At 22.9% G+C, this 57,671-nt stretch carries 54 protein-coding genes, 1 tRNA gene and 1 pseudogene (2 of these 56 running past the window's edge); 23 read left to right on the top strand and 33 right to left on the bottom strand.

Annotated features, from left to right (window positions below; all coding sequences use genetic code 11):
• The 9 genes from fusA to rplM all read right to left on the bottom strand — a co-directional run.
• On the bottom strand, positions 1-239 hold the 5' end (the start) of the coding sequence (gene fusA / locus BLBCPU_RS01115) for an elongation factor G (protein WP_014246168.1). It extends 1,894 nt beyond the left edge of the window; only the first 239 of its 2,133 coding nucleotides appear in the window; the start codon lies at positions 237-239; its stop codon lies off the left edge, out of view.
• A 4-nt stretch (positions 240-243) separates the two neighbouring features.
• On the bottom strand, positions 244-720 hold the full coding sequence (gene rpsG, locus BLBCPU_RS01110) for a 30S ribosomal protein S7 (RefSeq protein WP_014246167.1): 477 nt from the start codon (positions 718-720) through the stop codon (positions 244-246).
• A 12-nt stretch (positions 721-732) separates the two neighbouring features.
• Positions 733-1,113: a 30S ribosomal protein S12 gene (gene rpsL, locus BLBCPU_RS01105; RefSeq protein WP_014246166.1), complete on the bottom strand. Its 381-nt coding sequence runs from the start codon at positions 1,111-1,113 to the stop codon at positions 733-735.
• Between the two features lie 86 nt (positions 1,114-1,199).
• Positions 1,200-2,021, bottom strand: coding sequence for a type I methionyl aminopeptidase (gene map / locus BLBCPU_RS01100; RefSeq protein WP_014246165.1), 822 nt, complete (start codon positions 2,019-2,021; stop codon positions 1,200-1,202).
• 5 nt (positions 2,022-2,026) lie between these two features.
• Positions 2,027-3,598 (bottom strand): 2,3-bisphosphoglycerate-independent phosphoglycerate mutase, encoded by a 1,572-nt coding sequence (gpmI, locus tag BLBCPU_RS01095; protein ID WP_014246164.1) that lies wholly within the window; start codon positions 3,596-3,598, stop codon positions 2,027-2,029.
• The gene (tsf, locus tag BLBCPU_RS01090; RefSeq protein WP_014246163.1) at positions 3,599-4,414 is read right to left on the bottom strand and encodes a translation elongation factor Ts; all 816 of its coding nucleotides are present in this window, start codon (positions 4,412-4,414) and stop codon (positions 3,599-3,601) included.
• Positions 4,411-5,136, bottom strand: coding sequence for a 30S ribosomal protein S2 (rpsB, locus tag BLBCPU_RS01085; protein ID WP_014246162.1), 726 nt, complete (start codon positions 5,134-5,136; stop codon positions 4,411-4,413). The genes tsf and rpsB overlap by 4 nt, the downstream gene beginning before the upstream one ends.
• Positions 5,137-5,164: 28 nt before the next feature.
• Positions 5,165-5,539 carry a 30S ribosomal protein S9 gene (gene rpsI / locus BLBCPU_RS01080; protein ID WP_014246161.1) on the bottom strand — a complete coding sequence of 125 codons (375 nt, stop codon included), beginning with the start codon at positions 5,537-5,539 and terminating at the stop codon, positions 5,165-5,167.
• Between the two features lie 6 nt (positions 5,540-5,545).
• Entirely contained in the window at positions 5,546-5,986 is a 441-nt protein-coding gene (rplM, locus tag BLBCPU_RS01075) for a 50S ribosomal protein L13 (RefSeq protein WP_014246160.1), read from the bottom strand.
• Positions 5,987-6,179: 193 nt separating this feature from the next.
• On the opposite strand from rplM, the gene dnaK reads away from it, so the two are divergent.
• On the top strand, positions 6,180-8,084 hold the full coding sequence (gene dnaK / locus BLBCPU_RS01070; protein WP_014246159.1) for a molecular chaperone DnaK: 1,905 nt from the start codon (positions 6,180-6,182) through the stop codon (positions 8,082-8,084).
• A gap of 44 nt (positions 8,085-8,128) precedes the next feature.
• Here the strand turns inward: dnaK and BLBCPU_RS01065 are convergent, their stop codons facing one another.
• From BLBCPU_RS01065 to rsfS, 4 genes are all read right to left on the bottom strand, one after another.
• Entirely contained in the window at positions 8,129-8,743 is a 615-nt protein-coding gene (locus BLBCPU_RS01065) for a phosphatidylserine decarboxylase family protein (RefSeq protein WP_014246158.1), read from the bottom strand.
• Positions 8,744-8,806: 63 nt separating this feature from the next.
• On the bottom strand, positions 8,807-9,613 hold the full coding sequence (locus BLBCPU_RS01060) for a phosphatidate cytidylyltransferase (RefSeq protein ID WP_014246157.1): 807 nt from the start codon (positions 9,611-9,613) through the stop codon (positions 8,807-8,809).
• 14 nt (positions 9,614-9,627) lie between these two features.
• Positions 9,628-11,574 carry an ATP-dependent zinc metalloprotease FtsH gene (gene ftsH, locus BLBCPU_RS01055; RefSeq protein ID WP_014246156.1) on the bottom strand — a complete coding sequence of 649 codons (1,947 nt, stop codon included), beginning with the start codon at positions 11,572-11,574 and terminating at the stop codon, positions 9,628-9,630.
• A 40-nt stretch (positions 11,575-11,614) separates the two neighbouring features.
• Complete coding sequence (rsfS, locus tag BLBCPU_RS01050; RefSeq protein ID WP_014246155.1) at positions 11,615-11,935, bottom strand: ribosome silencing factor; 321 nt, start codon at positions 11,933-11,935, stop codon at positions 11,615-11,617.
• Positions 11,936-12,027: 92 nt separating this feature from the next.
• On the opposite strand from rsfS, the gene BLBCPU_RS01045 reads away from it, so the two are divergent.
• Entirely contained in the window at positions 12,028-12,792 is a 765-nt protein-coding gene (locus tag BLBCPU_RS01045) for a biotin--[acetyl-CoA-carboxylase] ligase (RefSeq protein ID WP_014246154.1), read from the top strand.
• Here BLBCPU_RS01045 and BLBCPU_RS01040 read toward each other — a convergent pair.
• Positions 12,789-14,618 (bottom strand): YidC/Oxa1 family insertase periplasmic-domain containing protein, encoded by a 1,830-nt coding sequence (locus BLBCPU_RS01040; protein ID WP_014246153.1) that lies wholly within the window; start codon positions 14,616-14,618, stop codon positions 12,789-12,791. The genes BLBCPU_RS01045 and BLBCPU_RS01040 overlap by 4 nt on opposite strands.
• 14 nt (positions 14,619-14,632) lie before the next feature.
• A complete protein-coding gene (locus BLBCPU_RS01035) occupies positions 14,633-16,258 on the bottom strand; it encodes a CTP synthase (protein ID WP_014246152.1) in 1,626 nt (541 codons plus the stop codon).
• 240 nt (positions 16,259-16,498) lie between these two features.
• On the opposite strand from BLBCPU_RS01035, the gene clpX reads away from it, so the two are divergent.
• Complete coding sequence (gene clpX / locus BLBCPU_RS01030) at positions 16,499-17,725, top strand: ATP-dependent Clp protease ATP-binding subunit ClpX (protein ID WP_014246151.1); 1,227 nt, start codon at positions 16,499-16,501, stop codon at positions 17,723-17,725.
• A gap of 14 nt (positions 17,726-17,739) precedes the next feature.
• On the opposite strand, the gene obgE is transcribed toward clpX, so the two are convergent.
• The 3 genes from obgE to lpdA all read right to left on the bottom strand — a co-directional run bounded on the left by obgE (position 17,740) and on the right by lpdA (position 20,802).
• On the bottom strand, positions 17,740-18,699 hold the full coding sequence (gene obgE / locus BLBCPU_RS01025) for a GTPase ObgE (protein WP_014246150.1): 960 nt from the start codon (positions 18,697-18,699) through the stop codon (positions 17,740-17,742).
• Positions 18,689-19,297: a nucleoside monophosphate kinase gene (locus tag BLBCPU_RS01020; protein ID WP_014246149.1), complete on the bottom strand. Its 609-nt coding sequence runs from the start codon at positions 19,295-19,297 to the stop codon at positions 18,689-18,691. The genes obgE and BLBCPU_RS01020 overlap by 11 nt, the downstream gene beginning before the upstream one ends.
• 122 nt (positions 19,298-19,419) lie before the next feature.
• Positions 19,420-20,802, bottom strand: coding sequence for a dihydrolipoyl dehydrogenase (gene lpdA / locus BLBCPU_RS01015; RefSeq protein ID WP_014246148.1), 1,383 nt, complete (start codon positions 20,800-20,802; stop codon positions 19,420-19,422).
• An 84-nt stretch (positions 20,803-20,886) separates the two neighbouring features.
• On the opposite strand from lpdA, the gene fsa reads away from it, so the two are divergent.
• The gene (gene fsa / locus BLBCPU_RS01010; protein WP_014246147.1) at positions 20,887-21,549 is read left to right on the top strand and encodes a fructose-6-phosphate aldolase; all 663 of its coding nucleotides are present in this window, start codon (positions 20,887-20,889) and stop codon (positions 21,547-21,549) included.
• On the opposite strand, the gene BLBCPU_RS01005 is transcribed toward fsa, so the two are convergent.
• The 5 genes from BLBCPU_RS01005 to BLBCPU_RS00985 form a co-directional block, all read right to left on the bottom strand.
• On the bottom strand, positions 21,542-21,853 hold the full coding sequence (locus tag BLBCPU_RS01005; RefSeq protein ID WP_014246146.1) for a hypothetical protein: 312 nt from the start codon (positions 21,851-21,853) through the stop codon (positions 21,542-21,544). The two genes, fsa and BLBCPU_RS01005, sit on opposite strands and share 8 nt — an antisense overlap.
• 4 nt (positions 21,854-21,857) lie before the next feature.
• Entirely contained in the window at positions 21,858-22,499 is a 642-nt protein-coding gene (gene bamD / locus BLBCPU_RS01000) for an outer membrane protein assembly factor BamD (RefSeq protein ID WP_014246145.1), read from the bottom strand.
• 6 nt (positions 22,500-22,505) lie between these two features.
• Positions 22,506-23,033, bottom strand: a complete 528-nt coding sequence (locus BLBCPU_RS00995; protein ID WP_014246144.1) for a ferritin — start codon at positions 23,031-23,033, stop codon at positions 22,506-22,508.
• Between the two features lie 21 nt (positions 23,034-23,054).
• Positions 23,055-23,927, bottom strand: a complete 873-nt coding sequence (gene dapA / locus BLBCPU_RS00990; protein WP_014246143.1) for a 4-hydroxy-tetrahydrodipicolinate synthase — start codon at positions 23,925-23,927, stop codon at positions 23,055-23,057.
• Positions 23,928-24,035: 108 nt separating this feature from the next.
• Positions 24,036-24,305 carry an RNA-binding protein gene (locus BLBCPU_RS00985; RefSeq protein ID WP_014246142.1) on the bottom strand — a complete coding sequence of 90 codons (270 nt, stop codon included), beginning with the start codon at positions 24,303-24,305 and terminating at the stop codon, positions 24,036-24,038.
• A gap of 182 nt (positions 24,306-24,487) precedes the next feature.
• Between BLBCPU_RS00985 and pncB the strand changes: the two genes are divergently transcribed.
• The 7 genes from pncB (at position 24,488) to groL (ending at position 31,271) form a co-directional block, all read left to right on the top strand.
• Positions 24,488-25,663 carry a nicotinate phosphoribosyltransferase gene (gene pncB / locus BLBCPU_RS00980; protein ID WP_083817737.1) on the top strand — a complete coding sequence of 392 codons (1,176 nt, stop codon included), beginning with the start codon at positions 24,488-24,490 and terminating at the stop codon, positions 25,661-25,663.
• Between the two features lie 84 nt (positions 25,664-25,747).
• Positions 25,748-27,139: a tRNA (N6-isopentenyl adenosine(37)-C2)-methylthiotransferase MiaB gene (gene miaB, locus BLBCPU_RS00975; protein WP_014246140.1), complete on the top strand. Its 1,392-nt coding sequence runs from the start codon at positions 25,748-25,750 to the stop codon at positions 27,137-27,139.
• Between the two features lie 17 nt (positions 27,140-27,156).
• Entirely contained in the window at positions 27,157-28,431 is a 1,275-nt protein-coding gene (locus tag BLBCPU_RS00970; protein WP_014246139.1) for a sigma 54-interacting transcriptional regulator, read from the top strand.
• Positions 28,421-28,909, top strand: coding sequence for a hypothetical protein (locus BLBCPU_RS00965; protein ID WP_014246138.1), 489 nt, complete (start codon positions 28,421-28,423; stop codon positions 28,907-28,909). The genes BLBCPU_RS00970 and BLBCPU_RS00965 overlap by 11 nt, the downstream gene beginning before the upstream one ends.
• A 10-nt stretch (positions 28,910-28,919) precedes the next feature.
• Positions 28,920-29,159: a preprotein translocase subunit SecG gene (secG, locus tag BLBCPU_RS00960; RefSeq protein WP_014246137.1), complete on the top strand. Its 240-nt coding sequence runs from the start codon at positions 28,920-28,922 to the stop codon at positions 29,157-29,159.
• A 123-nt stretch (positions 29,160-29,282) separates the two neighbouring features.
• Complete coding sequence (gene groES, locus BLBCPU_RS00955; protein WP_014246136.1) at positions 29,283-29,561, top strand: co-chaperone GroES; 279 nt, start codon at positions 29,283-29,285, stop codon at positions 29,559-29,561.
• Between the two features lie 69 nt (positions 29,562-29,630).
• Entirely contained in the window at positions 29,631-31,271 is a 1,641-nt protein-coding gene (gene groL, locus BLBCPU_RS00950; RefSeq protein WP_014246135.1) for a chaperonin GroEL, read from the top strand.
• A gap of 63 nt (positions 31,272-31,334) precedes the next feature.
• Here groL and BLBCPU_RS00945 read toward each other — a convergent pair whose 3' ends face one another.
• Positions 31,335-31,832, bottom strand: coding sequence for an HAD family hydrolase (locus BLBCPU_RS00945; RefSeq protein ID WP_254044409.1), 498 nt, complete (start codon positions 31,830-31,832; stop codon positions 31,335-31,337).
• 119 nt (positions 31,833-31,951) lie between these two features.
• On the bottom strand, positions 31,952-32,341 hold the full coding sequence (locus BLBCPU_RS00940) for a DUF3276 family protein (protein WP_014246133.1): 390 nt from the start codon (positions 32,339-32,341) through the stop codon (positions 31,952-31,954).
• A 900-nt stretch (positions 32,342-33,241) separates the two neighbouring features.
• On the opposite strand from BLBCPU_RS00940, the gene nusB reads away from it, so the two are divergent.
• Genes nusB through coaE form a run of 3 tightly spaced genes read left to right on the top strand, consistent with a single transcriptional unit; the run spans position 33,242 to position 35,138 of the window.
• A complete protein-coding gene (gene nusB, locus BLBCPU_RS00935) occupies positions 33,242-34,180 on the top strand; it encodes a transcription antitermination factor NusB (protein ID WP_041178607.1) in 939 nt (312 codons plus the stop codon).
• A 53-nt stretch (positions 34,181-34,233) separates the two neighbouring features.
• Entirely contained in the window at positions 34,234-34,593 is a 360-nt protein-coding gene (gene yajC, locus BLBCPU_RS00930) for a preprotein translocase subunit YajC (protein ID WP_014246131.1), read from the top strand.
• A complete protein-coding gene (gene coaE, locus BLBCPU_RS00925; protein ID WP_014246130.1) occupies positions 34,590-35,138 on the top strand; it encodes a dephospho-CoA kinase in 549 nt (182 codons plus the stop codon). Before yajC ends, coaE begins: the two co-directional genes overlap by 4 nt.
• A 151-nt stretch (positions 35,139-35,289) precedes the next feature.
• Here the strand turns inward: coaE and BLBCPU_RS00920 are convergent, their stop codons facing one another.
• Positions 35,290-35,982, bottom strand: coding sequence for a zinc metallopeptidase (locus BLBCPU_RS00920; protein WP_014246128.1), 693 nt, complete (start codon positions 35,980-35,982; stop codon positions 35,290-35,292).
• Between the two features lie 101 nt (positions 35,983-36,083).
• On the opposite strand from BLBCPU_RS00920, the gene BLBCPU_RS00915 reads away from it, so the two are divergent.
• A complete protein-coding gene (locus BLBCPU_RS00915; RefSeq protein WP_014246127.1) occupies positions 36,084-37,358 on the top strand; it encodes an NAD(P)/FAD-dependent oxidoreductase in 1,275 nt (424 codons plus the stop codon).
• Between the two features lie 27 nt (positions 37,359-37,385).
• Here the strand turns inward: BLBCPU_RS00915 and BLBCPU_RS00910 are convergent, their stop codons facing one another.
• Positions 37,386-38,453 (bottom strand): chorismate-binding protein, encoded by a 1,068-nt coding sequence (locus BLBCPU_RS00910; protein WP_014246126.1) that lies wholly within the window; start codon positions 38,451-38,453, stop codon positions 37,386-37,388.
• Entirely contained in the window at positions 38,450-38,818 is a 369-nt protein-coding gene (locus tag BLBCPU_RS00905; RefSeq protein ID WP_014246125.1) for a PaaI family thioesterase, read from the bottom strand. Before BLBCPU_RS00905 ends, BLBCPU_RS00910 begins: the two co-directional genes overlap by 4 nt.
• Before the next feature lie 166 nt (positions 38,819-38,984).
• Between BLBCPU_RS00905 and BLBCPU_RS00900 the strand changes: the two genes are divergently transcribed.
• The 7 genes and pseudogenes from BLBCPU_RS00900 to miaA form a co-directional block, all read left to right on the top strand.
• A complete protein-coding gene (locus tag BLBCPU_RS00900; protein ID WP_014246124.1) occupies positions 38,985-39,524 on the top strand; it encodes an isopentenyl-diphosphate delta-isomerase in 540 nt (179 codons plus the stop codon).
• 21 nt (positions 39,525-39,545) lie between these two features.
• Positions 39,546-39,956, top strand: coding sequence for a 6-carboxytetrahydropterin synthase (locus tag BLBCPU_RS00895; RefSeq protein ID WP_014246123.1), 411 nt, complete (start codon positions 39,546-39,548; stop codon positions 39,954-39,956).
• Complete coding sequence (gcvT, locus tag BLBCPU_RS00890) at positions 39,943-41,016, top strand: glycine cleavage system aminomethyltransferase GcvT (protein WP_254044408.1); 1,074 nt, start codon at positions 39,943-39,945, stop codon at positions 41,014-41,016. The genes BLBCPU_RS00895 and gcvT overlap by 14 nt, the downstream gene beginning before the upstream one ends.
• An 82-nt stretch (positions 41,017-41,098) precedes the next feature.
• On the top strand, positions 41,099-42,424 hold the full coding sequence (locus BLBCPU_RS00885) for an MATE family efflux transporter (RefSeq protein ID WP_083817731.1): 1,326 nt from the start codon (positions 41,099-41,101) through the stop codon (positions 42,422-42,424).
• A gap of 101 nt (positions 42,425-42,525) precedes the next feature.
• Positions 42,526-44,178, top strand: a complete 1,653-nt coding sequence (locus BLBCPU_RS00880; protein ID WP_014246120.1) for a DEAD/DEAH box helicase — start codon at positions 42,526-42,528, stop codon at positions 44,176-44,178.
• 27 nt (positions 44,179-44,205) lie between these two features.
• Complete coding sequence (gene aroC / locus BLBCPU_RS00875; RefSeq protein ID WP_014246119.1) at positions 44,206-45,291, top strand: chorismate synthase; 1,086 nt, start codon at positions 44,206-44,208, stop codon at positions 45,289-45,291.
• Positions 45,288-46,136: pseudogene (miaA, locus tag BLBCPU_RS02975) on the top strand (tRNA (adenosine(37)-N6)-dimethylallyltransferase MiaA); the annotation flags it as partial. The gene aroC and the pseudogene miaA, both read left to right, overlap by 4 nt.
• A gap of 46 nt (positions 46,137-46,182) precedes the next feature.
• On the opposite strand, the gene BLBCPU_RS00870 reads toward miaA, so the two are convergent.
• Positions 46,183-46,259, bottom strand: a tRNA-Val gene (locus tag BLBCPU_RS00870).
• A 7-nt stretch (positions 46,260-46,266) separates the two neighbouring features.
• Positions 46,267-47,541 carry a folylpolyglutamate synthase/dihydrofolate synthase family protein gene (locus BLBCPU_RS00865; protein ID WP_014246117.1) on the bottom strand — a complete coding sequence of 425 codons (1,275 nt, stop codon included), beginning with the start codon at positions 47,539-47,541 and terminating at the stop codon, positions 46,267-46,269.
• Between the two features lie 80 nt (positions 47,542-47,621).
• On the opposite strand from BLBCPU_RS00865, the gene glnS reads away from it, so the two are divergent.
• A complete protein-coding gene (gene glnS, locus BLBCPU_RS00860) occupies positions 47,622-49,313 on the top strand; it encodes a glutamine--tRNA ligase (protein WP_014246116.1) in 1,692 nt (563 codons plus the stop codon).
• On the opposite strand, the gene rpoC is transcribed toward glnS, so the two are convergent.
• From rpoC to rplL, 3 genes are all read right to left on the bottom strand, one after another.
• A complete protein-coding gene (rpoC, locus tag BLBCPU_RS00855) occupies positions 49,308-53,543 on the bottom strand; it encodes a DNA-directed RNA polymerase subunit beta' (RefSeq protein ID WP_014246115.1) in 4,236 nt (1,411 codons plus the stop codon). The two genes, glnS and rpoC, sit on opposite strands and share 6 nt — an antisense overlap.
• A gap of 62 nt (positions 53,544-53,605) precedes the next feature.
• Positions 53,606-57,433, bottom strand: coding sequence for a DNA-directed RNA polymerase subunit beta (gene rpoB, locus BLBCPU_RS00850; protein ID WP_014246114.1), 3,828 nt, complete (start codon positions 57,431-57,433; stop codon positions 53,606-53,608).
• A gap of 41 nt (positions 57,434-57,474) precedes the next feature.
• Positions 57,475-57,671, bottom strand: the 3' portion of a protein-coding gene (gene rplL / locus BLBCPU_RS00845; RefSeq protein ID WP_014246113.1) for a 50S ribosomal protein L7/L12. It continues 181 nt past the right edge of the window; 197 of the gene's 378 nt are visible here — the last part of the coding sequence; its start codon lies beyond the right edge, outside the window; the stop codon is at positions 57,475-57,477.

The following is a 57,671-nucleotide window of genomic DNA, read 5'->3' as shown; positions in this document are numbered from 1 at the left end:
TTAATTTGGTATTTTTTATTTTTGTAAATCCATTCACAAAATGTAGCAGCAGAAGTAATAGTAATTCCACGTTCTTGTTCTTGTAACATCCAATCCATTGTTGCAGCACCATCATGTACTTCACCGATTTTATGATTTATTCCAGTATAAAATAAAATTCTTTCTGTAGTTGTAGTTTTACCTGCATCAATATGTGCCGCAATTCCTATATTTCTTGTATATTTTAAGTTCCTTTTCATTTTTCTAAAATCTAAAATGAGAAAAAGCTTTATTAGCTTCGGCAATTTTATGGATATTTTCTTTTCTTTTTATTGCTTCTCCTTGTTCTTTATGTGCATCTAATATTTCAAAAGCTAATTTACTTGACATTTTTTTTTCACTTCTAATAGAAGCACAAGATATAAGTAATTTCATACCTTTTGTTATTTTACTATTGGAAGAAATAGGAATAGGAATTTGAATATTAGATCCTCCCATACGACGACTTTTTACCTCTACATGAGGCATTACATTTTTTAATCCATTTTTCCATATTTCTAATGCTGATTTTTCTTCTTTTTCTTTAATCTTTTCTATTTCTTTCATAGCATCATAAAATATTTTATATGCTAAATTTTTTTTTCCATTTTTCATTAAATGATTAATAAAACGAGAAACTAGAGGATCATTAAATTGTGGATCAGGAAAATATATTTTTCTTTTTTTCTTTATTTTTCTCATTTTAGATAGAAATTATTTTTCTTTTTTAGAAATTTTAGCTCCATACTTACTTCTGCTCTTTTTTCTTCCATTTACTCCGGCAGTATCACGAGCTCCTCGTACAATTTTATATTTTACTCCTGGTAAATCCTTTACTCTACCACCTTTTACTAATACTATAGAATGTTCTTGAAGATTATGACCTTCTCCAGTTATATAACAAATAACTTCTTTACCATTTGTAAAACGTACACGAGCAACTTTTCGCATAGCAGAATTAGGTTTTTTTGGAGTAGTTGTATAAACCCGTGTACAAACACCTCTTCGTTGAGGACAAAATCCTAATGCAACAGATTTTCTTTTTTTAGAAATAGATGATCTACCTTTTCTAATTAATTGTTGTATAGTAGGCATATTTTATTTCAATTTTTTTTAGAATATACAAAGGAAACAAATTATATTAATTAATAACAAATTACAATTAAAATTCAAAAATTTAATTAAAAATTATCAATATTAATTTTTTCATTTTGAAAGAATTCTTCTTCTAAAGAATTAATATTAAGTTCATTATAAATATAACGGTAAGTAGAAAGTAAACAAGGGAGTCCATCAACAATAGCTACATTATGTTCATAATGTGCAGAAAGATCTTTATCTAAAGTTGTAATAGTCCAACCATCTTTATGAAAGATGATTTCAGGAGTTCCTTTATTAACCATTGGTTCTATAGAAAGAACAAAACCTTCCTTTAATTTGATACCTTCTCCTTTTTTTCCAAAATTAGGTATTTGAGGATTTTCGTGCATTTTTTTTCCTAATCCATGACCTACAAGATTTTTTATCACACTATATCCATAATTTTCAATATAAGATTGTATAGAATATCCTATATCACCAACATAATTTCCTTTTTTACATTTAGATAATCCAATATAAAGAGATTTTTTTGAACAATTAAGAAATTTTTTTATTTTACTAGAAACATTCCCAACTTCAAAAGTATAAGCATGTTCTCCATAAAAGCCATTCATATATACACCACAATCTATAGATAAAATATCTCCTTCATATAAGGTATTTTGATTAGGAACTCCATGTACAACTTGGTAATTAGGAGAAACACATAAAGTATTTGGAAAATCATATAATCCCAAAAATGCAGGAGTACCTCCATGATCACGAATAAAAGTTTCAGCAAGTTTATCTAAATAAAGTGTATTTATACCTGGTTTTACTTCTTTAGTTAACATTCCTAATGTTTTTGATGCTAAAAAAGCACTTTTCTTTATAAGAATTATTTCTTCAATTGTTTTAACCATAATATCTATTTATTTATCTTTTTTATTATAGATATTCCATTCATAATACTAGGTTTCGGTAAATTCATTAATTGAAGAATAGTAGGAGTAACATCTGATAAAGATGCAATTTTTTTTAAAAGAATATTTTTATTATTTTTATATATTTGATCCAAAAGAATAAAAGGAACAAAAGAACTAGAATGATAAGTATTTGGACTTCCATCCGGATTAATCATATAATCGGCATTTCCATGATCTCCAACTATAATAACTGTATATGAATTTTTTATAGCTTCTTCGGAACAAATTTTTGTACAATAATCAACAAATTCACATGCTCTTATTGTTTCTTTCATTTTTCCAGTATGACCTACCATATCCGGATTTGCAAAGTTTAAACAAATAAAATCAACTTCTTTTTTTTTTAATTCAGGAATAATTTTATTTACAATTTGTTTTGCATTCATTTCAGGTTTTTGATCATAAGTAGTAACTTTAGGAGATTTACATAAAATCCGAGTTTCTCCAATAAATGGAATTTCACGGCCTCCTGAGAAAAAAAAAGTAACATGTGGGTATTTTTCGGTTTCAGCTATACGAATTTGTTTTTTACCTTCTTTTTCTAATATTTCTCCTAAAGTATTTGATAAATTTTTTTTTTTGAAAAGAACATTAATATTTTTATATTTAGGATTATAACAAGTCATAGTTATATAATATAAATTTAATTTATCTATTTTAGAAAGTGAATTACTCTTCGTATTCTTTTCAAGATTATTTGTTAAAAATTCGGTTAATTGTCTTGATCGATCTGAACGAAAATTAAAACAAAAAACTACATCTTCTTTTTCTATTTTAGAAATAGGATTTCCAAAATTATCAACACTTATTATAGGTTTTAAAAATTCATCAGTAATACCTTTATTATAAGAATATTCTATATATTTTAATATATTATCGGATTTACAATAATATCCTTTTGAATGAACGATAGCATCATATGCTATTTTAGTTCTTTCCCATCGTTTATCTCGATCCATGGAATAATATCTTCCAATAACAGAAGATAATTTTCCAATATTTTTTTTCATAAAAGACAAAAGATTTTTTAAATAAAAAATTCCTTTCTTAGGAGAAGTATCACGTCCATCTGTAAATGCATGTACAAAAACATTATTGATCTGTTTTTTATGAGCTATTTTAAGCAAATAAAAAAGATGATTTATATGTGAATGTACACCACCATCTGATAATAAACCAATAAAATGAATTCTTTTTTTAGTATAAAAAATATAATCAAAAATAGAATTTACTTTTTTTTGAAAAAATTTATTTTTAATAGAATTATTTATTTCTTCTAAACTTTGAATTACTTTTCTACCAGATCCTAAATTTATATGACCTACTTCTGAATTTCCCATTTGTCCTGATGGTAATCCTACAGATAAACCAGATGCTTGTAATTTACTAAATGGATAATGTTTATAACAATAATCCATAAATGGAGTTTTAGCAATATGAATAGCCGATCTATAAGATTTTTCAGAAGAAGATAAACCCCAACCATCTAAAATTATCAATATCAATTTTTTCATTTAAAAAATACTTATTCTTTTATAAGAATTTATTTTTATATTTTTTGAAAATGATCTATTCATATATTCTTGAATAGTTATATTGTTATCTTTTATATATTTTTGATTCAATAAAGTATTCTCCATTATAAATTTTTTTATTTTTCCAAAAATCATTTTTTCCTTTATTTGATCTGGTTTTTTTTCTTTTTCTATCTGAAATCGAATTATTTCTAATTCTTTTTTCATTAAATTTTCGGGTATTTCTTTTTTATCTATAGCTATTGGATTCATAGCTGTAATATGCATAGCAATATTTTTTGCAATTGATTTTTGAATTTTAGAAGAAAATCCAACTAAAGAAGCTATTTTATTATTATGCGTATAATTTATCACAAATGGGGAATTTATTTTCTCAAATATTTTTAATTCTAATTTTTCATTAAAAGCACTAATCTTTTCAAAGATCATTTCTCGAATACTATTTCCATGATATAAACTAGATAAAAAATCTTCTTTTGTATTGCATAAAAATGATTTATCAGATAATTTGGATAAAAAATTTAAAAAATCTGAACTTTTGGAAAGAATATCTGTTTCACAACTTAAACCGATAATAGTACCAGATGTTTGATCAGCATTTATACAAGATATAATTGAACCTGCTTTAACTTTTAAAGAAGCACGATTTATAGCTATTTTTTCTCCTTTTTTTCTTAAAAAATCGATTGCTTTTTCAAAATTTCCATTGGTTTTAATTAAAGCTATCTTACAATCCATTATTCCAATACCAGTAATTTTTCTTAGTTTATAAATTTGAGAAATTGAAATTTTCATGATTTTTCATTTATAGATTTTTTTTCTTCACGTTCATTTTTTTTTAATAAATGACCTTGTTGAATTGCTTTTGTAATAAATTGTAAAATTATATCAATAGATTTAGATGAATCATCATTAGATGGGATTGGATAATCTATACCATTTGGATCTGTATTTGTATCTACCATAGCAAAAATAGGAATCTTTAATTTTATAGATTCTGATAAAGCTATTTTTTCTTTAAATGGATCTATCAAAAAAATACCCCCTGGAAGATGATTCATAAAAGAAATACTTCCTAAATTTCTATATAATTTTGTATATAACCTATTTATTAATAATCGTTCTTTTTTAGATAAAGCATCGAAAGTTCCATTTTTTTTCATTTTTTCTATACTATTCATTTTCTTTACTGATTTTCGAATAGTAGTAAAGTTTGTTAATAATCCCCCTAACCATCTTTCCGTTACACAAGGCATATTTACACTTTTTGCATAAAAAAAAACTTTTTCTTTAGCCTGAATTTTTGTTCCTACTAATAAAATTTTTTTACCCAAGGTTACAATTTTTTTTAATTCTTGACAGGCTATATCTAGTTTAATTACAGTTTTTGATAAATCTATAATATGAAATCCTCCTTTTTTCATGAAAATATAAGGACGCATTTTTGGATTCCATTTTCGAGAAATATGTCCAAAATGTACACCTGCTTTTAATAAATCTTGAGTATTAGCTTTCATTTTTTTTATTTAATTTTGAATCAATCCTCTAACGTTTTGAAAATTGAAACTTTTTTCTTGCTTTTTTTTGACCAAATTTTTTTCTTTCTACTTTTCTAGAATCTCTAGTTAATAATCCATTAAATTTTAATATTTTTCTATTTTCTGGGTCTAATTTACAAAGTGCTCTAGATATAGCTAAACAAATAGCTTCTGCTTGACCATTAAATCCCCCTCCACAAACTTTTATTTTTATATCAAATTTATTATTATTTATTAATTGAAAAGGATATAAAATTTTTCCATGGATATTTTTTGGAAAATATTTTTCTAATTTTTTAGAATTAATCGTAATAATTTTATTTCCAGGTTTTAAATAAATACGTGCAAGAGAACGTTTTCTTCTTCCTATAGTATGGATCATCTTTTATTAATTTTTTATATATAATTGAATTGGTTTTTGGGCTTGATGTTTATGTTCAGAATTTGGATAAATATGAAGATTTTTTATAATTTTGTTTCCCAAACGATTTTTAGGAAGCATTCCTTTAACAGATTTATATATTATTTTTGTTGAATCTTTAATCAAAAGATCTTTAGCAAATATTATTTTTTTTCCTCCTGGATATCCAGTATAACGAATATATTTTTTATTAATCCATTTTTTTCCTGTAAGTTTAATTTTTTTAGAATTTATTACAATTACATAATCTCCACAATCTAAATTTGGAGAAAAATTAGTCTTATGTTTTCCTCTTATTATTAAAGCAATCTTAGTAGAAAATCTACCTAAATATTGATCTTTTGCATCCATAATAATCCAATTTTTTGAATCATTTTTATTAATAGTTTTAAAACTTAAAAAATCCATAATCAAAATAAATTAATTTAAGAAATATAAGATATTTTAAAATAAAATTTGAATATAAATGACTTTTTGTCATACTATTATTCCAATTTTTTTTTTTATTAAAAGGATATTATGGTAATTCATTCTATAACTTTATTATGGCATAATGATTGAACTGTCTATTGAATGACAGTATGAAAATAAAGTAATAAAAATGAGTAAAATTATAGGAATAGATTTAGGGACAACAAATTCTTGTGTTGCAGTAATGGAAATAAATGATCCTGTTGTCATACCTAATTCAGAAGGTAAAAGGACTACTCCATCAATAGTGGCTTTTATAGAAGATGGAGAAAGAAAAATAGGAGATCCTGCAAAAAGACAAGCAGTTACGAATCCACAAAAAACTATTTTTTCAATTAAACGTTTTATGGGTAGAATGTTTTCTGAAGTAACAGAAGAATCAAAACATATTCCTTATAAAATTGTCAAAGGTGGAAATAACACACCACGTGTTAATATAGAAAATAGATTATATGCACCTCAAGAAATATCTGCTATGATACTTCAAAAAATGAAAAAAACAGCTGAAGATTATCTAGGAAAAAAAGTAAATAGAGCAGTTATTACTGTACCAGCATATTTTAATGATGCCCAAAGACAAGCTACTAAAGAAGCTGGAGAAATTGCCGGATTGAAAGTAGAAAGGATTATTAATGAGCCAACAGCTGCAGCATTAGCTTATGGTTTAGATAAAAAAAATCAAAATAAAAAAATAGTAGTATATGATTTAGGTGGTGGGACATTCGATGTTTCTATTTTAGAATTAGGAGATGGAGTTTTCGAAGTACTTTCTACTAATGGAGATACACATTTAGGAGGAGATAATTTTGATCAAGTTATAATTGATTATTTATCCAATGAATTTAAATCTAAAGAAGAAATAGATCTTAGAAATGATCCTATGGCTTTACAACGTTTAAAAGAAGCTTCTGAAAAAGCTAAAATAGAATTATCATCTTCTACTAAAACAGAAATAAATTTACCATATATTACTGCTACAGAATCAGGGCCAAAACATATGGTTCTTACATTAACTCGATCTAAATTTGAACAATTATCTGAAAATTTAATATTTAGATCTATTAATCCATGTTCCAAAGCATTAGAATCAGCTGGATTATCTACTAAAGATATTGACGAAGTTATTTTAGTAGGAGGTTCTACGAGAATTCCAAAAGTACAAGAAAAAGTTGAAGAATTTTTTAAAAAAAAACCATCTAAAGGAGTAAATCCAGATGAAGTTGTAGCTATTGGTGCTGCTATACAAGGAGGAGTTTTAACAGGTGATGTACAAGATGTTTTATTGCTTGATGTAACTCCTTTATCTTTAGGAATAGAAACTTTAGGGGGTGTTTTTACAAAACTTATAGAATCCAATACTACTATTCCTACTAAAAAATCAGAAATTTTTTCTACAGCATCAGATAATCAATCTGCAGTAACTATAAGAGTAGGACAAGGAGAAAGACCTATGTTCAATGATAATAAAGAAATAGGAAGATTTGATCTCATTGAGATCCCTCCTTCACCTAGAGGAATTCCTCAAATTGAGGTTAGTTTTGATATTGATGCTAATGGAATACTTAATGTTTCTGCAAAAAATAAAGGGACTGGAAAAGAACAATCTATACGAATTGAAACTTCTTCAGGGTTAAATCAAGAGGAAATTGAAAAAATGAAAAGAGAAGCGGAAGAAAATGCAAAAAAAGACGAAAAAATAAAAGGAGAAATAGATAAATTAAATTCCGCAGATAATCAGATTTTTCAATCTGAAAAACAGTTAAAAGATTATGGAGATAAATTATCTGAAAATAATAAAAAAAATATAAAAAAATCTTTAGAAGAATTAAGACTGGCACACAGTAAAAAAGATTTTTCATCTATTGATATTTGTATGAAAAAATTAAACGAAGTTTGGGCTAATGCATCACAAGAACTTTATTCTTCCAATAAAAAAAATAATAATTCAAATGATTCTAATAAAAAAAATAATGAAGAAAAAAATAATAAAGGAAATGAAAATGTCCAAGATGTAGATTATGAAGAAGTTAAATAATAAAAAAACTAATCCCCTTATTGGGATTAGTTTTTTTATTATTTTTATGGTATCATAGAAATTATAGTTTCTCCACCAATAACTTTTTCCCCTTTTTTGATAAAAATAATAGAATCTAATGGTAGATAAATATCTATTCTAGATCCAAATTTAATAAATCCAAATTCTTCTCCTTTTTTAGCTAAACAATTTTCTTTAGCATAAAGAATAATACGACGAGCTAAAAATCCAGCTATTTGTCGAAATAGTATTTTTTTTTTTGTATTTATTGTTTCTATAACTGTAGTTGTTCGTTCGTTATTTAACGATGATTTTTTATTCCATGCTAACCAATATTTACCTGGATGATATCTAACATAAATTATTTTTCCAGATACTGGAAATCTATTTACATGTACATCAAATGGAGACATAAATATAGATATACATATACAATTTTTTTGTAAAAATTCACTTTCAAAAATTTTTTTTATTTCTAATATTTTTCCATCAGAAGGAGAAATCACTTCATTATCATTTTTAAATTTTTTTTTAGATAAATTTTTTTTTGGATTTCTGAAAAAGAAAAGGAAAAATGCATAAAATATAATTAAAAAAAATATTAAAAATAAGTTAAAAAATCTAGAAAATATAAAAATAGAAATAAAAATTCCTATCAAATATTAATATTAATAAATATATTAAAAATGGAAATCCTTCTTTATGGATCATCTATATTTTATTTAAAAAAAATATACTATTCCAGTAGCAATAGTAGCTATAATTGGTATGACAAATATAAAACTATCTAATCTATCTAAAAATCCACCATGTCCAGGAAACCATATTCCTGAATTTTTTACATTATAAGATCTTTTAATAGTAGATTCTACAAGATCTCCAATAGTAGAAAAAATAGGAATGATAAAAGAAAGAATAAACCAATATTTTTTTCCCCAAATATTGGATAATAATATTCCCAATATTAAACAAAAAAATAAACCTCCAATAAATCCTTCTATAGATTTTTTAGGAGATATAGATATATCTATTTTCCTTTTTCCCCATTTTATTCCTATCAAATAGGATAAAGTATCATTTGTCCATATAAGAAAAAATGTACCTAAAATTAATTCTTTTCCATATTTAGAATATATATAAGATGCTAAAAAAAATGGAATTAAAACATATACTAATCCAAAAGTTAAATGACTTATTTGTCTTATTTTCTCTTGATGAGAAACCCCTTTAGAAAACAATTGAATAATAAAAAATGTTATAGAATATGGGATAAAACATATGATATATAAAAATATATCTTTTTCTACAAGAAAATCTAAAAATATCGAAAATAAAAAAAAGAATGAATTTATTTTTATTAAAGTTGTATTTGTTTTTAAAATAACTAAAAATTCAAATAAACAAAAAAAAGATAATATCATCATTACCATTCTAAAAATCTTTTCTCCTTTTTCAATTGAAAAAATAATCATAAAAACATAAATAAATCCGGTAAAAAATCTTATCCCTAAATCATTTTTTTTTTTCATTAATTCTATTTTCATTAAAAATGATTAACTGTAGTTAACATATCTCCGATATCATCAGAAAAAGGTCTTTCTCCAAATATTTTTTTTAAATCTTCTCTAAAAATAACTTCTTTTTCTAATAATTCATTAGCAAGGATAGATAATTTTTTTTCATTATTTTTTAATATATTTTTAGCTCTTTTATATTGTTCTGTAATAATTTTTGATATTTCTTCATCTATAATTTGAGCAGTTTTTTCACTATAAGGTTTAGAAAAAGAAAATTCATTTTGTCCTGTAGAATCATAATAAGAAATATTTCCAATTTTATCATTCAATCCAAAAACTGCTACCATAGATTGAGCTTGTTTAGTTACTTTTTCTAAATCATTTAAGGCCCCTGTTGAAATATTATTAAAAATAATTTCTTCTGCAGATCTACCTGCAAGTAAAGCACAGATTTCATCTTTCATTTGTTCTGGAGTTGTTAATTGTCTTTCCTCAGGAAGATACCATGCCGATCCTAAAGATTTTCCTCTTGGGACAATTGTTACTTTAACTAATGGAGATGCATGTTCTAATAACCAACTTATTGCAGCATGTCCCGCCTCATGATAAGCAATTCTTTTTTTTTCATTTGGTTTAATAATCTTATTTTTTTTTTCTAACCCACCTATAATACGATCTATAGCATCTAAAAAATCTTTATTTTCTATTTTAGATCTATTTTTTCTTGCTGCAATAAGTGCAGATTCATTACAAATATTTGCTATATCAGCTCCACTAAAACCTGGAGTTTGCCTAGCTAAAAAATTAATATCTACTTTATCAGATAATATAAGTTTTTGAATATGTACCCTAAATATCTCTTTTCTTTCATTTAATTCAGGAGGATCTACTAATATAGTTCTATCAAAACGACCAGGTCGAAGCAATGCTTTATCTAAAATATCAGATCTATTAGTAGCTGCTAAAACAATTACATTTGTATGTGTTCCAAATCCATCCATTTCTGTAAGTAATTGATTTAATGTATTTTCTCTTTCATCATTAGATCCAGCTATATTACTTTTTCCTCTCGCTCTTCCTATAGCATCAATTTCATCAATAAATATTATACAAGGAGATTTTTCTTTTGCTTTTTCAAATAAATCTCTCACTCTAGAAGCTCCTACACCAACAAACATTTCTACAAAATCAGAACCAGAAATGGAAAAAAAAGGAACTTTAGCTTCACCAGCTACAGCTTTTGCTAATAAAGTTTTTCCAGTACCAGGAGGACCTATCAATAGTACACCTTTAGGGATTTTACCTCCTAGTTTAGTATATTTATTAGGACTTTTTAAAAATTCTACAATTTCTTGTACTTCTTCTTTAGCTTCTTCTAAACCAGCAACTTGCTTAAATGTTATTTTAACATTATCATTTTCATCAAATAATTTAGCTCTAGATTTTCCAATATTAAATATTTGACTTCCTGGACCAGCTGCAGAAGATCCAATTTTTCTAAATATAAAAATCCAAAAAATAATTAACAATATTAGAAATATACCATAATCAAAAAAAAATTTTGTTATAGTATATTCCTGTTGATTTTTAAAATCAATAATTGTATCTAGATTATATTTATTTTTGTATTCTTCAAATTTTTTTTGAAAAAATTGTAAATCTCCTATTTCAAATTCATATTGTAAAGGATGTATAATAAATTTTTGATAATTTTGATTTTTTATATCATATTGATTGATATGATTATTAGAAGATAAATACTTTTTTTTCAAATAAACATGTACAATTTCTCTATGTTTTATTATTATTTTTTGTATTTCCCCTTTCATGAGAATTTCAAAAAAGGTATCTTGATCAATTTTTCTAGGATTAGAAAAAGAAGATTTAAAAAAAAATATTCCCAGAAATATAATTAATATAACTGCATATATCCAAAAAAAGTTATTTTTTCTTTTCACTTTTTTATCTATCATAAATTTTCTTCATTTATCTAAATATATAAACTAAGCATGATTATAATTTTTCATTCCAAATATTTTCTAAATTATAATATAATCTCAGTTTTTTTTGGAAAATATGTACAACAATAGAAATATAATCCATCAATATCCACTCTCCATTTTCCGATCCTTCGATATGCCAAGGCTTTATTTTTAATTTTTCAATTGTCATTTTTTCTATATATCTAAAAATAGCATAAACTTGACTTTTAGATTTTCCATCACAAATAACAAAATAATCACAAACAAAATTTTTTCTATTTTTAAAGTTTAAAATAGAAATATCTTTTTCATTTACAATTTTTATCCCTTCTATAATTTTATTTAATAACAAAACGGAATTTTTATTATATTATTTTTTTAATTTCAAAAAACAAAAATAAGGTTTTCATTCTAAAAAATTTAAATTTTTCAATATAAAATATTTTGAAAAAATTCATTTGGCCAATATATTTAATTTTTTTACAAAAAGTAGATTCTACTAATCAGTATATAAAAAGAATTACATTAAAACATATGAAAAATTGGACTATAGTTTGGTCTATAAATCAAATAAATGGAAAAGGAGTAGGGAAAAACAATTGGGAGACAGAAAAAGGAAAAAATTTGACTTTTAGTATTTTTTTAAAATCAATAATTTTTCCTATTAATAAAGGATATATTATCAATTTTATTATAAGTAATGCAATTCATAAAACATTATTTATTTATAATAAAAATATATGGATTAAATGGCCTAATGATATCATTTTATTTAATAAAAAAATAGGAGGAATTTTAATTGAAAATAATGTTTTATATAAAAAAATATATGCAATTATTATTGGAATAGGATTGAATGTAAATCAAATAAAATTTGATAAAAAATTTCAAGCTTCTTCTTTAAAAAAAATTCTTAAAAAAAATTTTCAATTAGAAAAACTTTTTTATGAATTAATTTATTTCATTCAAAAAGAATGTTTTCTTTTTATAACTTATGGAGAAAAATTTATAAGAAATTATTACATAAATAACCTTTATATGAAAGATAAAATATCTTTTTTTGAGATTATTAATAATAATTATAAACATAAAAAATTTACTCAAGGAGTTATACGAAATATAACTAAAAAAGGAAATTTAATTATAGAATTTAAAAATGATAATAAATTATATTTTTTTTCTCAAAAAAAAATAAAACTCATCTTTTAATTAAGATTGTTATTTTCTTTATACTTATAAAAGTATTCTTTTCTATTTTTCTCAATCATTTCTTTTATTTTACGATTCCAATAATTATGTTTTATTGGTTTTTTTTTATTTTCTTGAATTTTTTTATGAATTTTATCTTCATTTAACATAAATTTTTTAATAAAAAAAATCAAGCCAATATTGATTACATTAGATGTAAAATAATAAAGAGAAAGACCAGAAGCATAACTATTTATGAAAAACAACATGATTATAGGCATCAAATATAACATAAAATGCATATCTGGAATATTATTTTTATTGGAATAATCATTTCTTCCATCACTACTTAATTTTGTATAAATTAAAAGAGCTAATGAATATAATAAAGTAAGTAAACTTATATGATTTCCATAAAATGGAATAGAAAATGGTAATTCAAAAATGGAATCATATGAGGTCAAATCTTCTACCCAAAAAAAAGATTTTCCTCTAAGATTAATGAGAGTAGGAAAAAATTTGAATAATGAATAAAAAATAGGAATTTGAAATAAAGTAGAAATACAACCAGACATAGGATTTATTCCTGCTTTTCGATATAATTCCATTGTAGCCCTTTGTTTTTTTAATGGATCTGAATTTTTAAATTTATTATTTAATTCGTCTATTTCAGGACGAATTAATTTCATCATAGCACTTAATTTATATTGTTTATAAGTTATTGGTGATAGTATTAACTTTACAACAATAGTCATTAAAATAATAATAATTCCATAATTTAAATTTGTTTTTTCCAAAAATTGAAAAATGATTAAAAAAAAATATTTATTAATCCATTTTAAAAAACCCCAACCAAATGGAATAATATTTTCAATATTTTTTTTCATATTTTTTAATAAATAAAAATCTAATGGACCAAAATATAACTGAAAAGAAAGATTCAAATTATCATTATTTTTTATTTTTAAAAAAAATCTTGATTGAATTTTTTTTAAAAAATTTCCAGAAGAAAAATTTTCAGAACGAATAAAAATATTTTTCAAAGGATTTTTTGAAAAAAAAATAGAAGTAAAAAATTGTTGTTTATTAGCAATCCAATTTAAATTATTTATATTTTTTTCTTCTGAATTTTTTTCTGATAAATAATTTATTTTGGATTTATAATTTTTATTATAAGAATAATATACCTGAGTATAAGAATTTTCCCAATTTCTATCTTTTTCTAAAGAAAAAATTTTTTGTTCTAAATCAATAGAAATAGTCTTATCGATTAAATAAGAAGAAAAACCTACTGTACGAATAAAAAAATCAATATTATATTGATTTTTTTTCTTTATAATATATATATATTCTATAAATCCTTTTCCATAAGGATTTTTAGCTCTCATTATAAAAACTCTATTATTATTTCCTACTTTTTTTAAAAAAAAAGGATAAAAATACAGAGAACTAGTATCTATAATTTTATTATTATTTTTTAAATTTTCTTTTTTAAAAAAAATCATCTTATATAAAAAACTAGAGTCTTTTATTAAATAAAGATTTTTATTATGAGATAAATGAATAGGATCATAAGCTTTATATTTTTTTAAAAAAACTTCGTTAATTGATCCTCCTAAACTAGAAATTTTAAGTTTTAAAACATCATTTTCTAAATGAAAATAATTATTTATTTTTTTTTTTGTTTTAGACAATGATGTTTTTAAAAAAAAAGGATCCTTTTTAATAATTTTTTCTGAAGAATATTTTTTATCCTCAGATACATTAAAATATGTAAAAATTGTTAAAATAAACAATATAAGTAATAGCCCAATAGTGGATTGATAATCTAATTTTTTATCCTTCATAACTAAAAATAGTTCTATCCATGATAAACAAATGATTTATAATTTTTAGAAATTTGAACAAAATAATTAAATAAAGGATGAGGATTAGAAACTGTGCTTTTATATTCAGGATGAAACTGAACCCCTAAAAAAAAAATATGATTATCTAATTCTATGGCTTCTACTAATCCGGTATCAGGATTTATTCCTACAGTTTTCATTCCAGCATTAGAAAAATTTTCTAAATATTCATTATTAAATTCATACCTATGACGATGTCTTTCAATAATTTCTTTTTTCCCTCCATAAATAGAAAAAATTTTCGATCCTTTTATTAAAGAACATTTCCAATTTCCTAAACGCATAGTCCCACCCTTTTTTGTAATATTTTTTTGTTCTTTCATTAAACTAATAACTGGATAAGGAGCATATGGATTAGTTTCATTACTTTCCGCATTTCGTATTTCTAATACATTTCTAGCAAATTCAATTACTGCTATTTGCATACCTAAACATATACCTAAAAAAGGGATTTTTTTTTCTCTTGCATATTTTGTTGCAAGTATTTTACCCTCTATTCCTCTAATTCCAAATCCAGGAGCAATTAAAATTCCTGAAATTTCATTAAAATATTCTTCTATATTATTTTCTTTTATTTTTTCTGAATAAATCCATTTTATATTAACATAAATTTCATTTTCTGTACCTGCATGAATTAATGCTTCAGTAATTGATTTATAAGAATCATGTAGAGAAACATATTTTCCAACTAATGCAATTTTAATTTCATATTTAGGATTTTTATATTTTTTTAGAAAAATTTTCCACTTATGCAAATTAGGGGATGTAAAAGTAGATAAATTTAAATGATCTAAAACAGATTTATCAAAATTTTGTAAATGTAATAAATATGGAATATCATATATAACTTTTGTATTAATAGATTCAATTACATATTCTGGTTTTACATTACAAAATAATGCTAATTTATTTCGAATATTTTTAGATATGTGTTTTTCTGTTCTACATACTAAAATATCTGCTTGAATCCCATTTTTCATTAAATTTCGAACAGAATGTTGTGTTGGCTTTGTTTTTATTTCTCCAGTAACTGATATATATGGTAATAAAGTTAAATGAATTATTAAACTATTTAATTCTCCTAATTCCCATTTTAATTGACGAACAGATTCAATATAAGGAAGACATTCTATATCTCCAACAGTTCCTCCTATTTCAGTAATAATAATATCATAATTATTGGATGATCCCAACATTTTAATACGTCTTTTAATTTCATTTGTAATATGAGGAATAACTTGTACAGTTTTTCCTAAATAATAGCCCTTTCGTTCATTATCAATGACCGTTTTATATATAAGACCAGAAGTAACATTATTATCTTTCGTAGTAGGTTGATCTAAAAACCGCTCATAATGACCTAAATCTAAATCCGTTTCAGCTCCATCTTGAGTTACGAAACATTCTCCATGTTCATAAGGATTTAATGTCCCTGGGTCTACATTAAAATAAGGATCTAATTTTTGAATTGTAATTTTATATCCTCTACTTTTCAATAACATTCCTAAGGAAGCAGAAATAATTCCTTTACCCAATGAAGAAGTTACTCCACCAGTAACAAAAATGTATTTAATAACCATGAAATAATTTTTTATTATTACTTGATAATTAATTTATTAATTATTAAAAAAAAATGATATATATATTTAAAAACTAAAGAATTTATAATTTTTTTTTATATTTGCCAAACTTGGAGCAAGCTCTATATAATCAGCTCCCTAATAAAAATCCTCCAGGGTGGGAACACAGCAAAGGTAATTAAGGTCGTAGCGATATGATATAGCTTTGCTTGCTCCATATTATATATCCTGAATATTTTTATGGAAAATTTTTTAAAATGTAATTTTTGTGGTAGAAAAAAAGATGAAATAACATTTCTAATATCAGGTATTAATGGGCATATTTGTAATTTTTGTATAGAAAAAACATATTCTATAATTCATAAAAAATTTTCTACGGAAAAAAAAGATTTTGAAGAAAAAATATATAATGTAAAAAATCAAAAAATACAAATAAAAAAACCTAAAGAAATAAAAGATTTTTTAGATAAATATATTATAGGACAAAATGAAGCAAAAAAAATTATTTCTGTTGCTGTATATAATCATTATAAACGTATACAATACGATAAAAATAAAAATAAAGATGATATAGAAATAGAAAAATCCAATATTTTATTAATTGGGAATACAGGTACCGGAAAAACTTTACTCGCTAAAAGTATTTCTAAACTATTAAAAGTTCCTTTTACTATAGCAGATGCAACTACTTTAACGGAAGCAGGATATGTTGGAGAAGATGTCGAATCTATCTTAACAAGATTATTACAATCTGTAAATTATGATATAAATCATGCTGAAAAAGGAATTATTTTTATAGATGAAATTGATAAAATTGCTAGAAAAAAAAATAATCCATCTATTACTAGAGATGTATCCGGTGAAGGTGTACAACAAGCTTTGTTGAAGTTATTAGAAGGTACTATTATTAATGTTCCACCACAAGGTGGTCGTAAACATCCAGATCAAAAAATGATTCAAATTAATACCGATAATATATTATTTATTGCTGGAGGTACATTTGATGGAATAGAAAAAATTATATCCGATAGAATTAATCAATTCTCTATTGGATTTATTATAAAAAAAGAAAAAAGAAAAAAAAATTATTTACAAAATATTATAGTTAATGATCTTAGAAAATTTGGATTAATTCCCGAACTTATTGGTAGATTTCCTATTATCACCTATTTAGATCCATTAAATAAAATTACATTAAAAAAAATTTTAATTGAACCAAAAAATGCTTTAATAAAACAATATAAAAAATTATTTAATATGGATAAAATATCCATGAATATTACGGAGGATGCTTTGGATATTATAGTAAATGAAACTATTCAATTAGGATTAGGTGCTAGAGGATTACGTACTTTTTGTGAAAAAATATTTGTAGATTATATATTTGAAATGAAAGAATCTAACAAAATTTTAAATATAGATAAAAATATGGTTATTAAAAAAATTATTTTACTCGTAATTCTTTAATTAAATCCCATAATTTATTTTTTAATTGATTTATTCCTTCTTTTGTAAAAGAAGAAATAAAAATGATATTTTCTCCTAATTTTAGAAAAATTTTTTATATTTTTTTTTATTTCATTATCAATTAAATCTGATTTAGAAATAACTAATAAACGTTTTTTATTTAATAATTTTCGATTAAATTGTTTTAATTCATTCAATAATATAAAATATTCCATTTTATTATTTTTTTTTTCTGAAGAAATTAAAAATAATAGAACTAGATTACGTTCTATATGTCTTAGAAAAGTATACCCTAATCCTTTACCTTTTGAAGCCTTTTCTATAATACCGGGAATATCGGCTACTAAAAAAGTCTCATAATTCATTTTAACTATTCCTAAATTAGGTATTTTAGTTGTAAAAGGAAAATTTCCTATTTTTGGTTTTGCTTTCGTAATTATAGAAAGTAAAGTTGATTTTCCGGAATTTGGAAATCCAATTAAACCAACATCTGCTAAAATTTTTAATTCTAAAAATATCCAATTTCCTGTAGTTTTTATTCCGGATTGTGCATAAAATGGAAATCGATATTTCGAATTTTTAAAAAAAATATTCCCTTTTCCTCCTTTTCCACCTTTAAATAAAATTTTTTTTTGATCATTTTTAATTATTTCTACTAAAATAGTATCATTGATATTTTTAATTATAGTTCCTATAGGGACTTCAATCAATAAATTTTTACCATTTTTTCCGGTAATATTATTTTTTTTTCCTGGATTTCCAGATCCAGCAATCCAATGTTTATTATATTTTAAATGAATAAAAGTATTAATATTAGAATTTCCTCGTATAATAATATTACCTCCTTTACCACCTGATCCTCCATCAGGAATTCCCTTTTTTATATATTTTTTTTTATGAAAATGAATACATCCTTTTCCTCCATCACCACTTTTACAATAAATTTTTATAGAATCTATAAAATTATTTTTCATAAAAAAAATTATTATTTAAATATTTAAATTTGAAATTTCTTTTTCTATAAAAAAAAGAAATTTCATTTATAGAAGAAGAAGCATTTATTTTTATAAAATTATTTTTCCATTTTTTTTCATTCCAAATAAAAAAAGTTTCTTTATTATATTCTTCTATTCTTCTTTGAACTGTAATAATATCCGAATCATCATCACGATGACTAATCTTCCCTCTTTTTAATAATCTATTGATTAATAATTTTTTCTTTATTTCAAAAGAAAAAATTATATTGATCTTACCTAAAAATAAAGATTTTAATATTTTTTCTAAAGAAAAAACTTGTTTTTTTGTCCTAGGATATCCATCGTAAATAATACCTTTAGATTGAATATGTTTTTTTATTTCTATATTCAACATATTTGTTGTAATCTGATCAGGAACTAATATCCCTTTATTAATATAATAACGAGAAAGTTTACCTAAATTTGTCTTATTTTTTATATGATGTCTAAATAGCATTCCGGTAGATAAGTGAACTAATCTGAATTTTTTTTCTAAAATTTTTGCTTGAGTACCCTTTCCACATCCTGGTGGACCAAATAATATAATGTGTATCATAAAAAAAATAATGATAAATAATATAAAAAATATATAGAAATTATGATAAAAGGGAATAAATAATTCCGATCAGTACACTTAATACTTAAGAATAATTATAATTTTTTTTATGAAAAAAATAATTATAAATGAATTGATTTTCCATAAGCATGAAAAATAGATTCAAGAATTGATTCACTTAATGAAGGATGTGGATGAATACTTCCCATTATTTCATAATTAGTTGCCTCTAATTTTCTAGCAACTACAACTTCAGAAATAAGTTCCGAAACATTATTTCCAATCATATGACAACCTAACCATTCATCATATTTTTCGTCAAAAATAACTTTAACAAAACCTTCAATATTTTCATCACAAATTGATTTTCCAATAGAATGAAAAGGAAATTTTCCAACTTTAATTTTATATCCTTTTTCTTTAGCTTGTTTTTCAGTATAACCTACTGATGCAATTTCTGGAGAACAATAAACACATTTTGGAATATTTCCATAATCTATTTTTTGAGGATTTAATTCTTTGATATTTTCAATACATGAAATTGCTTCATTCGAAGCTACATGTGCTAATGATGGTCCTTCAATTACATCTCCAATAGCATAATAACCTTCTATATTTGTTCTATATTTTTCATCTACTACTATAAAACCATCTTTAGTTTTAATTCCAATTTCTTCTAATCCTATATTAATATTTGGAATAGTTCCAATTGCAGAAAGTACTATTTCTGCTTCTATAGTAATATTTTTTTTAGAATTTTTAATATCAACTATAATTCCTTTATCAGTATAATTTATTTTTTTTATAAAAGATGAAACATAACTTTTAATTCCTATCTTATCAAAAATAAATTTTATTTGATCAGATATTTCTTCATCTCCACTTGGAAAAAGTTTAGGAAAAAGCTCTATAAGGATAACTTCTGTTCCCATAGAATGATAAAAATAAGAAAATTCCAATCCAATAGAACCGGAACCGATAATAATCATTTTTTTAGGTAATTTTGAAAGAGATAATGCTTCTTTATATCCTATTATTTTTTTGGGATTTTGTTGAAATTTTTTTTCAATTTTGGGTTTCCCACCTGTAGCTATAATAATATGTGAAGCATAACATTCCCCAATTTTTTGTTTATCTCTAAAAATTTCAATTTTTTTTCCTTTTTTTAATTTTGCTTCTCCATGAATAACATGTATTCCATTTTTTTTCATTAAAAATGAAATTCTTTTTCTCATTTTATCTACGATATTTCTACTTTTAGAAAGTATTTGAGAAAAGTCAACTTTTATTTGATTTATACCAAATAATTTTTTATTTTTTTTTATTTCTTGTAAAATTTTAGCACTATTTAAAATAGATTTTGTTGGAATACACCCCCAATTTAAACATACACCACCTAAAGAATCTTTTTCTATTACAGCAGTTTTCATTCCAAGTTGTGCAGATCGTATAGAGGCAATATAACCACCTGGGCCACTACCTAAAACAATAACATCAAAATTCATAATTATAATTTTTGATAAATATAAATTTACAAATTTTTATTCTTAATTTTTTATAAATTTGTTTTTATTACTTATTAAAAATATATGAAATTTTTTATAGATACAGCTAATTTAAAAGAAATAAAACAGGCAAAAAAATTAGGGGTATTAGATGGTGTAACAACAAATCCTACTTTAATATCAAAAGAATTTATTCCAAAAAATAAGATTAATAATCATTATATATCTATTTGTCAATTATTAGATGATGAGGAAGGAGATGTAAGTGCAGAATTAATAAGTACAAATTATATAGATATGATTCAAGAAGGTGAAAAAATTTCACTTTTACATCCAAAAATAGTAGTAAAAATTCCGATGATTAAAGATGGAATTAAAGCAATAAAATATTTATCAAAAAAAAATATTAAAACTAATTGTACTTTAGTATTTTCCTCTGGTCAAGCTATTTTAGCTGCAAAGGCAGGATCTAATTATATTTCTCCATTTTTAGGAAGATTAGAAGATTTATCATATAATGGATTAAATTTAATAAAGGAAATTAAAAATATCTATAATAATTACCATTTTGATACAAAAATTTTAGCAGCCTCAATACGTAATCCATTACAAATTATAGAATGTTCTAAAATAGGAATATATGCAGTAACATCTCCATTAAAAATAATTCTATCTTTATTTAACCATCCATTAACAAAAATAGGACTGAAAAAATTTTTAGAAGATTATGAAAATATTATTAATTAATTTTTATTTTATTATCTAATAAATATTGAATAGAAATAGATGTAGATTTTGGAAGTTTTTCATAAAATTTAGATAAATCTATTTGTTCCTTATTTTCAAAAATTTCTTCTAAATTATTTTTATTTATAAAATTGAATTCTTCCAATTTTTTATCTAAATTTTCTTTAATTTTTTGACTAATTTTTTGACTAATTTTGTCTAAAATACAAATAGTTCCATAAATATTTTTTCCGGATTTTTTTTCTAATTCTTCACGATCTATTGTTTCTGTATTTATTGGAGCTTTAATTTCTTTAAAATTCATTATTTTAATAATTTTTCATAAAAATTTTTAATTTTTTTATATTAGAAGAATTTGGATATAATTTTACATATTTATAATATGCATCAATAAAATTTGAAATTTTATTTTTTTGATTTTCTTTTTTATTAATAGAAAGTTTATATGTAATTAAACAAATTTTGTATAAAACATCTTCTTTAAAATTACTTTTTGGAAAATTATTTAAAAAATTTTGAAAATAAATTAAAGATGATTGGTATTTTTTCATAAAAAAATATGTATTAGCAATATAATAATCTTTTTTTTCAAGTCTTTTTGATAATTTATTTAAAATTTCATTAATTTCTTCTAATTTCGAACTATTTGGATATGCTTTAATAAATTTATTTAAGACTTCAATTGCTTCTTTAGTTTTCTTTTGATCTAAATCGAAATTTAAAGATTTAAAATAATAAGTCAATCCACGTTTAAATGATTCATTTTCCTCATAATTATTTTCTAAATACTTTTTTTTTGAAAAAAGATTCAATTTTCGAAAAATATTTTCTAATATAGAAATTTCATTTTTTTTATTATAAAAATTAGTATTCCATTTTGATAAATGTTTTCCATCATAACATCCAGTTATTATAAATAATAAAAAAAAAATAATTTTGTTATAATTCATAATTATCTAATTTTTTCCAAATTTTTTTGAATAAAAATTTTTAATATCATGATTAAATAAATATAAACCACCTTTATCTTCTCCAATTAATTCAATTTTATCCAATATTTTTTTTATTAAAACTTCTTCTTCTATTTGTTCTTCGACATACCATTGTAAAAAATTATATGTAAAAAAATCTTTTTCCTGTAATGATAATTCAACTAAAAAATTAATTTCCAAAGAATTTTTTTTTTCATGTTCAAATAATTTATAAAATAAATTCATCAAAGAATTATATGAAATTTTTTCAAAAATATAATATTCACTTTTATTAAAATTATCCACATATCCTCCTCTTTTATTAATATACTTTATTAACTTCAACATATGTCTTCTTTCTTCATCCGAATGATCATATAAAAAATTATATATTCCATCAAGACCACCATATTTATATTCAACCCAAGATGCCATAGATAAATATAATTGAGAAGATTCTAATTCTCTATTTAATTGTTTTTTTAATTCTACTTGTATTTTTTTACTAAACATAATAAAAATTAAATAATTAATTTATAGTTTTTTTAATAAAAATTCCATTTTTTTTTTTAAATTATAAGTTCCACTTAATAATGGTAATCTTACATATGAACTACATATACCTATAATCTCCAAAAAAGTTTTTATTCCTGTAGGATTTCCTTCTTCATAAATAAGATAAATCATATTAAAAATTTCATAAAAAATTGAAAAAGCTTCTTTAACTTTATTACTTTTCGCTAAAGAAATCATTTTAGATATTTTATCTGGAAATCCTTGAGCTATTACAGATATAATTCCATTTCCTCCACCTAGTATTAAAGGCAAAGAAATAAAATCATCTCCTGCTATCACACTAAAATTTTTTGGTTTTTTTTTTATAATCTTATAAGATTGTAAAATATTACCAGATGCTTCTTTTATTCCTATAATTCTATTAAAATCATTAGCTAAACGAATAATTGTTTCAGGAAAAACATTTGATCCTGTTCTCTTAGGAACATTATAAACGATTATATTGGCATCTGTATTATTAATAATAGATTTAAAATGTTGATATATTCCTTCTTGAGATGGATTATTATAATAAGGAGAAATAGAAAGAATTGCTAAAAAATCTGATAAATTTATACTTTTTATTTTTTTGATAACATTTTCTGTATTATTACCTCCTATTCCTAATATTAAAGGTATTTTTTTATAATTGGAATTTTTAATACATTCAATTATATCTTTTTTTTCATTTTCTTCTAAAGTAGAAGTTTCTGCTGTAGTACCTAATATTATTAAATAATCCACTTTATCTTCTATATATTTTAAAAGCTTTTCAAGTCCATTAAAATCAATTTTTCTATTTTTTTTAAAAGGAGTAACTAACGCTACACCTGTTCCATATAATTTTTTCATAAAAATCCATATAGTGAATTCACTAACATTATTATTAATATTTCAGTATTTTTTTTATTTTTATTTATATAAATACAGATGTAGACGTATAGAAAAATAAAAAAAGAATTAATCTCTTTTTATCCTTGGTCTAGCTACAGAAACAATAATATTTCTTCCCATAAATTCTGTTCCATTTAATTTTTCTATAGCTTGTTTAGCATTTTCTTCATTAGACATTTCTATAAATCCAAATCCTTTACTTCTTTTATTAGAAGTAGATTCGTCAAAAATAATTTTTGCGTTAATAACTTCTCCTATAGATTCAAAATATTCTTTTAATTCTTGTTCTGTCATATCATAAGATAAATTGCCAACGTATAATTTCGTATAATCCATAATTAAAAAATAAATTGTTTTAAAAGCAAATTTAGAGAAATATTTTTTCTAAAAGAAAAATATTCTTATTGAAGAAGTTTTTTAACTTCATATATAAAAAAAACAAAATTTTTTGAAAAAATTTTTTATTTTTAGGTATTCCAAATAATAATAATTATCGAAGATTATATTTAATGAATATAATGAATGAATTTTCTATTGTATCTTCTTTATTAGATAATGATTTTTATAAATTTACTATGCAAAATGCTGTAATAAAATTATTTCCTTTAGTAAAAACTAAATATGAATTTATAAATCGTGGAAAACATTCTTTTCCAAGAAATTTTGCTAATCTTTTAAAAAAAAATCTTGATAAAATGTCGGATCTAAAATTATCAAATGAAGAAAGGATTTTTTTAGAAAAAAATTGTCCTTATTTAGATTCTACTTATCTTGATTTTTTAAAAAAATATCAATATAATCCAAAAGAAGTTAATATATCTCAAAAAGGAAAAAATATACAAATACATATAGAAGGATTATGGCATAGAACTATTTTATGGGAAGTACCTTTAATGGCAATAATATCTGAATTATATTATCAATTAACAGATGCAAAACGAATTTCAAATAAAAAAATTCTTTTTTTAACGAAAGAAAAATTAAATAAATATAAAAAATTAAATATAAAAATTGGAGAATACGGAACTAGAAGAAGATTTTCATATCAAATACATAAATTAGTTTTAAAATTTATAAAAAAAGAAGCTCCATCTTTTTTTATAGGTACTAGTAATGTACATTTATCCCATATTTTATCAATAAAACCTATTGGGACTCAAGGACATGAATGGGTAATGTTTCATGCAGCTAAATATGGATTTAATATGGCTGATAAAATTTCTATGAAAAATTGGTTAAATATATATGGAAAAAATTTAGGTATAGCTTTATCTGATACATATACTACTCCGATTTTTTTTAAAAATTTTGATCAAAACTTAGCAAATATTTTTGAAGGTATTAGACATGATAGTGGAGATCCAATTTTTTTTATTGAGGAAACTATAAAACATTATAAAAAATTTAAAATCAATCCATTACAAAAAAAAATTATATTTTCCGATAATCTTAATCCGTATAAAATAACTTATATTTCCTCTTTTTGTAAAAATAAAATTATTCCATTTTTTTGTATAGGAACTAATTTCACCAATGATGTTGGACCTCCATCAATGAATATAGTTATTAAAATGGTAAAAGCGATTCCAAAAAAAAAATGGATATCTGTTATTAAACTTTCTAATGTAAAAGAAAAATCTACGGGAGATAAAAAAATGATTATTTACGCTAAAAAAATACTTCAAATTCCATAATTTATAAATAATAATAATTTTACATTATATATGACATAATGACATTTTTTTTTATCTTTAAATTTTTAAAGAAATTAATTAATAATGAATGAAAAAAATTTAGTATTTAAAAAACATTTTTTTTATATAGAAAGTTATGGATGTCAAATGAATATTTCTGATAATGAAATAGTTACTTCTATATTATTAAATAATGGATTTTTTTTAACAGAAAATTTGAAAATAGCAAATATAATTTTATTAAATTCTTGTTCTATAAGAACTAAAGTAGAATTAGCTATAAAAAATAGATTACAAAAATTACAATATTTAAAAAAAGAAAAACCTATATTATTCGGTATTTTGGGTTGTTTATCAAATTCAATGAAAAAAAATTTTTTAGATAATAATTTGATTAATTTTACAATTGGACCAGATTACTATAAAAAAATACCTAGTATAATTAGTTTATCTATGAAAGGAGAAAAAATTTCTCATATTTTTTCATCTAAAAAAGAAACCTATGACAATATAAAGCCATTTAGAAAAAAAAATAAAATAACAGCATTTTTAAGTATAACAAGAGGATGTGATAACATGTGTACTTTTTGTATAGTTCCCTTTACAAGAGGAAGAGAAATTAGTCGTGATCCATATTCTATAATTAAAGAATGTAAAACTTTATATAAAAAAGGATTTAAAGAAGTAACTCTTTTAGGTCAAAATGTAGATTCTTACGTATGGTTGGGTAATGATGGATTAAAAAAAAGAATTTATAAAAAAATATACACTGAAAAAAAAAAAATAATAGATTTTTCTAAACTTTTAGATTTATTAGCTATAGAAATACCTTTTATGAGAATTCGTTTTTCTACTTCTAATCCACATGATATGTCTAATAAAGTAATAGAAGTAATATCAAAACATTCTAATATATGTAAACATATTCATTTACCAGTCCAATCTGGTAGCGATAAAATATTAAAATTAATGAATAGAAAATATACTCGTAAACAATATCTTTCTTTAATTAAAAAAATTAAATTTATAATTCCTGAATGTTCTATATCTCATGATATTATGACTGGATTTTGTAATGAAGATGAAAAAGATCATCAAGAAACAATTAGTTTAATGAATGAAGTAAAATATAATTATGGTTATATGTTTTCATATTCTCCTAGACCTGGAACTTATTCTTATAATAAATTAGAAAATAATGTTCCAGAATTTATAAAAAAAAAACGATTACAAGAAATTATTAACCTTCAAAGAGATCATTCTATTTTTCAAATGAAAAAATATATAGGAAAAATTCAAGAAGTTTTAATAGAAGGAGAATCTAAAAAAAATAATCAATATTGGTATGGAAAAAATACTCAAAATATTGTAATAGTTTTTCCAAAAAAAACTTATAAAATAGGAGAAACCGTTTTTATAAAAATAATAGATTATACATCTGCTACATTAATAGGAATAGGAATAGAAAAAAAATAAATAAGTAAAATCCATATATGGAATCTATTCATAACATAAAAAAAAAATTTTCCATTATTGGGAATGATTATGCTTTACATAGAGCTTTAGAAAAAACTATTCAAGTTGCACCAACAGATATTTCCGTACTAGTTCTTGGAGAAAGTGGAGTAGGAAAAGAATTTATTCCTAAAATAATTCATCAATTTTCCTATAGAAAACATCATTCTTATATTGCTGTAAATTGTGGGGCAATTCCAGAAGGAACTATTGATAGTGAATTATTTGGACATGAAAAAGGATCTTTTACAGGAGCTACAAATATGCGAAAAGGATATTTTGAAGGTGCAAATGGAGGAACTATATTTTTAGATGAAGTTGGTGAATTACCTTTAACTACACAAGTTCGTCTACTTCGAATTTTAGAAACAGGTGAATTTATAAAAGTTGGGTCTTCTAAAATACAAAAAACTAATATACGAATTGTAGCTGCAACTAATTTAAATCTTCTAGAATCTATTCAAAAAGGAAAATTTAGAGAAGATTTATATTATCGTCTTAATACAGTTCAAATAAATCTTCCTCCTTTACGTTTTCGTAAAAATGATATTAAATTATTATTTAAAAAATTTTCTAATGATTTTTCAGATAAATATCATATTCCTTCAATGAAATTGACTGAAGATGCTATAATATATCTAGAAAAATATCCTTGGCCTGGAAATATAAGACAATTAAAAAATATTATAGAACAAATGTCAGTAATAGAAAAAAAACGTGAAATTTCATCAGAAAAATTAAAAGAATATATTCCAGAAAATATCCCATTTTTATCATTTTCTCATCCAATAAATAATGAGTATTTTTTTCAAAATTTTTCTAACGAAAGAGATTTTCTATATAAAATTTTATTTGATATGAAAAAAAGTTTAAATCATCTTAAAAACTTAACCTTACAATTAATAAAAAATAACAATGATAATAAATTTATAAAAAAAAATCAAGAACTTATGGAAAAAGTATTTGGAAAAATAATTAAACCTTCCAATAATTCTATTAAATCTATAGTAAAAGATTCAATATTTCAATTAGAAAATTCTTCAAAACCTTTATCAAAATATGATTTCGATTATGAAGAAATAGAAGAAGATGTTTCAAAAAAAGAATCTAATTCTTTTTCATTACAAAAAAAAGAAATTGAATTTATTAAAAAAGCTTTAAAAAAAAATAATGGAAAAAGAAAGAAAACCGCAATAGAATTAGGTATTTCAGAAAGAACATTATATAGAAAAATTAAACAATATGGTTTATAAAAATATTTTTATTATATTTCTCTTTTACGTTTTTTTAAATAATAGTCATTGTCATTATAAACCTTTTTTATTGGATAAAGATAAAAAAACAATAGAAATTGGAAATTTTTCAGATAATAATATAAATATTTCAGGAAAATCTATTTCTTTTGAATTTAAAAAAAAATTTGAAAATTTTATTTTAAAACACACTCCTTGGAATTTTGTAAAAAAAGGAGGGAATATTCATTTATCTGGAGATTTTATAGACTATAAAATAATTAAAAAAAGAAATTCAAAATTAAAATTTATTAAAATGACAGTAAAAATTTATTGTAAAGATAATTTAAATCCAGAAAAAAATTGGGAAAAATATTTTGATATTGTAAAATCTTTTTCTCAACAAGATAACTTTCCATTAGAAAATTATCTTATAACAGAAAAAATTATTAATAATTTAGTTTCTCAATTATATAATAAAATATTTAATAATTGGTAATTAATTATGTATGTATTCAATTATATTTATAGGAATGTTTATTATTTTAATATGTTTTTTTCTTATTATAATAATTTTAATACAAAATCCTAAAAAAGGAATTTTTTATCAATCTTTTATGGATAAAAATTTTAGACTTTTTGGAATTAAAAGAACAAATAATTTTTTAGAAAAATTAACTTGGATATTATCTATTTTTATATTTTTTTTAGTTTTATTTTTTAATTATTTATTAAAACATAATTTATAAAAAAAAATATGTCATTATGGCATATAATATTAGTTAAATACAAAAAATTCAAATATTTTTTATTTGGCATGTTTTTGGCTTTGAACGGGATTAGTATCATTAACTTTAAAAATTATTTTAAATATGATGGAAGTAAAGATTAAACCTTTAGCAGATCGAGTACTAGTAAAACCTGATCCTGCTGAAACAAAAACAGCATCAGGTATAATAATTCCTGATACTGCAAAGGAAAAACCACAAAAAGGAACTGTGATATCTATTGGAAATGGAAAAAAAAATGAACCTATGATTCTAAAAAAAGGAGATAGAATTTTATATGGAAAATATTCTGGAACTGAATTAAAATGGGAAGGAGAAGAATATCTTATCATGCGGGAATCTGATGTAATAGCAGTTATATAATAATTAATTATTGAAATAATAAATAATTATGAATAATCCATAACTTGTAATTTAAAAAATATAAAAATTATGGCAAAAGATATTAAATTTGATATTGAAGCAAGAGATAAATTAAAAAAAGGAGTAGATGCATTAGCTAATGCGGTTAAAGTAACTTTAGGACCAAAAGGACGTAATGTAGTATTACAAAAGTCTTTTGGAGGTCCTCAAGTAACTAAAGATGGAGTTACTGTAGCTAAAGAAATAGAATTAGAAGATTCAATAGAAAATCTAGGAGCCCAAATGGTTAAAGAAGTAGCTTCAAAAACTAATGATGTAGCTGGAGATGGGACAACAACTGCAACTGTATTAGCTCAAGCTATCGTTAGAGAAGGGTTAAAAAATGTAGCGGCTGGAGCAAATCCAATGGATTTAAAAAGAGGAATAGATAAAGCATTAGAAGTTGTTATTTTAGATTTAAAAAAACAATCTAGAGAAGTTGGAGGAAATACCGATAAAATAAAACAAGTAGCTTCTATATCTGCAAATAATGATGAAAAAACTGGTGCATTAATAGCAGATGCTTTTGAAAAAGTTGGAAAAGAAGGAGTAATTACTGTAGAAGAAGCAAAAGGAACAGATACATCAGTAGATGTAGTAGAAGGTATGCAATTTGATAGAGGTTATCAATCTCCTTATTTTGTAACAAATACTGAGAAAATGATAACAGAATTTGATCAACCACAAATTCTACTATCTGATAAAAAAATTGCTGCAATGAAGGATTTATTACCTATATTAGAGCCTGTAGCTCAATCAGGTAAACCTTTACTTATTATTTCTGAAGAAGTAGAAGGTGAAGCATTAGCTACTTTAGTAGTAAATAAAATTCGAGGAACATTAAAAGTAGCAGCTATAAAAGCTCCAGGATTTGGAGATAGAAGAAAAGCAATGTTAGAAGATATTGCTATTCTTACAGGAGGTACTGTAATTTCAGAGGAAACTGGAAGTAAATTAGAAGATGTTAAATTAAAAATGCTTGGAAAAGCTGAAAGAGTTATTATTGATAAAGATAATACTACTATTATTAATGGTGGAGGTAGTAAAAAGGATATAAGAGCACGTGTAGATCAAATAAAAGCTCAAATAGAATCTACTACATCTGATTATGATAAAGAAAAATTACAAGAACGTCTTGCTAAATTAGCTGGTGGAGTTGCTGTCCTTTATGTAGGAGCTGCATCTGAAGTAGAAATGAAAGAAAAAAAAGATCGTGTAGATGATGCTTTAAATGCTACTCGTGCGGCAGTTGAAGAAGGTATTGTAGCTGGTGGTGGTGTTGCATTAGTTCGAGCAATCAAATCATTAGAAAATATTATAGGAGATAATTCTGATCAAGATACCGGAATACAAATAGTAAGAAGATCATTAGAAGAACCTTTACGTCAAATTGTAGCTAATGCAGGTGGAGAAGGTTCTGTAGTAGTTGCTAAAGTAGCTGAGGGAAAAGGTGATTTTGGTTATGATGCAAAAATTGGAGAATATAAAAATATGATAGTTGAAGGAATTATAGATCCTACTAAAGTAGCAAGAGTTGCATTAGAAAATGCAGCATCAGTTTCAGGAATGTTATTAACTACTGAATGTGTTGTTACAGAAATAAAAAAAGATGAACCAAGTTCTCCACCAATGCCTGGAGCTGGTGGTGGTGGAATGGGAGGAATGATGTAAATGAGGAATAATATTAAATAAAAATAAGAAGAAATAATAAAAAAAAAATAGTGTCGATGGACACTATTTTTTTTTTATTATTATAACCAATTTTTTTTGAATTTTCAAAGTTTGTTCTATTACATCTCTTACACACCCCCTACCTCCTTTTTTAGGAGAAATATATTTAGATACTTTTTTTACTTCTGGTACTGCATCTATTGGGGAACAAGGTAAAGCTACAGATTGCATAATTTCAATATCTGGAATATCATCCCCCATATATAATATTTTTTTTCTAGTAATATTTAAAATATTACAATATTCATCCAAATATTTTTTTTTATTATCAATACCTTGATAAATATATTGAATATTAAAATCTCTTAAACGACGAAAAACCATTAAATCTGCACCTCTTGTAATAATACATAAATTATATCCTCTATCTTTCGCTAATTCTATAGCAAATCCATCTTTAGCAAACATTTGACGTACCATATTCCCATCAGGAAATAAATTTAAAGTACAATTAGTTAATACCCCATCAACATCAAAAATAAAAGTATTAATATTCTTCATTATATTTCTATAATTTTCCATAATATAAAAATATTATCTATCAATAAACTAAATCATATTTGAAAATATACTAAAAATATTATATAATATGAAATTTACCAATACTTAAATATACTTATTTATATATCCTCAAAATTAATATTTGTAATGTTTTTTTTTTCTAATGGTTTTTTATGAATTTTTTTAATTTCTTGATTAAATGTATGATTTTTAAAATCTTTTTGATGACGTTCTGAAATTACTTCTCTCCCTTTTTCATTTATAATAAATCGAATCATATCATCAAGTATACTCTGAAATTTAGAAAAATCTTCTTTATATAAATAAATTTTATGTTTTTTATAAGTAATTTCTCCACTTTCAGAAAAAATTTTTTTACTTTCAGTAATAGTCAAATAATAATCTCCTGCTCTTGTTTCTCTAGCATCAAAAAAATATGTACGACTTCCTGTTTTTAAAGTACGTGAACAAATTTCATTTCTTTCTTTAATATTTTCTTTTTCGTCCATTTCAAACAAAATTATAAATCCTAATTAAGCAAATCTAAATAAAAAATTATTAATTTTATAGTTTTTTAATCTATAGAAAAAACTATCATCAAATATAAATATTCTTGGATTACTTATAATTTTTATTACAATACATTTTTTTATTTTTTTTCCTCTAGATAATGTTTACTTCTCTATTCTATGAATCATTTCATACTCATTTTAAAATTAATAATTTCCTCTTCTATCATTATTTTCCTTGTAGTTTCATAAACTTTATATAAATTTTCTTTTTTAATATTTACAAAAACTATATTATTTTAATAATAAAATATGAGAAAAAAAAAAGATACCTAATTTCTTAAGATTATATTAATTTTTTAAAAAATTAGAATTATAAATAAAACTAATACATTTATATACATAAAAATTTTGTAAGAATTTCTATTATTTCTCCTTTAAAATATTTTTTACCTCTAAAAAAAATAATAAAAAATAAAATAATATCCATTTTAACTAATGCTATATTTTTTTTAATATTTTAATATAATTTTTTATATTTTTCTTGAAAAAAAAATTAAAATACAAATGATTTAACAACATTAATTCTAGAACATTAATTCTAGAAAAAATTTCTTGTAAATGAATAGTCTAGAAATTAGGAATTCTTATAAGAGTCAATATTTAATCTAATTCGGAATATTTATATAAAAATCATTAAAAATAAAACTATTAAAATTAATAAAATATATATCTCCTAAACCTATATATATTGGCGAATAAAAAAAATATATTCTGTAATATGACTCATTAAATATTCGGTAAATAAATAAACTAACCAATATAATAAAAATCCAAACTTTTAAGTTTAAAATTTTATTTATATAATTGTAAACTATAAAAAATTAATACCATAAAAAAATGTTAATTAGGCGATACTTCAGAATAAGAAGTTTGCAATTTTTATATGCCCAACATTTATCTAAAATAAATTTTAAAAAAGTAGAAAAAAATATGCTTCAAAATATTGAAGAACTACATGAATTATATATTTTTTTACTCTATTTAATATTAAAAATTAGAGATAAAGCTATAAAAAATATGAATGAAATTTCAACTAAAAAAAAAATAAATTCTATACAAAAAATAGCATATAATTCCATCATTAAAATATTATCTAATAATAAATATTTATTAAAATATAAATATTTAAAATATTATGAAAAAAAATTATGGATAAAACAGGATGAATCTTTTCTTTTTTTATTAATAAAAGAAATGCAAAAATCACAAATTTTTAAAAATTCTATACAAAAATTTAATTCTTCTTTTGAAGAGGAAAAAAATTTTATTATAAAATATTATAAAAATAGTATAATTCCTAATAAAAAATTAATTGATTATATTGAGGATAGATATGTAATAAATGGATCCGAAAATTTATATATCGCACATATGATAGTTTGTAAAACTTTACAATCTATAAAATTATCTACCCCTAAAAATTTTAAATTATATAATATTTATAAAAATAATGAAAATAAAAAATTTATTATTGATTTATATAGAAATACAATTTATCATAAAGATGAATTTAATAAATTAATTGAATATATATCTAAAAATTGGACTATAAATAGAATAGCTACTGTAGATTTAATCATATTACAAATGGCTATTTGTGAATTTTTATATTTTCCAAATATTCCTCCAAAAGCAACTATAAATGAATATATAGAAATTACAAAAATATTTTGTATGGAAAAAAGTAAAATTTTCATTAATGGTATTCTAGATAAAGTATTCAAATTATTATATAAACAAAATAAAATATTTAAAATTGAAAAAAAATTAATATAATTATTTTCTTACTCATTTTATTTATTATATATTCAAAAAAAATATTAAATTTTATGTTTTCTATATTACAAAATTCTATAACAAACACTATTTTAATGTTTGTATTAATATTTATTGTATTTTATTTTTTTATGATACGTCCTCAAATACGAAAACAAAAAATAGAAAAAAAATTTCAAAAAAATTTAAAAAAAGGAATTTACATAGTAACAAATTCTGGATTACATGGAAAAATTATAGAAATTACAAATCATTTCTGTATATTAGAAACTATTACAGGAAAAATAAAATTTGAAAAAAACGCTATATCTAAAGAATTATCTCAGTTACGTTATGAAAATTTATTAAAAAAAAATAAAAATAATAATAAAATAAAAGAAATAGAATTTAAAGAAAATATCGAGAAAAAATGAGATCATTGTTAATAGGAATTACTGGAAATATGGGATCTTGGAAAAAGTTTATTTTCCCTCTTTTTTTTAAAAATATTGGAATTCCTGTATATTCATCAGATCAAAGAAGTAAAATTTTAATGAATAAAATAAAATTATTAAAAAATAATATTATAAATTTTTTGGTTAAAAAATCATATAAAAATAATAAAGTAAATACAAAATTTTTATCTAAAATAGTATTTCAAAATCCTATTTATTTAAAATTATTATGTTCTATTATTCATCCATGGATTTTTTTAGATTTTAAAAATTGGATTTTTTCACAAAAAACTTTTTATTCTATAAAAGAATCTGCTATTTTATTTGAAAGTGGATCTTATAAAAATTGTGATTTAATTATTACTATTATTTCACCTATAGAAAAAATGATTGAACGAATTATTAAAAGAGATCATCTAAATGAAAAAAAAATTATGAATCGTATTAAATTTCAAATTTCTAATAAAAAAAAAATTAAATATTCTAACATAATTATTGAAAATACTCAAGATATTTTTTTTTAAAAAAAAACAAAGAAATACATAATAAAATTATTCAAAAAATTTTAAAAAATGGGTAAAGGAGATAAAAAACTAAAAAGGAAAATAAAAATAAAACATATGGTAATATTCGTAAAAATCCTAGAAATTCTAAAAAAATAAAAAATAATTGAAATTATTCATCTCTTTTATTATTAAAAATAGATAAAAAATACATTAATTGAGCTAAACTTCCTAAGGCTGAAATAACATAAGTCATTGCTGCCCATTTTAAAGAATCTTTTGCCTGCTCATATTCCTGAAATGTTACCATATTTTTATTTTTTAACCATGTTAAAGCTCTTTTACTAGCATCAAATTCTATTGGAAGAGTAATAAAAGAAAAAAAAACTGCTAAAGAAAATAAACCTATACCTAATTTAAGAATAAAAGAATTTTTTCCTTCTGAACTATAAAATATTGTAAGGCCAATCATAATAGCTAAATGTGTAAATTTAGAACTAAAATTTAAAATAGGAATTAATCCATTTCGGAATTTTAATAAATTATAACCCCATTTATGTTGTAAAACATGACCACATTCATGAGCCGCAATAGCAGCAGAAGCAGAAGAATTTTCATAATAAACTTTTTCACTTAAATTAATTGTTTTATTTAATGGATTATAATGATCAGTTAATTCTCCTTCTACAGATATAATATTTACATCATAAATACCATTATCTGTTAACATTTTTTCTGCTATTTCTTTTCCACTCATATGATTTTGCAAATAAAATTTAGAATATGTCTGAATTTTATCTTTCAAAATTTTACTTACTATAACACTAATAAAAAATGTTATTCCTATAATAAAATAATAAATCATAAAATTATATAATCTTTATCTTTATTAACAAAATTATTAATTTATTAATTAAAATGAAAATATAATTTTTTATAATAAATTTATACGTCAAACTTTTGACTATGAATATTCCAATAAAAAATAATTTAAAAAGAGTCGTAATAATTGGAGCTGGATTTGCTGGATTACAAGTTGCTAAAAAATTGAGAAGAGATAAATTTCAAGTAGTTCTTATTGATAAAAATAATTATCATACTTTTCAACCTTTATTATATCAAGTAGCAACATCGGGATTAGAACCGGATTCGATTATACATACTATTAGAACAATTATAAAAAAAACAAAAAACTTTTTTTTTAGACTAGCTAATGTACATTTTATCAATATAAAAGAAAAAAAAATACATACAAATGTAGGAATTTTATTTTATGATTATTTAATTATAGCTACTGGATCTATAACTAATTATTTCGGGAATAAAAATATAGAATTTTTTTCTTTACCAATGAAATCAATTCCAGAAGCATTAAATATAAGAAGTCTTATATTACAAAATTTTGAATATGCATTACTTACAAAAAATTCTAAAGAAAGAGAAAAATTAATAACATTTGTTATTGTTGGTGGTGGTCCTACTGGAGTAGAACTAGCTGGATCTTTAGCAGAAATGAAAAAATATATATTGCAAAATGATTATCCAGATTTAAATATTCAACATATGAATATTCATTTATTACAAGCATCTTCTAGATTATTAGATGGAATGTCAGAAAAATCTTCAAAACAAGCTTTTAAAAATTTAAAAGAACTAGGAGTAAATATTTGGTTAAATTGTTTAGTAAAAGATTACGATAGTGAAATTATTTTTATGGATAAAAATAGAAAAATAGAATCTGCTAATGTTATATGGGCAGCAGGAGTAAAAGGTGCTATAATTAAAGGATTTATAAAAGAAGACATAATGAGTGGACAAAGAATTTTAGTAGATAATTATCTTAAAACTTTAAAATATCCAAATATTTTTGCTATTGGAGATGTAGCATATATAATTAAAAATAAATATTATCCAAATGGTCATCCTATGACTGCACAACCTGCTATTCAACAAGGAAAATGGCTAGCTAAAAATTTTAATTATTTTTTATTAAATAATAAAATAGGACCCCCTTTTAAATATAAAAATTTAGGGAATATGGCTACTATTGGTAGAAATAAAGCTGTATGTGATTTTACTTATTTTAAATTAAAAGGTTTTTTAGCATGGATTATTTGGATGTTTGTTCATTTAATTAGTCTAGTTGGATTTAGAAATAAAATAATAGTTTTAACAAATTGGATTATTCAATATTTTCATTATAATAAAAGTATACGTATAATTATAAAAAAAATTTTATAGAAAAAAAAAGATTAATTGAAAATAAATTTAGAAAAAATAATTTTTTATTTTATTTTCTGTTTCTAAATATTCTTGATCTACATTACTATGTATAGTTATTCCACTTCCTGCATATAAATTAATTTCTTTTTTATCCATTTTTATTTTTGCACATCTTAAATTAAGATATAATTCCATATTAATTTTATCAACAGGACCAAAATATCCAGTATAAAAATTTCTATTATAACCTTCATATTTTTGAATAAAATCTAAAGATTTTCTTTTAGGATAACCACATATTGAAGGAGTTGGATACATATTTTCCAAAATTTCGTAAAAATTTGGTTTTTTAAAAAATGAAAAATTAATTGGAGTTTTTAAATGTTCTATAGTACCTAAATTCAGTATTTTTGTTTTTCCTATAGATAAAATTCCTGAATAATACTTTTTTAAAAAAGTAGTAATATATTCTATTACAATTTTATGTTCTTCTATTTCTTTTTTTGTCCATTTATTTTTATTTTCTAAAGATGAAATAGTCCCAGCTAATGCTACAGTTTTTAATTTTTTATCATTACATTTCATTAATAATTCTGGAGAAGCTCCTATCCAAAAACCATAAGCAAAATCATACCATAAACTTATAAAAGAATTAGGATAAGAAAAAATTAATTTTTGAAAAGTTTTTTTTAAATAAAAATTTTGAAATGGTATTTTTATTAATCTAGATAAAACTACTTTTTTAAAGTAATTATTTTTAATAAATTTAATAGCTTTTTTAAGTAAATTTTGATATTCATATGAATAAATTAAATGAGAGAAATTTATATCTAAAAAAGAAGAAGGAATAGTAATTAATTTTTTAGAAAATATAATTTTTTTTATATCTATAAAATAAATTTCGTTAGTATAAATTTTTACGATATTTTTATGATTGAAACTTCCAATTAAAAAAAAATTTTCTTTTATTTTAATTTTTCTATTATTACCACGAGAATAAAAATAAATTTTATTTTCATAAGGTTTTTTAAATAAAACAAAGCTCTCATTATTATAATATTTTTTTATTATTTTTTTGTATAAATTAATAATACTTATTTCTATAAATTTCATATTTTTTTTTTAGGAATTATTATATTGGTCATTTTACAAAAACTAATAATATTTTTATGTTTATTATAAATATTTATTTTTATGAAATGAATTTTTTCCCCTTTATGAATAATCTTTGAATTAGCAAAAATAATTCCATTTCTAACATTTCGTATATGATTTGCAGAGATTTCTATATTAAAAACATTTAAATTATTTTGATTTAAATTTATTATAGATAATGCACTTCCAACACTTTCTGCTAAAGCAATTGTTGCACCACCATGAAGATATCCCATAGGTTGAAGTAATTTTTTACTTACTAACATTTTTGCTACTAAAGTATTTATTCCTATATCAATATATTTTATATTTAAAGTATACATTAAAGTATTTTTTCTTAAATTATTTAATTCATTTAATAATAATTTTTTTTTTTCATTTTTTTAAATTTTTTAAAATAAATTTCTAATAAATACAATTTTTATTTTAATAGAAAAAATTAATTTTAAAAAAAAGTTGGTAATTCTAAATTCAAAAAAATAAATCATAATGAAAAAAAAAGATATTTTTATCCCTTTAATAGGAAAAAAAAATAAAATTATTGGTTTTGAAAAAAAAGAAAAAGTTCATATAAAAGGATTATTACATAGTGCAGTATCAGTATTTATATTTAAATATAATCCAAAGAATAATAATAAATTATTAATGTTACAAAAAAGATCTTCAAAAAAATATCATTCTTCATTACTTTGGACTAATACATGTTGTAGTCATCCTAAAAAAAATGAATCTATTTTAAAAGCTGCACATCGATGTTTAATAGAAGAAATGGGATTTGATTGTTTTTTAGAAAAAAAATTTTGTTTTACTTATTATGAATTATTAAATAATGGATTAATAGAATATGAATTAGATCATGTTTTTATAGGATATTATGCATATCCACCTATAATTAATTCTAAAGAAGTTGATAAATGGAAATGGATTACATTAAAAAAATTGATTATAGATATGTATTTATACCCAAATTCTTATACTATATGGTTAAAAATTATTATAAATAAATATTTGAAAAAATTAAATTTTTAATAAATAATAATAATTATTATTATGAAAGTAACTATAAATAGAAAAGGTCATTTTAGTGCTGCACATAGACTTTATAATCCTCATTGGGATCATAATAAAAATATTGAAGAATTTGGAAAATGTGCATATATCAATTATCATGGACATAATTATGAATATATTGTTAGTATTACAGGAAAAATAAATTCAAAAACTGGATTTGTTTTTAGTATCCAAAAATTAAAAAATATTCTTCGTGAAGAAATAAATATTCTTTTTGATCATAAAAATATTAATGTAGATATTGAAGAATTTTATGATGTTAATCCTACAATGGAAAATATTGTTATTTTTCTTTGGCAAAAAATTAAAAAAAAAATATCTTCTAATTTAAATTTAAAAATAACTTTGTACGAAACTAAAAATAATTTTGCAGAATATGATGGATCTTAATGGATTAAAAAAAACAATATTATATAATAAACATATACAATTAGGAGCAAAAATGATCCCTTATTCTGGTTTTTCTATGCCACTTCAATATACATCTTCATTAAAAGAACATATAGCTGTAAGAAAATCGGTAGGTATATTTGATATTAGTCATATGGGAAAATTTATTTTAAAAGGAAAAGATTCTCATAATTTACTTCAATACCTAACTATAAATAATTTGTCTAATATAAAATCTGGACAAGCCCAATACACTTGTTTAGTTAATACTTTAGGAGGTATTATTGATGATTTAATTATTTATAAAATTTCAAAAATAGAATTTTTACTTATAGTTAATGCAATAAATATTGAAAAAGATAAAAAATGGATAAATAATTATATAAAAAATAAAAAATTAACATTTTTAGATTTATCTCAAGAATATTCACTTTTATCCATACAAGGACCAAAATCTATATCTTCTATTCAAAAATTGACAAATATTCCATTATCTAAAATTCCATTTTATCATTTTGAAATAGGAAAATTTTCAGATATAGATAAAATTTTGATTTCAAAAACAGGATATACTGGATCTAAAGGGGTAGAAATTTATATTCATAATAAATATACGGAATATGTATGGAATAATATTTTAAATATAGGTTCTTTTTCAAATATGATACCTTGTGGAATAGCAAGTAGAAATTCATTAAGAATAGAAATGGGATACCGTTTATATGGTCAAGATATAACTGAAAGAATTACTCCTATAGAAGCTGGATTATCTTGGATTACAAAATTTAATAAAAAATTTATTGCAAAAAAAATATTAAAAAACAAAAAATTAAAGGTACATATAAAAATTTTTTCTTTTTTTATAGAAGAAAATAAAATACCTAGACAAGGTAATTTATTAAAAAATAAAAAAAATTCTATTATTGGAAAAGTAACATCCGGATGTTTTTCTCCAATTCTAAAAAAAGGGATAGGATTAGGTTTTATTATAAAAAATAAATTAGATAAAAAATCTATTTTTATTTCAATAAGAGAAAAAAAATTCCTATTAATATTGTAAAATTTCCATTTATAAAAATATAATAAAAAAATATACAACATATTTACAATATTTTAAAAAAAACCTTTTATTAGCTATTCCTATATCTTTTACACAATTAGGAGTTATAATTGTTGGATTATCTGATAATATAATGGTAGGATTTTTAGGTAAAAAAGCTTTAGCATCAGTTTCATTAGCTAATTCTATTTTTCTTGTTTTTGTTATTTTTGGATTTGGAATATCTACCGCAATATCTCCTTTAATAGCATTAGTAGATGTAAAAAATGAGTATCAAAAAGGAGCTATTATTTTCTATCATGGATTGATATTTAATTTTTTTTTATCAATATTCATGTATATTTTTATACATATTTTTTTTTATATTCTTCCATATTTAGGACAACCTAAAGAAATTTTAAATGATACAATATCTTTTTTAAAAATTACAGCTATTACTTTTATTCCATGGATGATTTTTGAAGTTTTTAGAAAATTTTCAGAAGGATTATCTTTAGTTTTACCTAGTCTAATCATTACTTGGATATCAGCCTTTATTAATATTATTTTAAATTATTTATTCATTAATGGTTTATATGGATTTCCAAAATTAGGAGTTTCTGGAATAGCTTATGCTACTTTAATTTCTCGGATTATAATGTTAATAGGTATTTATTTTTTATTATATAAATATAAAAAAGTTCGTAATTATTATAATCATTTCAAATATTTTTTTTTTAAAAAAAAATATTTTAAAAAAATACTAAAAATAGGTATTCCATCTGGATTACATATGTTATTTGAAATAGGTGCTTTTTCAATTTCTTCTTTTATATCTGGAAAATGCGGAATAAAAGAATTAGCAGCACATCAAATAGTTCTTAATCTTGTCTCATCAACTTTTCTTCTTAGTACAGGATTCTCCGTATCTGCAACAATTAGAATTGGGAATCAATTAGCTTTAAAAAATTATTCTGAATTAAGAAAAATCGGATGGTCAATTATAATTATGGGAATAATATTTATGTTAATATGTAGTCTTATATTTTTATTTTTTCGAAATTATATTCCTTATTTATATATTAAAAATGATTATGAAGTAATTTATCTAGCAAAAAAAATGATTATAATTGCTAGTATTTTTCAAATATCTGATGGAATACAAGGAATAATCATTGGAGCATTAAGAGGAATTCATGATGTTAATATTCCTATGTGTATAAGTTTTTTTTCTTATTGGATTATTGCATTACCAATAGAATGGTTATTCTCTATATATTTTAAAATGGGGGGTCAAGGTGTATGGATAGGATTAGGACTAGGTATCACTTTATCATCTATACTTTTGATAATAAGATATGAAATTATAACTAAAAGACTTATAAAAAAACAAAAAAATATAAAACTCTTAATCTACATTATTAAATAATAAACTCATTGAGATTAAGTAATCATTAATAATTAAATATCTATATTTGTGATATAAAAAAAAAATAATAATGTATTTATTTTTATTAATTGATTTCGTTTATGAAAACTTTTAAAGAATACAATTTTTTAAACGATAAAATCATTAAAGCTATAGAAAATATTGGATTCAAATATCCTACTCCTATACAAAAAAAAGTAATTCCATTTTTATTAGAATCTGAAAAAGATATAATAGCATTAGCACAAACAGGAACTGGAAAGACTGCAGCTTTTGGATTACCTATTATACAAAAAATAAATTTAGAGATTCGTTATGCACAAGCATTAATATTATGTCCAACAAGAGAATTATGTCTTCAAATTACACGTGATCTATTAAGTTTTTCAAAATATATTTTACTAATAAAAATTATTCCATTATATGGTGGAGTTAGCATAGATAATCAAATACAATTATTGAAAAAAAGTAATCATATAATTGTAGGTACACCAGGTAGAATTATTGATTTAATTCGAAGAAATAAATTATATTTATCTAATATTAAGTATTTAATACTTGATGAAGCAGATGAAATGCTAAATATGGGATTTAAAGAAGAATTAGATTCCATTATATTAAAATTACCAAAAAAAAGACAAAGTTTATTATTTTCGGCTACAATGTCTAAATATATGAATGTTATAGCACATTCTTATTTAATAGAACCAAAAGAAATTATTACAGGAAAACGGAATATTTGTTCTGATGATGTAAAACATATTTACTACATAGTAAGTAATTCAAATAAATATTTAGCATTAAAACGTATTGTAGATATACATCCCGAAATTTATGGAATTATATTTTGTAGAACTAGAAAAAATACTAAAGAAATAGCAGAATCTTTAATACAAGATGGTTATAATACAGATGCTATTTATGGAGATTTATCACAAGCACAACGTGAGTCTGTTATGAATAAATTCAGAACAAAAAAATTACAATTACTTGTAGCAACAGATGTTGCTGCTAGAGGAATAGATGTAAATGATATTACTCATGTTATAAACTATAATCTTCCTGATGAAAATGAAATTTATGTGCATAGAAGTGGTCGAACGGGAAGAGCTGGAAATTCAGGTATTTCCGTTTGTATTATTCATTCTAATGAAATTAAAAATTTACGAGAATTTGAAAAAAAAATTGGAAAAACTTTTGAAAGAACTATGATCCCTTCTGGAAAAGAAATTTGCGAAAAACAATTCCTTTATTTTATAGAAAAAGTAAAAAAAGTAGTAGTTGATGAACAATCAATGATTCCTTATTTTCCAAAAATAAAAAAAAAATTAGAATCTTTTGATAAAGAAGAATTAATAAAACGTTTTTCTTGGATAGAATTTAATCGTTTTATTTCATCTTATAAAAATTCTAAAGATCTTAATATTATTTTTTCCTCTAAATCTAATTCCTCTTTATTTTATACTAAAAAATTCAAAAAAGGATCTTTTTTAAAATCTAAAAAATTCAAAAAAGAATCTTTTTCTAAACTTTTTTTAAATATAGGATCCAAAGATAATTTAACAAAATTAAGATTAATTAATTTAATTAATCAAATAGTGAATAAAAATTCACGTATTAATATTGGACATATAGAAATTTTATCAAATTTTTCTTTATTTGAAGTAGAAAAACGTTATCAAAATAAAATCTTAACAGGAATGAGTAGAATAAATCATTTTGGTAGACCCCTTTCTATAGAAATAAAAAATTAAAATTTTTTTAAATAATTACATTAATTTATGGCTGGTAATATTTTTGGAAATATATTTCGAATTACTACTTTTGGAGAGAGCCATGGAAATTCTTTAGGAGGAATTATTGATGGATGTCCAGCTGGATTAAAATTAAATTTTAAAAAAATTCAAAAAGAATTAAATCGTAGAAGACCTGGTCAATCATCTATTGTAACTCCAAGAAATGAACCTGATCAAGTAAATTTTCTTTCAGGTATCTTAGATGGAATAACTACAGGAACTCCTATCGGTTTTATTATTGATAATAAAGATCATAAATCTGAAGATTATAAACATATAAAAAATATATATCGTCCTTCTCATTCAGATTTTACATATGAAAAAAAATATGGAATAAGAGATTATAAAGGTGGTGGTAGATCTTCTGCTCGGGAAACAATATGTAGAGTTGTAGCGGGATCTATTGCTAAACAATTAATAAAAAATATTCAAATAATATCTTATGTTTCTTCTGTAGGAAATATTGAAATAAATAAATCTTATCAAGATCTTGATTTATCTGAAAAAAATATAGAAAAATCACCTATTAGATGTCCAGATATATATACCGAAGAAAAAATGTTATCATTAATTCATCAAACCAAAAAAATAGGGGATACTCTAGGAGGAACTATTACTTGTGTAATAAAAAATATTTCATCTGGAATTGGAGAACCGGTTTTTGATAAATTACATGCAGAATTAGCTAAAGCAATGCTTTCAATTAATGCTGTAAAAGGATTTGAATATGGTAGTGGATTTTTTGGTTCTAAATTAACTGGATCTCAACATAATGATTTATTTAATATTGATGGGACTACTCAAACTAATTTATCTGGAGGAATTCAAGGTGGAATATCAAATGGAATGGATATTTATTTTAAAATTGCTTTTAAACCTGTAGCAACAATTATGAAAAAACAAAAAACTATAGATAAATATGGAAATTTTTCAATTATAGAAGGAAAAGGAAGACATGATCCTTGTGTACTTCCTCGTGCTGTTCCTATTGTAGAATCAATGACTGCTTTAGTTATAGTAGATTATTATATGTTAAAAAAATTATCTAAATATTCTGAAATAAAAAATTGAAAAATCGTTTTATCATTTTTATTTTAGGTCCCACAAGTATTGGAAAAACATCTATTTCAATTTTTTTAGCAAAACAATTAAAAACGGAAATTTTATCTTGTGATTCTAGACAATTTTATAAAGAACTAAAAATAGGAACTTCTATGCCAACAATGGAAGATCTTAAATTAATTCCTCATCATTTTATAGGACATTTAACTATTCATCAAATTTATAATGCAAAATATTTTGAGATAGAATCTCGTCAAAAAATAAAAAAATTATTTCATAAATATTCTATTTTAATCATGGTGGGAGGATCGGGGCTATATGAAAAAGCAGTAATAAATGGATTATCTGATATTCCCAATATTGATTTAAATATTAGAAATAATTTAATTTTTAATTTTAAAAAAAAAGGGATCCTTTTTTTACAAAAAAAAGTTAAAAAGTATGGAAAAATACCTAATTATTTAGATATGAATAATCCAAGACGTTTAATACGATATTTAGAAATATTTCAATCTACAGGTAATCCTCCTATTTTTTTCTTTAAAAAAAAATATTTAAATAATTTTACGGTTTTAAAAATAGGATTAATTTTATCAAAAGATGAAATTTATTTTCGAATCAATAATAGAGTAGAAAAAATGATCAAAAATGGATTATTAGAAGAAGCCAAAAAATATTATCCTTATAGATATCTAAATAGTTTAAATACTATAGGATATAAAGAAATTTATAATTTTTTTTCCAAAAAAAAATATTCTATTTTAGAAATTTCAGAAGAAATAAAAAAAAATACCCGAAAATATGCAAAAAAACAATTAACATGGTACAGAAAAGATCCTTCCATAACATGGTTTAATCCAAAAGAAAAAGATAAAATATTATCTTTTATTTTAAATAAAGTGGGCAATACTGGATTTGAACCAGTGACCCCCCTGCTTGTAAAACAGATGCTCTAAACCAAACTGAGCTAATTGCCCTTATTTTTTAATATACTACTTTTTGTAAATTTAAGGAAAAATTTAGAATTAAAGCTTCAGAAACAATAAAAGTACTCCCAGATATTAAAATTAAATCTTTTTTTTTTGCTTTTAATTTAGCGTATAAATAAGCATTTTTTACAGAAGAAAAAAAATATATTTTTCTATAATTTTTAAAATTTTTTTTTACCAACTTTTTTAATTTGTCAATAGGGTATTTTCTTTTTATATTTGGTTGACAAAAATAATAAAAAGCTTCATTAGAAAAATATTTTAATAATTTTTCTACTTTTTTTTCTTTTACAAAACCTAATATTAAATGTAAATTTTTGTATAATTCTTTTTTTAATTGATTTTTTATCATAATAAATCCACCTTCATTATGAGCAATATCACAGATAATTTTTGGATTATACTGTAATATATGCCAACGACCTTTAAAAGAAGTATTTTTAATAATATTTTTTAATCCATTTTCTATAGATTTATTCGAAATAATGATATTTTTTCTTTTATTTAAAATATCTATAATTTTTAATACAATAATTTTATTTAAATTTTGATATTTTGCTTCAAATGGATTTTTATATTTAGAATAATCTTTTATATTTTCTGAAAAATATATCGGAGAATTTTTTTTGAATGATTCTTGTAAAAAAATAAATCGTATATCATTTGATATTTTATTTCCAATTATAACTGATTTATTTTTTTTTATAATACCTGCTTTTTCTAAAGAAATTTTTAATCGATTTTCTCCAAGAGATTCTGTATGATCTTCACTAATATTAGTAATCACTGATATTTCAGGATCTATTATATTAGTAGAATCTAAACGCCCACCCATTCCTACTTCAATTATAGCTATATAAACTTTTTTTTCTTTAAAATATTGAAAAGCCAAAGCAGTATTCATTTCAAAAAATGATATTTGTTCTTTTTCAATAATTTTTTTATTTTCTTTAATAAAATCTATAATAAAATCTTTTTCTATAAGATATCCATTATAGCATATTCTTTCTCTAAAATCTATTAAATGAGGTGAAGTAAATAATCCTATATTATATTTTTCTTCTTGTAAAATAGAAGATAACATATGTACTGTAGATCCTTTTCCATTTGTTCCTCCTACATGAATACTTTTAAAATAACATTGAGGATTTCCTAAATAAGAACAAAAAGTTTTTATTCTTTTTAAACCTGGTTTATATGATTTTAATCCAATATTTTGATAACTTGGAAGACGATTAAAAATCCATTTAATAGTTTCATAATAATTCACTAGTATAAAATTTTATTTATATAACAAAAATATATTTTTTAGAAAAAAAAAATTTAAATTTATTAAGTATTTAATTATTATTGATAATAGAATCACAATTACATTTTATTGAAAAAATTATAGAAGAAGATATAAAAAATGGATTTTCTACTAAAAATATAAAATTTAGATTTCCACCAGAACCAAATGGATATCTTCATATAGGACATGTTAAAGCTATTTATCTAAATTTTGAATTAGGGAAAAAGTATAATGCCCCAGTAAATTTGAGATTTGATGATACCAATCCTATTGAAGAAAAAATAAAATTTATAAATTCTATAAAAAAAGATATAAAATTTTTAGGTTTTGAATGGGATCAGGAATATTATTCTTCAAACTATTTTCAACAACTTTATGAATGGGCTATAAAACTTATTAAAAATAATAAAGCTTATGTAGATGATCTACCTAAAAATATTATTCAATTTCAAAGAAAAACTCCTTTTGAATCTGGAATAAATAGCAATTATAGAAATAGATCCATAAAGGAAAATTTATATTTATTTGAAAAAATGAAAAAAGGATTTTTTGAAGAAAAAACATGTGTACTAAGAGCAAAAATAGACATGAATTCCTCAAATATGAATATGCGAGATCCAATTATGTATAGAATTTTGAAAAAAACACATCATCGTACCAAAAATAAATGGTGTATTTATCCTACTTATGATTGGACACATGGATTATGTGATTATATTGAACAAATATCACATTCTTTATGCTCATTAGAATTTGAAAATAGACGTCCTTTATATAATTGGTATTTGGATCAAATCGTTGAAAAAAATAAAATAAGACCTAAACAAATAGAATTTTCAAGATTAAATTTAAGCTATTCTATAACTAGTAAAAGAAAAATACAATTTTTAATAAATAAAAAAATAATAAAATCTTGGGAAGATCCTCGAATTTTTACAATATCTGGATTACGTAATAGAGGTTATACAGCTATAGCAATAAAAAATTTTATAAAAAAAATAGGAATTTCCAAAAGAAATAATTTGATTGATATATCTCTTTTAGAATTTAAAATTCGAGAACATTTAAATAAAATATCTACTAGAGTAATGGTTGTTTTAAATCCAATTAAATTAATTATTGATAATTATTCTTCAAAAAAAATAGAATGGGTTAATGCAGAAAATAATCCAGAAAATCCAAAATTTGGATATAGAAAAATTCCTTTTTCCAAATATTTATATATTGAAAAAGATGATTTTTTTAGAAAAAAAAGAAAAAAATTTTTTAGACTTTCCATTGGTTGTGAAGTAAGACTTAAAAATGCTTACATTATTAAAGCAAATTCCATAATAAAAAATTTTAATGGAGAAATAATAGAAATACACTGTACTTACGATCCTATAAGCAAATCTGGTAAGAATAAAAAAAATTCAAAAAAAAGAAAAATAAAAAGTACTTTACATTGGGTTTCTATAAAACATTCTATTCCTATAAATATATATATATATAACTCTTACTTTTTTTTAAAAAAAAAAGTAGATAAAAATTTCAATAAATATATTAATCCAAAATCAATAGATAAAATTATAGCTTATGCAGAACCATTTCTTCATAACGCTAAAAAAGGAGATCATTTTCAATTCCAAAGAATTGGATATTTTTATGTAAATACAATGAATACATACAATAAAAAATTAATTTTTCATAAAACAGTATCCATTAAAGATCAATGGAAAAAAATAAATAATAATAAACAAATTGAATTATAAAATTTCTGATAAAATATTTTCATATTCTTTCAATCCAGTTCCTGCAGGTATTTTATGCCCTACAATAACATTTTCTTTTAATCCAGATAAATAATCTGTTTTACTACTTATAGCTGCTTCACTTAATACCTTAGTAGTTTCCTGAAAAGATGCTGCAGATATAAAAGATTTAGTTTGCAATGCAGATCTTGTAATTCCTTGTAATATAGGTCTTCCAATAGCAGGAATTGCATTTCTAGTTTTTATCAATTTCTTTTTTTTATATTTTAAAACTGCATTCTCATTTCTAAAATCTCTATAACTAATTATATCTCCAGATTTAAAATTTTCAGAATCCCCCGAACTTTCAATAACTATCATTTGAGAAATTCTATCATTTTCTTCTATAAAATCATCTTTATATTCAATATTTCCTTCTAAAAATTTAGTATCTCCTATATCTATAACTTCGATTTTTCGCATCATTTGTAAAACAATAATTTCAAAATGTTTATCATTAATTTTTACACCTTGTAATCGATATACTTCCTGAATTTCTCTAATTAAATATTCTTGAACTGCTCTAGGGCCTCTTATATTTAAAATATCATTAGGGGTTATAGCACCATCAGATAAAGCCATCCCCGCTTTAACATAATCATTTTCTTGAACAAGAATTTGATTAGAAAGTTTCACAAGATATTTTTTTATATCACCTGTTTTAGATTCAACAATAATTTCTCTATTTCCTCTTTTTATTTTTCCATGACTAACTATTCCATCCATTTCTGATACTACAGCTGGATTAGAAGGATTACGTGCCTCGAATAATTCTGATAATCGAGGTAATCCTCCAGTAATATCACCAGATTTAGCAGTTTTTCTAGGAACTTTCACTAAAATTTTACCTATTTCTATTTTTTCTTCATCTTCTACCATTAAATGAGCACCTACCGGTAGATTATAAAATTTTAATTCTTTATTGTTATTATCAAGAATTTTTAATGTTGGTATAAAATTTTTATTTCTTACTTCTGTAATAACTTTTTCCTGAAATCCAGTTTGTTCATCAATTTCTACTTGAAAAGATATACCTTGTTCTAAATTCTGATAAGATATTATTCCAGTATATTCTGAAACAATAACTGCATTATATAAATCCCATTTACATATTTGATCTCCTTCTTTTAATTTATCACCATGTTTAACATATAAAGTTGCTCCATAAGGAATATTATGAATCATTAAAATAGAAGATTTTTCTTGATTAAAAAGTTTCATTTCTGTAGAACGAGAAACAACTATTTTTAATTTTTTCCCATAATCATTTTTTATTTGTACAATTTTTAAATCTTCAAATTCTATAATTCCATCATATTTTGCTCTTATTTGAGAAGATTCAGCTATATTTCCAGCTGTACCTCCAACATGAAAAGTTCTAAGAGTTAATTGTGTACCGGGTTCTCCAATAGATTGAGCAGCAATTACGCCTACAGCATCTCCTTTTTGAACTATCTTTCCAGTAGATAAATTTCTACCATAACATTTAGAACAAATTCCCATTTTAGATTCACAAGTAAGAGGAGAACGAACTTCTACAAATTCAATCCCAACTTTTTCAATTAAATACGCAATTTTTTCATTGATCATTTCTCCAGAAGAAACTAATAATTGATTTTTTTTAGGATGATAAACATCATTTAAAGATACTCTTCCTAAAATTCTATTAAATAAGGTATCCACTATTTCTTCATTTTTTTTTAAAGCAGATATTTCTAACCCACGTATAGTTTTACAATCTTCTATTTTTATAATAACATCCTGTGCAGCATCAACTAAACGTCGAGTAAGATATCCAGCATCTGCCGTTTTTAAAGCTGTATCTGCTAACCCTTTACGAGCTCCATGAGTTGATATAAAATATTCTAAAATAGAAAGACCTTCTCTAAAATTTGATAAAATTGGATTTTCAATAATTTCTCCACCAGAAGATCCAGCTTTTTGGGGTTTTGCCATCAATCCTCGCATACCAGAAAGTTGACGAATTTGTTCTTTAGAACCTCTAGCACCAGAATCTAACATCATATAAACTGGATTAAAACCATTTCTATCCTCACGCATACGTTTCATTACTTTTTCTGTAAGCATTGCATTTGTATTAGTCCAAATATCAATAACTTGATTATAACGTTCGTTATTTGTAATTAACCCCATATTATAATTTGTTTTTACATTATCAACTTGTTTTATAGCAGCATCTACCATATTATTTTTATCTTTAGGAATAATAATATCACCTAATCCAAAAGATAGCCCACCTTTAAATGCATTATAAAAACCTAATTCTTTAATATCATCTAAAAATTTTGCAGTAGTAGGTACATTAGTAAGATGTAAAATTTTTCCAATAATCTCTCTTAAAGATTTTTTTGTAAGGGATTCATTAATAAATCCTACTTGTTTAGGAACAACTTGATTAAATAAAACTCTACCTACAGTAGTTTCTATTAATTGATTATATAATAAATTATCATTCTTTCTAATATTCACTTTTACCTTAATCAAAGTATGCAATTTTACTATATTTTGATAATAGGCTATTTTTACCTCTTCTGAAGAATAAAAAATAAAAACCTTTTTTTTTACTTTTTTATTTTTTGAGGAATATAATGGTTTAGTCATATAATATAATCCTAATACCATATCTTGAGATGGGACCGTAATGGGAGACCCATTAGCTGGATTCAAAATATTTTGAGATGCTAACATAAGAAGTTTAGATTCTAAAATTGCTCCCGGAGATAAAGGTAAATGTACAGCCATTTGATCTCCATCAAAATCTGCATTAAAAGCCGCACAAACTAAAGGATGCAATTGGATTGCTTTTCCTTCTATTAATTTAGGCTGAAAGGCTTGAATACCTAGTCTATGTAAAGTTGGTGCTCTATTTAATAATACAGGATGTCCTCTCAAGACATTTTCCAAAATTTCCCATATCATTGGTTCTCTTTTATCAATAATTTTTTTGGAAGATTTTACAGTTTTTACTATTCCTCTTTCAATTAATTTTCTTATAATAAAAGGTTTATATAATTCTGCTGCCATATCTTTAGGTAATCCACATTCATGTAATTTCAAATGAGGACCTACTACAATAACTGAACGAGCCGAATAATCTACTCTTTTTCCCAGAAGATTCTGTCTAAATCTTCCTTGTTTCCCTTTTAAAGAATCCGATAATGATTTTAAAGGGCGATTACCTTCAGTTTTTACTGCAGAAACTTTTCTTGAATTATCAAAAAGAGAATCTACAGCTTCTTGAAGCATCCTTTTTTCATTTCTTAAAATAACTTCAGGAGCTTTAATTTCCATAAGTCGTTTCAAACGGTTATTTCTTATAAGTACACGACGATATAAATCAGTCATATCAGAAGCTGCATAGCGCCCCCCATCTAGAGGGACTAAAGGACGTAATTCAGGTGGTATAACAGATAAAACATGAATAATCATCCATGAAATATTTCCTCCATTTTTTTTCCCTTCTCTAAAGGATTCCACTACTTGTAACCGTTTTAAAGCTTCAGTTCTTCTTTGTTTAGATGTTTCGTTGTTTGCCTGATTTCTTAATTCAATAGATAAAAGATCTAAATCTAAACGATTTAAAAGATCTCCTATACATTCAGCCCCCATTTTAGCTATAAATTTATTAAGATCCGTATCATCTAATAACTGATTCCCTTTCGGTAATTTATATAAAATATATAAATATTCTTCTTCTGTAAGAAAATCTCCTTTTTTTAAATTTGATCCATCTAAACGACTAGCTATACCTCCTTGAATGACTACATATCGCTCATAATAAATGATCATTTCAAGTTTTTTAGATGGTAATCCCAATAAATATCCTATTTTATTAGGAAAAGTTCTAAAACACCAAATATGGACAATGGGGACAACAAGACTAATATGACCCATTCTTTCTCTCCTAACTTTTTTTTCAGTAACCTCTACTCCACATCTATCACAAACAATTCCTTTATAACGTATCCTTTTATATTTACCACAAGCACACTCATAATCTTTTACTGGACCAAAAATACGTTCACAAAAAAGTCCATCTCTTTCTGGTTTATGAGTTCTATAATTAATTGTTTCTGGTTTTAAAACTTCTCCATTAGATTCTTTTAATATAATTTCTGGAGATGCTAATCGAATTGTAATTTTACTGAATCTACTATTTTTTTTATTCATTTTTTAATGTATCATATAATATATATCTAAAATAGAAGTCAAAAACAATACAATAATAATTGTCACTCTTCTAAATTAATATCCAAACCTAATCCTTTTAATTCATAACATAAAACATTAAAAGATTCTGGATTATTTGGTTCTGGAATTGGATCTCCTTTAACTATAGATTCATAAGTTTTAGCTCTTCCTATTACATCATCTGATTTGACAGTTAATATTTCACGTAAAATATTAGATGCTCCAAAAGCTTCTAAAGCCCAAACTTCCATTTCTCCAAAACGTTGACCTCCAAATTGAGCTTTTCCTCCTAAAGGTTGTTGAGTTATAAGTGAATATGGACCTATGGAACGAGCATGCATTTTATCATCTACCATATGACCTAATTTCAACATATATATAATACCAACTGTTGCAGGTTGATCAAATCTTTCTCCTGTCCCTCCATCAAATAAATAAGTAGTCCCAAAATTTGGGATACCCGCTTTTTTTGTATATTCTGTTATTTTTTCTATACTAGCTCCATCAAATATAGGGGTAGAAAATTTAATACCTAATTTATATCCTGCCCAACCTAATACTGTTTCATATATTTGTCCAATATTCATTCTAGACGGAACTCCTAATGGATTTAATACAATATCTACTGGACTACCATCTTCTAAAAAAGGCATATCTTCTTCACGAAGAATACGTGCTACAACTCCTTTATTACCATGTCTACCTGCCATTTTATCTCCTACTTTTAATTTTCTTTTTTTTGCAATATAAACTTTAGCCATTTTAATAATTCCAGAAGGTAATTCATCTCCGATAGTAATAGAAAATTTTTTATGTTTCATAATACTATTTAAATCATTAAATGATATTTTATAATTATGCAATATTTCTGATATAATATTATTAATTTCTACATCAAAAGTCCAATTATATGGAGAAATATTTATATAATCAGATATACTATTTAATAGTTTTAGACTAAATTTTGTACCTTTTTCTATAAATTTTTGTTTTTTTTCATCTAAAAAAATTTTTTTAGAAACTTTTCCATGTAAAACTGTATATAATTTTTTTAAAAAATTATTTTTTAAATCTAAAAATTTTTTATCGTATTCTTTTTCTAGATAATCTATTTTTATTTTATCTTGAGCTCTAGATTTTTTATCTTTTATACTTCTAGTAAATAATTTTGTGTCAATTACAATACCAAATAAAGAAGGTTCTGCCCTTAAAGAAGCATCTTTTACATTTCCAGCTTTATCGCCAAAAATAGCTCTTAATAATTTTTCCTCTGGTGTTGGATCCGATTCTCCTTTTGGAGTTATTTTTCCAATAAGAATATCCCCAGGTTTAACTTCAGCTCCAACACGAATAATTCCATTTTCATCCAAATCTTTAGTAGCCTCCTCACTAACATTTGGAATATCATTTGTTAATTCCTCCATCCCTAATTTTGTATCCCGTACATCTAAAGAATATTCATCTATATGTATTGATGTGAACCAATCTTCACTAACTACTTTTTCTGAAATTAGTACAGCATCTTCAAAATTATATCCATTACAAGGAATAAAAGCTGCTCTTAAATTTCTTCCTAATGCTAATTCTCCATTTTCAGTTGCATATCCTTCACATAAAATTTCCCCTTTTACTATCCTCATTCCTTTTTTAACAATAGGTTTTAAAGTAATACATGTATTTTGATTTGTTTTTCTAAATTTTATTAAATCATAAACTTTAATTTCGGAATTAAAGCTTACTAATTTTTCTTTTTCCGTTTGATCATAACGAATAATTATTTTTTTTGCATCAATATATTCTACTATTCCATTTTTTTCTGCATTAATTAAAATTCGAGAATCTATTGCTATTTGTTTTTCCAATCCAGTTCCAACAATAGGTGATTCAGGATTTAATAATGGAACGGCTTGACGCATCATATTAGATCCCATAAGTGCTCTATTAGCATCATCATGTTCCAAAAAAGGAATTAAAGAAGCTGAAATAGAAGCTATTTGATTAGGTGCTACATCTATATAATCTACTTGTTTTGGTTTTACTATTGGAAAATCACCATCTTTACGAGCAATAATTCGGTCAGATATAAAATTTCCAGATTTATCTATAGAATTAGCTTGTGAAATTACTTTACCTTCTTCTTCTTCTGCACTTAAATATTTAATTTTAGATTTTAAATTTACTTTTCCATTACTAGTAAATCTATAAGGAGTTTCTACAAATCCCATATTATTAATTTTTGCAAAAACAGAAAGAGAAGAAATTAAACCAATATTAGGACCTTCTGGAGTTTCAATTGGACATAATCTTCCATAATGAGAATAATTTACATCTCTAACCTCAAATCCAGCTCTTTCTCTAGATAATCCACCTGGCCCTAAAGCTGATAATCTTCTTTTATGAGTTATTTCAGATAATGGATTTGTTTGATCCATAAATTGAGATAATTGGTTAGTTCCAAAAAAAACATTTATAACGGAAGATAATGTTTTAGAATTAATCAAATCTATAGGCATAAAAACTTCATTATCTCGAACATTCATTCTCTCTCTAATAGTTCTAGCCATTCTAGATAATCCAATACTAAATTGAGTATAAAGTTGTTCTCCGACAGTTTTTACACGTCTATTAGATAGATGATCAATATCATCTACTTCTTTTTTAGAATTAAACAATGCATTCAAATGTTCAACTATAGCAATAATATCTTCTTTAGTTAAAACTAAATAATTGGGATCTATATCTAAACTAAGACGTTTATTTAAACGATATCTCCCAACAGGTCCTAAACTATATCTAGAATCTGAAAAAAAAAGTTTATCTATAATTCCCTTAGCAGTTTCTTCATCAGGAGGTTCGGTATTTCTAAGTTGTCTATATATATATTCTACAGCTTCTTTTTCAGAATTAGTAGGATCTTTTTGTAAAGTATTATAAATAATAGAATAATCTTTTTTTTTTCCTCCTTCTTTATGCAAAAGAATTGTTTTTATTTCATTTTGAATAATAATATCTATATGCTCTTGTTTTAGAATAATATCTCTATCTATTAAAATTTTATTTTTTTCTATGGAGACTACTTCACCAGTATCTTCATCTACAAAATCTTCATGCCATATTTTCAATATTCTAGCAGCAATAGTTCTATCTAAAATATTCTGATTATTTTCTATTATTTTAACTTCTTCCGCTAGATTAAATATTTCTAATATATCTTTATCTCTTTCATATCCAATAGCACGAAGTAAAGTCGTCATTGGTAATTTTTTCTTTCTATCAATATACGCATACATAATATTATTGATATCTGTAGCAAATTCAATCCAAGATCCTTTAAAAGGAATAATTCTTGCGGAATATAATTTAGTTCCATTTGCATGATGGGACTGACCAAAAAAAACTCCTGGCGAACGATGTAATTGAGATACAATTACCCGTTCTGATCCATTAAAAATAAAAGATCCAGAAGGAGTCATATATGGATAAGTACCTAAATATACATCTTGATATACAGTTTCAAAATCCTCATGTTCAGGATCTGTACAATATAATTTTAATTTAGCTTTTAAAGGGACACTATAAGTTAATCCTCTTTCTATACACTCTTCTATAGAATATCTAGGAGAATCTATGGAATATCCTTTAAATTCTAAAACAAAAGAATTTCTTGCATCTGAAATTGGAAAATTTTCGGTAAAAGCTTTAAATAAACCTTCATTTTTTCTATTTTCTGGTTTTGTATCAAGTTGAAAAAAATCTTTAAATGATTTTATTTGAATATCCAATAAATCAGGATATTCTACTTGTTTTTTTACTGATGCAAAAGTAATTCTTTCTTCTGATTTTTCTGAAAATTTTTCTATATTTACCAAATTTTAAAGTAATTTAAACTTTTCTAAAAAAAAATCACCTATCATTTCAATTCTACTTCAGCTCCTATATCTTCAAATCTTTTCTTTAAATTTTCTGCTTCTTTCTTATCAATAGACTCTTGAAGAATATTTGGAACATTATCTACTAATTCTTTGGATTCTTTAAGTCCTTTACCAGTAATTTCTTTAACTAATTTTACTACAGATAATTTAGAATTTCCTGGAGATTTTAATATTA

Source organism: Blattabacterium sp. (Cryptocercus punctulatus) str. Cpu, from assembly GCF_000236405.1.
Lineage (GTDB): Bacteria > Bacteroidota > Bacteroidia > Flavobacteriales > Blattabacteriaceae > Blattabacterium > Blattabacterium punctulatus.
Note: the sequence above shows the minus strand (reverse complement) of the source record. Positions and strands in the feature narration are given on the sequence as shown.

Coding starts and splice junctions, on each gene's coding strand:
- rpsI (WP_014246161.1), bottom strand. CDS start 5,539: ATGATCCATACTATAGGAAGAAGAAAACGTTCTCTTGCACGTATTTAT.
- bamD (WP_014246145.1), bottom strand. CDS start 22,499: ATGAATTATAACAAAATTATTTTTTTTTTATTATTTATAATAACTGGA.
- pncB (WP_083817737.1), top strand. CDS start 24,488: ATGAATGAATTTTCTATTGTATCTTCTTTATTAGATAATGATTTTTAT.
- dnaK (WP_014246159.1), top strand. CDS start 6,180: ATGAGTAAAATTATAGGAATAGATTTAGGGACAACAAATTCTTGTGTT.
- ftsH (WP_014246156.1), bottom strand. CDS start 11,574: ATGATAGATAAAAAAGTGAAAAGAAAAAATAACTTTTTTTGGATATAT.
- BLBCPU_RS00905 (WP_014246125.1), bottom strand. CDS start 38,818: ATGTATACTTTAAATATAAAATATATTGATATAGGAATAAATACTTTA.
- rpoC (WP_014246115.1), bottom strand. CDS start 53,543: ATGAATAAAAAAAATAGTAGATTCAGTAAAATTACAATTCGATTAGCA.
- fsa (WP_014246147.1), top strand. CDS start 20,887: ATGAAATTTTTTATAGATACAGCTAATTTAAAAGAAATAAAACAGGCA.
- rpsG (WP_014246167.1), bottom strand. CDS start 720: ATGAGAAAAATAAAGAAAAAAAGAAAAATATATTTTCCTGATCCACAA.
- secG (WP_014246137.1), top strand. CDS start 28,920: ATGTATTCAATTATATTTATAGGAATGTTTATTATTTTAATATGTTTT.
- BLBCPU_RS00920 (WP_014246128.1), bottom strand. CDS start 35,982: ATGATTTATTATTTTATTATAGGAATAACATTTTTTATTAGTGTTATA.
- miaB (WP_014246140.1), top strand. CDS start 25,748: ATGAATGAAAAAAATTTAGTATTTAAAAAACATTTTTTTTATATAGAA.
- BLBCPU_RS01040 (WP_014246153.1), bottom strand. CDS start 14,618: ATGAAGGATAAAAAATTAGATTATCAATCCACTATTGGGCTATTACTT.
- obgE (WP_014246150.1), bottom strand. CDS start 18,699: ATGAAAAATAATTTTATAGATTCTATAAAAATTTATTGTAAAAGTGGT.
- aroC (WP_014246119.1), top strand. CDS start 44,206: ATGGCTGGTAATATTTTTGGAAATATATTTCGAATTACTACTTTTGGA.
- BLBCPU_RS00915 (WP_014246127.1), top strand. CDS start 36,084: ATGAATATTCCAATAAAAAATAATTTAAAAAGAGTCGTAATAATTGGA.
- BLBCPU_RS00900 (WP_014246124.1), top strand. CDS start 38,985: ATGAAAAAAAAAGATATTTTTATCCCTTTAATAGGAAAAAAAAATAAA.
- BLBCPU_RS00965 (WP_014246138.1), top strand. CDS start 28,421: ATGGTTTATAAAAATATTTTTATTATATTTCTCTTTTACGTTTTTTTA.
- yajC (WP_014246131.1), top strand. CDS start 34,234: ATGTTTTCTATATTACAAAATTCTATAACAAACACTATTTTAATGTTT.
- gcvT (WP_254044408.1), top strand. CDS start 39,943: ATGATGGATCTTAATGGATTAAAAAAAACAATATTATATAATAAACAT.
- coaE (WP_014246130.1), top strand. CDS start 34,590: ATGAGATCATTGTTAATAGGAATTACTGGAAATATGGGATCTTGGAAA.
- BLBCPU_RS00985 (WP_014246142.1), bottom strand. CDS start 24,305: ATGGATTATACGAAATTATACGTTGGCAATTTATCTTATGATATGACA.
- rpsL (WP_014246166.1), bottom strand. CDS start 1,113: ATGCCTACTATACAACAATTAATTAGAAAAGGTAGATCATCTATTTCT.
- rpsB (WP_014246162.1), bottom strand. CDS start 5,136: ATGAAAGCTAATACTCAAGATTTATTAAAAGCAGGTGTACATTTTGGA.
- tsf (WP_014246163.1), bottom strand. CDS start 4,414: ATGAAAATTTCAATTTCTCAAATTTATAAACTAAGAAAAATTACTGGT.
- BLBCPU_RS00910 (WP_014246126.1), bottom strand. CDS start 38,453: ATGAAATTTATAGAAATAAGTATTATTAATTTATACAAAAAAATAATA.
- map (WP_014246165.1), bottom strand. CDS start 2,021: ATGGTTAAAACAATTGAAGAAATAATTCTTATAAAGAAAAGTGCTTTT.
- BLBCPU_RS01020 (WP_014246149.1), bottom strand. CDS start 19,297: ATGATACACATTATATTATTTGGTCCACCAGGATGTGGAAAGGGTACT.
- BLBCPU_RS00945 (WP_254044409.1), bottom strand. CDS start 31,832: ATGAAGAATATTAATACTTTTATTTTTGATGTTGATGGGGTATTAACT.
- groL (WP_014246135.1), top strand. CDS start 29,631: ATGGCAAAAGATATTAAATTTGATATTGAAGCAAGAGATAAATTAAAA.
- lpdA (WP_014246148.1), bottom strand. CDS start 20,802: ATGAATTTTGATGTTATTGTTTTAGGTAGTGGCCCAGGTGGTTATATT.
- gpmI (WP_014246164.1), bottom strand. CDS start 3,598: ATGAAAAAATTGATATTGATAATTTTAGATGGTTGGGGTTTATCTTCT.
- BLBCPU_RS00880 (WP_014246120.1), top strand. CDS start 42,526: ATGAAAACTTTTAAAGAATACAATTTTTTAAACGATAAAATCATTAAA.
- BLBCPU_RS00995 (WP_014246144.1), bottom strand. CDS start 23,033: ATGTTTAGTAAAAAAATACAAGTAGAATTAAAAAAACAATTAAATAGA.
- nusB (WP_041178607.1), top strand. CDS start 33,242: ATGTTAATTAGGCGATACTTCAGAATAAGAAGTTTGCAATTTTTATAT.
- rplM (WP_014246160.1), bottom strand. CDS start 5,986: ATGGATTTTTTAAGTTTTAAAACTATTAATAAAAATGATTCAAAAAAT.
- dapA (WP_014246143.1), bottom strand. CDS start 23,927: ATGAAAAAATTATATGGAACAGGTGTAGCGTTAGTTACTCCTTTTAAA.
- BLBCPU_RS00895 (WP_014246123.1), top strand. CDS start 39,546: ATGAAAGTAACTATAAATAGAAAAGGTCATTTTAGTGCTGCACATAGA.
- BLBCPU_RS00940 (WP_014246133.1), bottom strand. CDS start 32,341: ATGGACGAAAAAGAAAATATTAAAGAAAGAAATGAAATTTGTTCACGT.
- BLBCPU_RS01005 (WP_014246146.1), bottom strand. CDS start 21,853: ATGAATTTTAAAGAAATTAAAGCTCCAATAAATACAGAAACAATAGAT.
- BLBCPU_RS01060 (WP_014246157.1), bottom strand. CDS start 9,613: ATGAAAAAAAAAAATGATTTAGGGATAAGATTTTTTACCGGATTTATT.
- BLBCPU_RS00970 (WP_014246139.1), top strand. CDS start 27,157: ATGGAATCTATTCATAACATAAAAAAAAAATTTTCCATTATTGGGAAT.
- BLBCPU_RS01035 (WP_014246152.1), bottom strand. CDS start 16,258: ATGGTTATTAAATACATTTTTGTTACTGGTGGAGTAACTTCTTCATTG.
- clpX (WP_014246151.1), top strand. CDS start 16,499: ATGGAAAATTTTTTAAAATGTAATTTTTGTGGTAGAAAAAAAGATGAA.
- groES (WP_014246136.1), top strand. CDS start 29,283: ATGATGGAAGTAAAGATTAAACCTTTAGCAGATCGAGTACTAGTAAAA.